This window comes from Xanthobacter sp. DMC47, from assembly GCF_056313845.1.
Map to the genome: position 1 here is coordinate 510,732 of NZ_JBQUZM010000004.1, position 55,718 is coordinate 566,449.

General features: G+C 68.6%; 52 protein-coding genes and 1 riboswitch (1 of these 53 only partly in view). Of the genes, 25 read left to right on the top strand and 27 right to left on the bottom strand.

Annotated elements, in window-relative coordinates:
* The first annotated feature begins 150 nt into the window (after positions 1–150).
* Positions 151–435 (top strand): hypothetical protein, encoded by a 285-nt coding sequence (locus ACT54R_RS14090; protein WP_476327275.1) that lies wholly within the window; start codon positions 151–153, stop codon positions 433–435.
* Positions 436–618: 183 nt separating this feature from the next.
* On the top strand, positions 619–1,347 hold the full coding sequence (locus ACT54R_RS14095) for a carbonic anhydrase (RefSeq protein WP_168456527.1): 729 nt from the start codon (positions 619–621) through the stop codon (positions 1,345–1,347).
* A 53-nt stretch (positions 1,348–1,400) separates the two neighbouring features.
* Here ACT54R_RS14095 and ACT54R_RS14100 read toward each other — a convergent pair whose 3' ends face one another.
* Positions 1,401–1,955, bottom strand: a complete 555-nt coding sequence (locus ACT54R_RS14100; protein ID WP_476327277.1) for a CreA family protein — start codon at positions 1,953–1,955, stop codon at positions 1,401–1,403.
* 216 nt (positions 1,956–2,171) lie between these two features.
* Between ACT54R_RS14100 and ACT54R_RS14105 the strand changes: the two genes are divergently transcribed.
* The gene (locus tag ACT54R_RS14105) at positions 2,172–3,260 is read left to right on the top strand and encodes a TRAP transporter substrate-binding protein DctP (protein WP_168457024.1); all 1,089 of its coding nucleotides are present in this window, start codon (positions 2,172–2,174) and stop codon (positions 3,258–3,260) included.
* 224 nt (positions 3,261–3,484) lie between these two features.
* Entirely contained in the window at positions 3,485–4,624 is a 1,140-nt protein-coding gene (locus ACT54R_RS14110; RefSeq protein WP_476327279.1) for a DUF2865 domain-containing protein, read from the top strand.
* A gap of 251 nt (positions 4,625–4,875) precedes the next feature.
* On the opposite strand, the gene serB is transcribed toward ACT54R_RS14110, so the two are convergent.
* On the bottom strand, positions 4,876–5,775 hold the full coding sequence (serB, locus tag ACT54R_RS14115) for a phosphoserine phosphatase SerB (protein WP_476327281.1): 900 nt from the start codon (positions 5,773–5,775) through the stop codon (positions 4,876–4,878).
* On the opposite strand from serB, the gene miaA reads away from it, so the two are divergent.
* Positions 5,774–6,736 carry a tRNA (adenosine(37)-N6)-dimethylallyltransferase MiaA gene (gene miaA / locus ACT54R_RS14120; protein ID WP_476327283.1) on the top strand — a complete coding sequence of 321 codons (963 nt, stop codon included), beginning with the start codon at positions 5,774–5,776 and terminating at the stop codon, positions 6,734–6,736. The two genes, serB and miaA, sit on opposite strands and share 2 nt — an antisense overlap.
* 284 nt (positions 6,737–7,020) lie before the next feature.
* Here miaA and thiC read toward each other — a convergent pair whose 3' ends face one another.
* A complete protein-coding gene (thiC, locus tag ACT54R_RS14125; protein WP_168456522.1) occupies positions 7,021–8,895 on the bottom strand; it encodes a phosphomethylpyrimidine synthase ThiC in 1,875 nt (624 codons plus the stop codon).
* A gap of 82 nt (positions 8,896–8,977) precedes the next feature.
* Positions 8,978–9,110: riboswitch (TPP riboswitch) on the bottom strand.
* A gap of 149 nt (positions 9,111–9,259) precedes the next feature.
* Between thiC and bioB the strand changes: the two genes are divergently transcribed.
* Positions 9,260–10,237 carry a biotin synthase BioB gene (bioB, locus tag ACT54R_RS14130; protein WP_476327285.1) on the top strand — a complete coding sequence of 326 codons (978 nt, stop codon included), beginning with the start codon at positions 9,260–9,262 and terminating at the stop codon, positions 10,235–10,237.
* A 167-nt stretch (positions 10,238–10,404) separates the two neighbouring features.
* Here bioB and ACT54R_RS14135 read toward each other — a convergent pair whose 3' ends face one another.
* The gene (locus ACT54R_RS14135; protein ID WP_476327287.1) at positions 10,405–10,671 is read right to left on the bottom strand and encodes a hypothetical protein; all 267 of its coding nucleotides are present in this window, start codon (positions 10,669–10,671) and stop codon (positions 10,405–10,407) included.
* 298 nt (positions 10,672–10,969) lie between these two features.
* On the opposite strand from ACT54R_RS14135, the gene ACT54R_RS14140 reads away from it, so the two are divergent.
* The 3 genes from ACT54R_RS14140 to ACT54R_RS14150 all read left to right on the top strand — a co-directional run bounded on the left by ACT54R_RS14140 (position 10,970) and on the right by ACT54R_RS14150 (position 14,189).
* Entirely contained in the window at positions 10,970–11,764 is a 795-nt protein-coding gene (locus tag ACT54R_RS14140; RefSeq protein WP_476327289.1) for a thymidylate synthase, read from the top strand.
* A 324-nt stretch (positions 11,765–12,088) separates the two neighbouring features.
* Entirely contained in the window at positions 12,089–13,195 is a 1,107-nt protein-coding gene (locus tag ACT54R_RS14145; RefSeq protein ID WP_476327291.1) for a tellurite resistance TerB family protein, read from the top strand.
* Positions 13,196–13,313: 118 nt separating this feature from the next.
* Positions 13,314–14,189: a protein-methionine-sulfoxide reductase heme-binding subunit MsrQ gene (locus ACT54R_RS14150; RefSeq protein ID WP_476327293.1), complete on the top strand. Its 876-nt coding sequence runs from the start codon at positions 13,314–13,316 to the stop codon at positions 14,187–14,189.
* 246 nt (positions 14,190–14,435) lie between these two features.
* On the opposite strand, the gene ACT54R_RS14155 is transcribed toward ACT54R_RS14150, so the two are convergent.
* The 3 genes from ACT54R_RS14155 to ACT54R_RS14165 form a co-directional block, all read right to left on the bottom strand.
* Positions 14,436–14,942, bottom strand: coding sequence for an acetone carboxylase subunit gamma (locus ACT54R_RS14155; RefSeq protein WP_476327295.1), 507 nt, complete (start codon positions 14,940–14,942; stop codon positions 14,436–14,438).
* A 167-nt stretch (positions 14,943–15,109) separates the two neighbouring features.
* Positions 15,110–17,440 (bottom strand): hydantoinase B/oxoprolinase family protein, encoded by a 2,331-nt coding sequence (locus tag ACT54R_RS14160; protein ID WP_476327297.1) that lies wholly within the window; start codon positions 17,438–17,440, stop codon positions 15,110–15,112.
* 226 nt (positions 17,441–17,666) lie between these two features.
* A complete protein-coding gene (locus ACT54R_RS14165; protein ID WP_476327299.1) occupies positions 17,667–19,820 on the bottom strand; it encodes a hydantoinase/oxoprolinase family protein in 2,154 nt (717 codons plus the stop codon).
* A gap of 427 nt (positions 19,821–20,247) precedes the next feature.
* Between ACT54R_RS14165 and ACT54R_RS14170 the strand changes: the two genes are divergently transcribed.
* Positions 20,248–22,176, top strand: a complete 1,929-nt coding sequence (locus ACT54R_RS14170; RefSeq protein ID WP_476327301.1) for a sigma-54-dependent Fis family transcriptional regulator — start codon at positions 20,248–20,250, stop codon at positions 22,174–22,176.
* Positions 22,177–22,314: 138 nt separating this feature from the next.
* On the opposite strand, the gene lhpI is transcribed toward ACT54R_RS14170, so the two are convergent.
* Positions 22,315–23,250: a bifunctional Delta(1)-pyrroline-2-carboxylate/Delta(1)-piperideine-2-carboxylate reductase gene (gene lhpI, locus ACT54R_RS14175; protein WP_476327303.1), complete on the bottom strand. Its 936-nt coding sequence runs from the start codon at positions 23,248–23,250 to the stop codon at positions 22,315–22,317.
* Between the two features lie 110 nt (positions 23,251–23,360).
* On the opposite strand from lhpI, the gene ACT54R_RS14180 reads away from it, so the two are divergent.
* The 3 genes from ACT54R_RS14180 (at position 23,361) to ligD (ending at position 27,395) form a co-directional block, all read left to right on the top strand.
* Entirely contained in the window at positions 23,361–23,645 is a 285-nt protein-coding gene (locus tag ACT54R_RS14180) for a hypothetical protein (protein WP_168456509.1), read from the top strand.
* A gap of 222 nt (positions 23,646–23,867) precedes the next feature.
* Positions 23,868–24,773, top strand: coding sequence for a non-homologous end joining protein Ku (gene ku / locus ACT54R_RS14185; protein ID WP_476327305.1), 906 nt, complete (start codon positions 23,868–23,870; stop codon positions 24,771–24,773).
* A gap of 3 nt (positions 24,774–24,776) precedes the next feature.
* Positions 24,777–27,395, top strand: coding sequence for a DNA ligase D (gene ligD, locus ACT54R_RS14190; RefSeq protein WP_476327307.1), 2,619 nt, complete (start codon positions 24,777–24,779; stop codon positions 27,393–27,395).
* A 12-nt stretch (positions 27,396–27,407) separates the two neighbouring features.
* Here ligD and ku (ACT54R_RS14195) read toward each other — a convergent pair whose 3' ends face one another.
* The 3 genes from ku (ACT54R_RS14195) to ACT54R_RS14205 are packed head-to-tail and all read right to left on the bottom strand — an operon-like array spanning position 27,408 to position 28,630.
* Positions 27,408–28,208, bottom strand: coding sequence for a non-homologous end joining protein Ku (gene ku / locus ACT54R_RS14195; RefSeq protein WP_476327309.1), 801 nt, complete (start codon positions 28,206–28,208; stop codon positions 27,408–27,410).
* 14 nt (positions 28,209–28,222) lie between these two features.
* Complete coding sequence (locus tag ACT54R_RS14200; RefSeq protein ID WP_168456505.1) at positions 28,223–28,411, bottom strand: DUF3008 family protein; 189 nt, start codon at positions 28,409–28,411, stop codon at positions 28,223–28,225.
* Between the two features lie 12 nt (positions 28,412–28,423).
* Positions 28,424–28,630: a DUF2934 domain-containing protein gene (locus ACT54R_RS14205; protein ID WP_476327311.1), complete on the bottom strand. Its 207-nt coding sequence runs from the start codon at positions 28,628–28,630 to the stop codon at positions 28,424–28,426.
* Positions 28,631–28,763: 133 nt separating this feature from the next.
* On the opposite strand from ACT54R_RS14205, the gene amaB reads away from it, so the two are divergent.
* Positions 28,764–30,296 (top strand): L-piperidine-6-carboxylate dehydrogenase, encoded by a 1,533-nt coding sequence (gene amaB, locus ACT54R_RS14210; protein ID WP_476327313.1) that lies wholly within the window; start codon positions 28,764–28,766, stop codon positions 30,294–30,296.
* A 65-nt stretch (positions 30,297–30,361) separates the two neighbouring features.
* Complete coding sequence (gene eda, locus ACT54R_RS14215) at positions 30,362–31,009, top strand: bifunctional 4-hydroxy-2-oxoglutarate aldolase/2-dehydro-3-deoxy-phosphogluconate aldolase (RefSeq protein ID WP_476327315.1); 648 nt, start codon at positions 30,362–30,364, stop codon at positions 31,007–31,009.
* An 80-nt stretch (positions 31,010–31,089) separates the two neighbouring features.
* On the opposite strand, the gene accC is transcribed toward eda, so the two are convergent.
* The 5 genes from accC to ACT54R_RS14240 all read right to left on the bottom strand — a co-directional run bounded on the left by accC (position 31,090) and on the right by ACT54R_RS14240 (position 35,916).
* The gene (accC, locus tag ACT54R_RS14220) at positions 31,090–32,448 is read right to left on the bottom strand and encodes an acetyl-CoA carboxylase biotin carboxylase subunit (protein WP_168456501.1); all 1,359 of its coding nucleotides are present in this window, start codon (positions 32,446–32,448) and stop codon (positions 31,090–31,092) included.
* 55 nt (positions 32,449–32,503) lie between these two features.
* Positions 32,504–32,983, bottom strand: coding sequence for an acetyl-CoA carboxylase biotin carboxyl carrier protein (gene accB, locus ACT54R_RS14225; protein ID WP_210254252.1), 480 nt, complete (start codon positions 32,981–32,983; stop codon positions 32,504–32,506).
* A 52-nt stretch (positions 32,984–33,035) separates the two neighbouring features.
* Positions 33,036–33,476 (bottom strand): type II 3-dehydroquinate dehydratase, encoded by a 441-nt coding sequence (gene aroQ / locus ACT54R_RS14230; RefSeq protein WP_476327318.1) that lies wholly within the window; start codon positions 33,474–33,476, stop codon positions 33,036–33,038.
* Between the two features lie 143 nt (positions 33,477–33,619).
* Positions 33,620–34,417 carry a DsbA family protein gene (locus ACT54R_RS14235; RefSeq protein ID WP_168456499.1) on the bottom strand — a complete coding sequence of 266 codons (798 nt, stop codon included), beginning with the start codon at positions 34,415–34,417 and terminating at the stop codon, positions 33,620–33,622.
* A gap of 35 nt (positions 34,418–34,452) precedes the next feature.
* A complete protein-coding gene (locus ACT54R_RS14240) occupies positions 34,453–35,916 on the bottom strand; it encodes a M48 family metalloprotease (RefSeq protein WP_476327320.1) in 1,464 nt (487 codons plus the stop codon).
* Positions 35,917–36,155: 239 nt separating this feature from the next.
* Here ACT54R_RS14240 and ACT54R_RS14245 point away from each other — a divergent pair, with 239 nt between their 5' ends.
* Together ACT54R_RS14245 and aat are read left to right on the top strand one after the other, a co-directional pair.
* A complete protein-coding gene (locus ACT54R_RS14245) occupies positions 36,156–37,325 on the top strand; it encodes an aminotransferase class I/II-fold pyridoxal phosphate-dependent enzyme (protein ID WP_168456497.1) in 1,170 nt (389 codons plus the stop codon).
* A gap of 106 nt (positions 37,326–37,431) precedes the next feature.
* Positions 37,432–38,103: a leucyl/phenylalanyl-tRNA--protein transferase gene (gene aat / locus ACT54R_RS14250; protein WP_168456496.1), complete on the top strand. Its 672-nt coding sequence runs from the start codon at positions 37,432–37,434 to the stop codon at positions 38,101–38,103.
* Here the strand turns inward: aat and ACT54R_RS14255 are convergent.
* The 4 genes from ACT54R_RS14255 to speB form a co-directional block, all read right to left on the bottom strand.
* Positions 38,040–38,717 (bottom strand): DUF2155 domain-containing protein, encoded by a 678-nt coding sequence (locus ACT54R_RS14255; protein WP_168456495.1) that lies wholly within the window; start codon positions 38,715–38,717, stop codon positions 38,040–38,042. The two genes, aat and ACT54R_RS14255, sit on opposite strands and share 64 nt — an antisense overlap.
* A gap of 163 nt (positions 38,718–38,880) precedes the next feature.
* Complete coding sequence (locus ACT54R_RS14260) at positions 38,881–39,291, bottom strand: NADH:ubiquinone oxidoreductase subunit NDUFA12 (protein ID WP_476327323.1); 411 nt, start codon at positions 39,289–39,291, stop codon at positions 38,881–38,883.
* Between the two features lie 82 nt (positions 39,292–39,373).
* Positions 39,374–40,471, bottom strand: coding sequence for a calcium:cation antiporter (locus ACT54R_RS14265; RefSeq protein WP_476327325.1), 1,098 nt, complete (start codon positions 40,469–40,471; stop codon positions 39,374–39,376).
* A gap of 95 nt (positions 40,472–40,566) precedes the next feature.
* Positions 40,567–41,547, bottom strand: coding sequence for an agmatinase (speB, locus tag ACT54R_RS14270; protein ID WP_476327327.1), 981 nt, complete (start codon positions 41,545–41,547; stop codon positions 40,567–40,569).
* 340 nt (positions 41,548–41,887) lie between these two features.
* On the opposite strand from speB, the gene ACT54R_RS14275 reads away from it, so the two are divergent.
* Complete coding sequence (locus ACT54R_RS14275) at positions 41,888–43,099, top strand: GGDEF domain-containing protein (protein ID WP_476327329.1); 1,212 nt, start codon at positions 41,888–41,890, stop codon at positions 43,097–43,099.
* Positions 43,100–43,144: 45 nt separating this feature from the next.
* Here ACT54R_RS14275 and ACT54R_RS14280 read toward each other — a convergent pair whose 3' ends face one another.
* From ACT54R_RS14280 to ACT54R_RS14290, 3 genes are all read right to left on the bottom strand, one after another.
* Entirely contained in the window at positions 43,145–44,950 is a 1,806-nt protein-coding gene (locus ACT54R_RS14280; RefSeq protein ID WP_476327331.1) for a hypothetical protein, read from the bottom strand.
* A 10-nt stretch (positions 44,951–44,960) separates the two neighbouring features.
* Complete coding sequence (locus tag ACT54R_RS14285; RefSeq protein WP_476327333.1) at positions 44,961–45,500, bottom strand: RNA polymerase sigma factor; 540 nt, start codon at positions 45,498–45,500, stop codon at positions 44,961–44,963.
* A gap of 163 nt (positions 45,501–45,663) precedes the next feature.
* A complete protein-coding gene (locus ACT54R_RS14290) occupies positions 45,664–46,059 on the bottom strand; it encodes a flagellar export protein FliJ (RefSeq protein ID WP_476327337.1) in 396 nt (131 codons plus the stop codon).
* A gap of 494 nt (positions 46,060–46,553) precedes the next feature.
* Here ACT54R_RS14290 and ctrA point away from each other — a divergent pair, with 494 nt between their 5' ends.
* Positions 46,554–47,255: a response regulator transcription factor CtrA gene (ctrA, locus tag ACT54R_RS14295; protein WP_168456487.1), complete on the top strand. Its 702-nt coding sequence runs from the start codon at positions 46,554–46,556 to the stop codon at positions 47,253–47,255.
* A 91-nt stretch (positions 47,256–47,346) separates the two neighbouring features.
* Here ctrA and copM read toward each other — a convergent pair whose 3' ends face one another.
* Positions 47,347–47,808 (bottom strand): CopM family metallochaperone, encoded by a 462-nt coding sequence (copM, locus tag ACT54R_RS14300; RefSeq protein ID WP_476327339.1) that lies wholly within the window; start codon positions 47,806–47,808, stop codon positions 47,347–47,349.
* Between the two features lie 533 nt (positions 47,809–48,341).
* A complete protein-coding gene (gene chpT / locus ACT54R_RS14305; protein WP_476327341.1) occupies positions 48,342–48,995 on the bottom strand; it encodes a histidine phosphotransferase ChpT in 654 nt (217 codons plus the stop codon).
* A gap of 195 nt (positions 48,996–49,190) precedes the next feature.
* Here chpT and cysQ point away from each other — a divergent pair, with 195 nt between their 5' ends.
* From cysQ to ACT54R_RS14325, 4 genes are all read left to right on the top strand, one after another.
* The gene (cysQ, locus tag ACT54R_RS14310; protein ID WP_476327343.1) at positions 49,191–50,033 is read left to right on the top strand and encodes a 3'(2'),5'-bisphosphate nucleotidase CysQ; all 843 of its coding nucleotides are present in this window, start codon (positions 49,191–49,193) and stop codon (positions 50,031–50,033) included.
* Positions 50,034–50,210: 177 nt separating this feature from the next.
* The gene (locus ACT54R_RS14315) at positions 50,211–50,828 is read left to right on the top strand and encodes a DUF1134 domain-containing protein (protein WP_476327345.1); all 618 of its coding nucleotides are present in this window, start codon (positions 50,211–50,213) and stop codon (positions 50,826–50,828) included.
* Between the two features lie 141 nt (positions 50,829–50,969).
* Positions 50,970–52,292, top strand: coding sequence for a hypothetical protein (locus ACT54R_RS14320; protein ID WP_476327347.1), 1,323 nt, complete (start codon positions 50,970–50,972; stop codon positions 52,290–52,292).
* 46 nt (positions 52,293–52,338) lie between these two features.
* Positions 52,339–52,749: a DUF1801 domain-containing protein gene (locus tag ACT54R_RS14325; protein ID WP_476327349.1), complete on the top strand. Its 411-nt coding sequence runs from the start codon at positions 52,339–52,341 to the stop codon at positions 52,747–52,749.
* Positions 52,750–52,753: 4 nt separating this feature from the next.
* Here the strand turns inward: ACT54R_RS14325 and ACT54R_RS14330 are convergent, their stop codons facing one another.
* Both ACT54R_RS14330 and ACT54R_RS14335 read right to left on the bottom strand, forming a co-directional pair.
* A complete protein-coding gene (locus ACT54R_RS14330; RefSeq protein ID WP_476327351.1) occupies positions 52,754–53,533 on the bottom strand; it encodes a DUF2865 domain-containing protein in 780 nt (259 codons plus the stop codon).
* A gap of 289 nt (positions 53,534–53,822) precedes the next feature.
* Complete coding sequence (locus ACT54R_RS14335) at positions 53,823–53,984, bottom strand: hypothetical protein (protein WP_168456481.1); 162 nt, start codon at positions 53,982–53,984, stop codon at positions 53,823–53,825.
* A 283-nt stretch (positions 53,985–54,267) separates the two neighbouring features.
* Here ACT54R_RS14335 and ACT54R_RS14340 point away from each other — a divergent pair, with 283 nt between their 5' ends.
* On the top strand, positions 54,268–55,197 hold the full coding sequence (locus ACT54R_RS14340; protein WP_168456480.1) for a LysR family transcriptional regulator: 930 nt from the start codon (positions 54,268–54,270) through the stop codon (positions 55,195–55,197).
* A gap of 272 nt (positions 55,198–55,469) precedes the next feature.
* Positions 55,470–55,718 carry the 5' portion of a formate dehydrogenase subunit gamma gene (locus ACT54R_RS14345; RefSeq protein WP_476327353.1) on the top strand. It continues 246 nt past the right edge of the window, so only the first 249 of its 495 coding nucleotides appear in the window; its start codon is at positions 55,470–55,472; the stop codon falls past the right edge of the window.

Genomic DNA, 55,718 nt, shown 5'->3' on the forward strand with positions numbered 1-55,718 from the left:
TATCCCCGGCTGAGTTGCGCCGGGCGGGGGTCGGGGCGCATCCGATGATCCCGCCCGTGACCCGAAAGCGCACTGCCGCGTTCGGGACGCGCCTGCCGAAGAGGTGCCGACCTGTCCATACCGCTGATCCGAACCCTCGCCGCCGTCGCCGTGGCGAGCCTGTCGCTGATGGCGCCGGCCATGGCGGAGACGCGCATCTTCCTCATCGACAATTCCGACGGCTCCAGCATCGATTCCTGCCTCGCCTCCGGCGCGCCCTGCGGGCAGAAGGTGGCGGAAGCCTGGTGCCGGTCGCGCGCCTACAGCCAGGTCATCGATTTCGGCCGGGTGGCGGCGCCTGCCTCCGCCTTCACCCCCTCGAGCGTCGCCTCCCCCGCCGTGACCTGCACCGGGCCGCTCTGCCCGGAGACGGTGGCCATCACCTGCTCGCGGTAGCGGGGACGATCGGACCGGCAGAGAAATCGCATTCTATAGTAAAGCTTTAGGTCCGCGTTTTGTGATCGCGGTATTTCAGTCTTCCGCCCCGGATCGGCTATGTTCGGCCCCGGCCTGCCCCAGCGACATGCTTCGGGCGGGTCCAAACAGGCCTCAAACACAGTGACCGGGAGAGGATCGCCCATGTGCGAGACGTGCTCATCACCATCCATCGGACGCCGACGCCTGCTTGCCGGCGGACTGGCGGGCGGACTGGCTCTTGCGGCCGCGCCGCTGTTTGCCGCCTCCGCCTTCGCCCAGTCGGGCGGCTATGGCACCGCCGCGCCGGTGAACCCCGATGAGGCCTTGAAGCGCCTCGTGGACGGCAATGCCCGCTACGTCGCCGGCACACAGCAGAATGCCGACTATTCCGCCGGCCGCCTGAAGCGCGCGACGGGACAGCAGCCGTTCGCGGCCATCGTCGCCTGCTCGGATTCGCGGGTGGTACCCGAACTGGTGTTCGACCAGGGGCCCGGCGAACTGTTCATCGTGCGGGTGGCCGGCAACTTCATCGATGAAAACGGGCTGGCGAGCCTCGAATTCGCCACCGCCGTGCTTGGCGTGAAGCTCATCCTCGTGCTCGGCCACGCCTCGTGCGGCGCGGTGCAGGCGACGATCACGTCCATCAAGGACAACACTTTGCCGCCCGGCCACCTGCCGAGCCTCGTCAACGCCATCCGCCCGGCGGTCTACGAGGCCATGCGGAGCAACCCGCCCGACCTTCTCGCCGCCGCCAGCGACATGAACGTGAAGATGAATGCCAAGCTGGCGCAGACCGCGACGCCGATCCTTTCGGAACGGGCGGCGGCCGGTCAGCTCAAGTCGGCGAGCGCCATGTACGACATCGGCACCGGCAAGGTGACGTTCCTCTGAGCCCTGCGCCGCGCGTGGGCAAGACGGCCCGGCGCGCGGCGCTTCTCTTTCCGCTACTTCAGGAAATCCGCGCACTTCGGCACGTCGGCGGTGGTGCCCCACGGCATGATCGGCACGGTGGAGGTGGAATTCTTCGGGCTGCCGTCGATCAATTTGTCCGAATAGACGAGATAGACGAGCACGTTCCTCTTGGTGTCGCAGCCGCGCACGATCTGCATCTTCTTGAAGAAGAAGGAGCGGCTCTCGCGGAACACCACGTCGCCCTGCTCGAACTTCGACTTGAAGGAGATCGGGCCCACCTGCCGGCAGGCGAGCGAGATGTCGGAGACTTCCTCGGCGAGGCCCACCATGCCCTTCACGCCGCCCTTCTCCGGGGTCGTGTAGTGGCAGGCGACGCCCTCCACCACCGGATCGTCGATGCCGTAGACGGCGAGCTTGTCGTCGGGGGTCAGGAACTTCCAGACCGTGGACTTCCTGAAGATGAGGTTGGGCTCCTGCGCCAGCGCCGGCCCGCCCGCGAGCGCCGCGACGCCGAGCGCGCACACGAGCGCGAGCCGCGACAGGCGACGGGTGAGGGTGGGACGGTCGGTCGAGACAGCGTGCGTCATGGAACTCCCCGGAAAGCTGCCGCAGGCAGGCGCCCGAACGGGCGGGCCACCGACATATGGGATGTGCCGCCCCCAGCGGAAGAGCGACGCAATATCGCTTGGCCGGCGACCGACGACATTGACGGCCGCCGCGCCGCGTGACACCCCTTTCGCCCCATCGCAGGTTTCGCCCAACCCCACAGAGCCCGATCAACGGCCGAGGAGCCATCCATGGAGATCAAGCGCCGCCACTTCATTGGCGCGTCCGCCACAGCGCTCGCCACCGGCGCGGTCGCCGCCCCCGCCCTCGCGCAGACCCAGCCCGAGGTGAAGTGGCGCCTCACCTCCTCCTTCCCGCGCTCCCTCGACACCATCTTCGGCACCGCGCAGATCTTCGCCAAGTACGTGGCCGAGGCCACCGACGGCCGCTTCCAGATCCAGACCTTCCCGGCCGGCGAGCTGGTGCCCGGCCTGCAGGCCCTCGATGCGGTCTCCACCGGCTCGGTGGAGTGCGCCCAGACCGCCACCTATTTCTACACCGGCAAGGACACCGCGCTCGCCTTCGGCACCGGCGTGCCGTTCGGCTTCAACTCGCGCCAGCAGCACTCGTGGTGGTTCTTCGGCGGGGGTGAGCAGATCATCAACGGCGTGCTCGCCAAGTACAACGTCACCTCCATGCCGCTCGGCAATTCGGGCTGCCAGATGGGCGGCTTCTTCCGCAAGGAGCTGAACGACGTCGCCGACCTCAAGGGCCTGAAGTTCCGCATCGGCGGCATCGGCGGGCAGGTGCTGGCGAAGCTCGGCGTGGTGCCGCAGCAGATCGCCCCGAGCGACGTCTATCCGGCGCTGGAGCGCGGCTCCATCGACGCGGCGGAGTTCGTCGGCCCCTATGACGACGAGAAGCTCGGCCTCGTGAAGGTGGCCAAGTATTACTATTACCCCGGCTGGTGGGAGGGCGGCGCCATGCTGCACCTCGTCATCAACAACGCCCAGTGGAACGCGCTCCCGAAGCACTACCAGGCCATCGTCCGCAACGCCGCCGAGGCGGCCAACAACTGGATGCTGGCCAAGTACGATTCGGTCAATCCCCCGGCGCTGCGCCGGCTGGTGCAGCAGGGCGTGGAGCTGAAGCCCTTCCCGGCGTCCATCATGGAGGCGGGCTACAAGGCGTCCTTCGAGCTCTACAACGAGCTGGCCGCCACCAACCCGGCGTTCAAGCAGGCGCTCGATTCCATGCTCGCCATCCGCGCCGACCAGCTGGTGTGGTGGCAGATCGCGGAATACGCCTACGACAGCTACAACATCCGCTCGCGCGGGCGGGGCTGAGCGCGGGCCGGCGCACCTGAGCCGGCTCTCCTCACCTTCCAGCGAGGGGCCACAGTTTCGTCACCATTGCCCCGCGCTGTCGGTCTATAGAGGGGCGCCGGTCCGGTGAAGGTTCGGCACGGCGCCAGTGGAGAGAAGAGCTGAGGATGGAGTCCGCGCGAGGGAACGGCGCCGGAAGTCCGGTTGCCCTGAAGGGTGCGAGCGGCACGACACGCCAGCTGGCGATGGGTTCGCTCCGTCGTATGGCGCTCGGCCTCCTGGTCGCCGTCACCACCGCGGGCACCGCTCTGGCGCAGGCCGGCAGCCCCGCCTGCCAGCAGCTCGAAGGCTCCCTGATGGCGCTCGACCGCAGCGCCGGTGGCGTCGCCAACCAGCAGGCGCAGGCCGCCAAGCTCCGCGGCGATCTCGACCGCCTCTCGGCGCAGGCGCGCGGCATGGGCTGCGACGCGCCGCGCGGCTTCCTCATCTTCCAGGGGCCGCCCCGTCCGCCCCAGTGCGACCAGATCGACGACCAGGTCTCGCGCCTCAGGTCGCAGATCGCCGGCCTCGAGCGCGGCGGCGCCGACACGGGGGGCCAGCGCCGGGCGCTCATTATCGCCCTTGCCCAGAACAATTGCGGCCCGCAATACACCGCCGCCGTGCAGGCCGCCCGCCGCGCCAGCGAGCCGGCGAAGCCGAAGAACTTCTTCGAGGCCATCTTCGGCACCCAGCAGACACAGCCCGAGGAATCCTCGCCCGACCTCGACCTGATGCCGCTGGAGACGCCCAAGAGCTATTCCTCGCGCACCGTGTGCGTCAGGACCTGCGACGGCTACTTCTTCCCCATGGCGAATTCCACCAACGCCAGCCGCTACGCGCAGGACGACCAGCTCTGCAAGCGCCTGTGCCCCGGCTCGGACGCGCAGCTCTTCACCTACAGCGGCGACATCAAGTCGGCGGTGAGCATCTCCGGCCAGTCCTACATGTCGCTGCCGAATGCGCTGCGCTACCGCAAGGAGCTGGTGCCCTCCTGCACGTGCAAGCCGGCCGGCCAGTCGTGGGCGCAGGCGCTCGCGGGGCTGGAGGATGAGACCACCCTGCGCAAGGGCGACATCCTGGTGACCGAGGAGCAGGCGCGCGAAATGTCCGCCCCGCGCCCCGCCGAGCCGACCAAGGGCGGCAAGCCGGTAGCCGGCAAGCCCCCGGCCGGCAGCACCGCCGCCGCCGAGGCGGTCGCCGGCGGTCCGGTCGCCGCCACCGTCGCCGCCCCCCTCGCGCCGGCATCGGAGCAGCCGGGCCAGCGCAAGGTGCGCGTCATCCCCCTGCCCCGCTCCCAGAACGCCTCGAGCCAGCAGGGCACCGCCGGTCAGGGCACGGCGCAGTAAGGCATTTCGCTTTCGGCGGAACCTTCGGGCGGGCGCCCCACGTGTCATCGCCCGGCTTGTCCGGAGGTCGGCTGTTGCCGACTTCCGTTGACGAGAGCGGAACCCGGCAACAGCCGGGTTCCGGGCGATCCACCCCTCCGCCTGCGCGCCGCCCGGTGACTCTGAGCCGGCCGATCCGTGGATCGCCCGGACAAGCCGGGCGATGACGGCGGGACTTTAGCTCCGCAGGTCCGAGACAACTCGCTCCGTTCTCAGGCCGTGCGGAATTCGTTGCGGCTGTAGCCCTGCATGTAGAGCAGCGCGGTGAGGTCGCCGTGGTCGATGCGGGCGTGGGCGGCCGCCGCCACCGCGGGCTTGGCATGATAGGCGACGCCGAGGCCCGCCTCGCCCAGCATGGCGAGATCGTTGGCGCCGTCGCCCACCGCCATGGTCTCGGACGGGGCGAGATGCAGCCGGTCGCGCAGCTCCACCAGCGTGGCGAGCTTCGCCTCGCGGCCGAGGATGGGCTCGGCCACCGATCCCACCAGCGTGCCCTCCTCCACCAGCAGTTCGTTCGCGCGGTGCTCGTCGAAGCCGATGCGCGCGGCGATCTCCTGCGTGAACAGGGTGAACCCGCCCGAGACGAGGGCGGCATAGGCGCCGTTGGCCTTCATGGTGCCCACCAGCTCCGGCCCGCCGGGGGTGAGCGTGATGCGCTCGCGCAGCACGTCGCCCACAACGCCCGCCGACAGGCCGCGCAGCAGCGCCACGCGTTCGCGCAGCGCCGGCTCGAAAGCGATCTCGCCGCGCATGGCCCGCTCGGTGATGGCGGAGACGTGCGCCTTCAAGCCCACGAGATCGGCCAGTTCGTCGATGCACTCCTGGCCGATCATGGTGGAATCCATATCGGCGAGGAACAGGCGCTTGCGCCGGCCGGTCTCAAGCTGCACCACCACGTCGATGGGGGCCTCCCCGAGCGCGCCGCGCACGGCGTCGGCCAGCGCGCCCGCATCGGCCGCAAGTTCGGGCGCGAAATGGATGTCCACCGCCACGCCCTCGTCCAGCACCACCGGATCCTGCGCCTCGGGCAGCACGGAAAGGGCGGCATGGATTGCCTCGTAGGTCAAAGCCGGGGCAGATGGGTTTGAAATCAGCGTCGCGACGTAGGCCATGGCAGTTTCAATGCTCGAAAGGGGAAAACCGTTGGCGGTGCTCATCGCAGGTCCGACCGCCAGCGGCAAGTCGGCGCTCGCGCTGGCCGTGGCCGAGCGGCTGGGTGGCATCGTCCTCAATGCAGATTCCATGCAGGTCTATGGCGATCTTGCCATCCTCACGGCGCGGCCGACCGTCGCGGAAATGGCCGAGGTGCCCCATGGCCTCTACGGCCATGTGGATGCGGACACGGACTATTCCGTCGGCCGCTGGCTGGAGGACGCGAAAATCGCCCTTCGCGACGCGCAGGCGGCCGGGCGCCTGCCGGTGTTCGTGGGCGGCACGGGGCTTTATTTCCGCGCACTGACGCAGGGGCTTGCCGACATTCCCGCCATTCCTGAAGCGGTGCGCGCCGAGGTGCGCGGCGCGGCCGAGGCGCTGGACAGCCCGGCCCTCCACGCCCGCCTCGCCGCGGTCGATCCTTCGAGCGCCGCGCGGCTGAAGGTGAACGACCGCCAGCGGGTGTTGCGCGCGCTGGAGGTGATCCACGCCACCGGCCGCTCGCTGACCGACTGGCAGCGGGATGCGCAGCCGCCGGTGCTAGATGCGGACAGGTGCGTGAAAATCGTGCTGGAGGTGGATCGCGATCTGCTGCGCCAGCGCATCGACGCCCGCTTCGAGGCCATGATGGCCGCTGGCGCCCTGGAGGAAGTGCGCGCCCTCGCCGCGCGCAACCTCGCCTCCGATCGCACGGTGCTGAAGGCGCACGGCGCGCCCGCCCTCACGCGCTATCTGAAAGGCGAGATGTCCCTCGCCGACGCCATCGCCGAGGGCCAAAGCGACACCCGCCGCTACGCCAAAAGGCAGGCCACCTTCTTCCGCCACCAGATGCCCGACTGGGAGCGCGCATCGCCGGAAGCGGCGCTGGGGGTGATGATGGGATGCTTGGCGGACGGGGGACCAGATAAGCCAGAGCGCTGAGCGGGGGGCGCAAGTGAGATCGGCCTCCCCGAACCTTCCCCCCTCTCCCCTCGCGGGAGAGGGGTTGGGGGTGAGGGGGCTGGTGCCGCATGTCCTGCGTCTGGCAGGGGGAGACAAAACCCCTCACCCCGAACCCCTCTCCCGCAAGGGGAGAGGGGGCTCGCTCTTTCGAGACTGACATCCTGCCGTTGCGCTCCGGCTCACCGGAGCACCCCTCCCGCCCCTTGCGCCGGCGGGAGGAAAAGGCCCTCCGGACGAGCCGGAGGGCGACGCTCAGGCGGCGCTCACTCCGCCGCGGCGGGCGGCGGGGGGGCGACTTCGGGGGCCGGGGTGTAGATCAGGCCGCCGCCGTCGCGGAACTTCTGGGCCATTTCGGCCATGCCCGCGGAGGCGAGGTTGTCGGCCTGGGCACGGGCGATGTCGCCGGCTTCCAGCTTCAGCTCCTGCGAGATCTTCATGGAGCAGAACTTCGGCCCGCACATGGAGCAGAAGTGCGCCACCTTGGCCCCCTCGGCGGGGAGCGTCTCGTCGTGGAAGCGCTCGGCCGTCTCCGGATCGAGCGAGAGCGCGAACTGGTCGCGCCAGCGGAAGGTGAAGCGGGCCCGGGAGAGCGCATCGTCGCGGATGCGCGCGGCCGGGTGGCCCTTGGCGAGGTCGGCCGCGTGGGCAGCGATCTTGTAGGAGATGACGCCGGCCTTCACGTCGTCGCGGTCGGGCAGGCCGAGATGCTCCTTCGGCGTGACGTAGCAGAGCATCGCCGTGCCGAACCAGCCGATCATCGCCGCGCCGATGGCGGAGGAGATGTGGTCGTAGCCGGGGGAGATGTCCGTCACCAGCGGGCCGAGGGTGTAGAACGGCGCCTCGTGGCAGACCTTGAGCTGCTTCTCGACATTCTCGCGGATGAGGTGGAGCGGCACGTGGCCGGGGCCCTCGATCATCACCTGGCAATCATACTTCCAGGCGATTTCGGTGAGCTGGCCCAGCGTCTCAAGCTCGGCGAACTGCGCGGCGTCGTTGGCGTCCGCGATGGAGCCGGGGCGCAGGCCGTCGCCGAGGGAGAAGGACACGTCATACTGGGCGAGGATCTCGCAGAGTTCCTCGAAGTGCTCGTAGAGGAAGCTCTCCTTGTGATGCGCGAGGCACCACTTGGCCATGATGGAGCCGCCGCGCGAGACGATGCCGGTGACGCGGTTGGCGGTGAGCGGCACGAAGGGCAGGCGCACGCCGGCGTGCACCGTCATGTAGTCCACGCCCTGCTCGCACTGCTCGATCACCGTGTCGCGGAAGACTTCCCAGGTGAGATCTTCGGCGACGCCATTCACCTTCTCCAGCGCCTGGTACAGCGGCACGGTGCCGATGGGCACCGGCGAGTTGCGCATGATCCATTCGCGGATGGTGTGGATGTTCTTGCCCGTGCTGAGGTCCATCACCGTGTCGGCGCCCCAGCGGGTGGCCCACACCAGCTTGTCCACCTCTTCCGCAACGCCCGAGGTCACGGCCGAATTGCCGATGTTGGCGTTGATCTTCACCAGGAAGTTCCGGCCGATGGCCATCGGCTCGGTTTCGGGGTGGTTGATGTTGTTGGGGATGATGGCGCGACCGCGCGCCACTTCCTGCCGCACGAACTCCGGGGTGATCTCGGCGGGGATGGCCGCGCCGAGGCCCATGGCCTGATGGTGCGGGTGGGCGCCGCCGTTCACCTTGGCGAGGTTCTCGCGGGCGGCGACATATTCCATCTCGGGCGTAATGATGCCGGCGCGGGCATAGGCCATCTGCGTCGGGCGCTTGCCCGGCTTGGCGCGGAGCGGCTTGCGGCCGGAGAGATCGAACTGCGGCAGGGTGGAGGACTGGCCGGCCTTCAGGCCGTCGTCCTCGGGCTTGAAGGCCCGTCCGTCCACCTCTTCCACGTCGCCGCGCTCGCGAATCCACTGGGCGCGCAGCTGCGGCAGGCCTTTGGTGAGATCGATGACGGCCTGCGGATCGGTATAGGGGCCGGAGGTGTCGTACACCTTCACCGGCATCTCGGACGGGTCGGTGAGGGAAATCTCACGCATGGCGACGCGCACGTCCGGCCGGGTGGCGGAGACGAACACCTTGCGCGAATGGGGCAGCGGCCCGGTGGTGACTTTCAGGGAGGACGTCGAGGCTTCGTCCAGCATTGCGGATCTCCGTTCAGCTTGCGCTTTCAACGAGAACCGGGGTGTAGAGCTAGGAGACGGGTGCGGGTCGACGCTGAGCGCCGGGGAGCACAAGTTCCGATCCCTTCGCCGGTATGACCCGGATCAGGTTCGAAGGGTCATCGCGGCGCCGCGGAAGGAATCTCCCGCGAACTTGCGATATCTCAGCCCCTTCCGGGGCCCCCCTTGGAACGATGACACTGTGATGTATACGAAAGCCCAATGTCAACGCTGCACTGCAGCGAACGCATAGGTCAAGTCACCCAATTGGGAAGATCGACGGTATTGGAACCCGCCGCCAAGCCGACTAAACCAGCCGAATAACTTTGCGAAGGAGCATGGGCGCATGGGCACGGGCTTGGCTGAGGATGGCACGATCCGCCACGACTGGACCGTTGACGAGATCGCGGCGCTCATGGACCTGCCCCTGCTGGAGTTGGTGGGCCGTGCCAATGCCGTCCACCGCGCCAACCACGACCCCAACGTGGTGCAGCGCGCGAGCCTGCTGTCCATCAAGACCGGCGGCTGCCCGGAGGATTGCGCCTATTGCTCCCAGTCCGCGCGCCATGCCGAGGTGGACCTGACGCGGGAGAAGTTCCTCGATCCCGCCTCCGTCATCGCCCTCGCCGCGCAGGCGCAGGCCAACGGCGCCGAGCGCTTCTGCATGGGCGCGGCATGGCGGCGGGTGAAGGAAGGGCGCGAGTTCGACGCCGTGCTGGACATGGTGCGCGGCGTGCGCGGCCTCGGCATGGAAGCCTGCGTCACCCTCGGCATGCTGGAGCCGCATCAGGCCCAGCGCCTCGCCGAGGCGGGGCTCACCGCCTACAATCACAATCTGGATACGGGGCCGGACTTCTACGGCGAGATCGTCACCACCCGCACCTATGCGGACCGCATCGACACGCTGACGAGCGTCCGCGCTGCGGGCATCGAACTGTGCTCCGGCGGCATCATCGGCATGGGCGAGACGATGCGTGACCGCGCCGCGATGCTGCAGGTGCTGGCGGGGTTCGATCCCCACCCCGAAAGCGTGCCGGTGAATGCGCTGGTGGCGGTGGAGGGCACGCCGCTGGCCGATCGCCCGCCGGTGGATCCGCTGGAGATCGTGCGCATGGTGGCCACCGCCCGCCTCGTCATGCCCGCCTCGCGGGTGCGGCTCTCGGCCGGGCGGGCGGCGCTGAGCCGCGAGGCGCAGATCCTGTGCTTCCTCGCGGGGGCGAATTCGGTGTTCTACGGGGATACGCTGCTCACCACCCCCAATGCCGGCCTCGGCGCGGATGCCGCGCTGTTCGAGGCCATCGGCGGCGCCTGCGAGCGCTGCTAGGGGGAGATCAGGAAGGGGCCGGCGGGTCCTTAGGATGGCGTCATCCCCCGGCTTGTCCGGGGGATCCACGGCTCAGCGAGCGGACTGCTCGCAGTACACACACCGCAGAGGCGGCTTGGTGGGTCCCCCGGACAAGCCGGGGGACGACAGGCCGATCATTACGCGAGTCACGCAGCCAGTTCGGCGTGGTGAAGGCGCACCCGTTCGTGACCGCGCGACTGGGTCCGCTCGTCCTTGCCCGAGCGCTCGTCCTTGCCCTTGATCTGGCGCAGCACCTCGTCGAGCCGGGTGAGGGCGTCGCTGGCGGCGTGCTCCTCACGGCTCGACCCGGCCTCCCAGGCGGCCTCGTTGCGGAAGTCTTCGGCCTGCGCTTCCTGCACCAGAAAGGCGCGGACTTCGAGCAGCGCCGCCCGGAGGTTGGTTTGGGAGTTCATGTGTCTTGCCCTTGATCGTCACGTGTCTCAGGTTGTGCTCTTGCTGGTCTAATACGGCCACGTCGTGGCGAAAAAGGGGGTGTCCGAGGGTCATACGCTACGGAAATCCCTCACTTTTTCGCCATCTGCCCCCGCCGCGCCACAGCTCTCCCAGCGACAGCCTCGCCTTAAGAAGCCGGCAACCGTATTCGCGCCGCGGTGTGGATGGCGGCCGGCGGGTGCTGGCCGCATCCGGGCGGGCGGGCTAAGGTCGACGGGCGGAAGCCTTGTGTTGCTTGATCTTGGCCGGACATACCTAATGGAAGCTTACCACCAGCTCCTGCGCCGCATTCTCGATGAGGGCGTGCGCAAGGACGACCGGACCGGCACCGGCACGCTCTCGGTGTTCGGGCACCAGATGCGATTCGATCTGGGTGCCGGCTTCCCGTTGGTCACCACCAAGAAGCTCCACCTGAAATCCATCATCCACGAGCTTCTGTGGTTCCTCGCCGGCGACACCAACATCCGCTACCTGAAGGAAAACGGCGTCTCCATCTGGGACGAGTGGGCGGATGCCAACGGCAATCTCGGCCCGGTCTACGGCCACCAGTGGCGTTCCTGGCCGACGCCGGAGGGCGGCGTGATCGACCAGATCGCGCAGGTGGTCTCCGATATTCGCCGGAACCCCGATTCGCGGCGCCTCATCGTGACCGCCTGGAATCCGGCGGACGTGGCGAAGATGGCGCTGCCGCCCTGCCACTGCCTGTTCCAGTTCTACGTGCTGGAGGGCAAGCTTTCCTGCCAGCTCTACCAGCGCTCGGCGGACGTGTTCCTCGGCGTGCCGTTCAACATCGCCTCCTATGCGCTGCTCACCCACATGGTGGCGCAGGTGACGGGGCTGGGCGTCGGCGATTTCGTCCATACGCTGGGCGATGCCCACCTCTATGTGAACCATCTCGATCAGGCCCGCGAGCAGCTCTCCCGTACCCCGCGCGCCTTGCCCGCCCTGCGGCTGAACCCGGCGGTGACGGACATCTTCGCCTTCCGCTACGAGGACATCGAGATCGTGAACTACGATCCCCACCCGGCCATCAAGGCCCCGGTGGCGGTGTAGGGCGCGCGCACTCCCCCCTTCCCTTCACCACTCGTCATCCCCCGCCTCGTGCGGGGGATCCACCCCGCCGCGCGTCCGGCATTGTGAAATTCGCGACCCTAGCGGCCGAAGCGTGGATCGCCCGGACGAGCCGGGCGATGACGGTGAAAAGCTGGGGCGGCGCCTTCGCATGGCGTAGAGTGCGGCCGGGCGCTGGCCCCCGGGGTTCGCATGCACGCCATTCCCTAGCGTGAGGCCGTGCCCGCGGTTGGACTCAATAAGGTGCTAGCAGCCTCGATCGCGGCCGGGCCTTGCGCCTGTGGCGGCACCAACAGGGAGGAAGCCATGGCCGGAACGGGTGATCTTCTGGGACAGCTCATCGGCGCGGCGCTCGGCTCGGGCAGCGTGCGCGGCGGCGGCGCCCCGCAGAGCGGTGGCGGGTTGCCGGGCGGGCTCGGCGACATTCTGGGACAGGTGCTCGGCGGCGGCCAGCGGGGCAGCTCGGGCGGGGCACCTTCCGGTCTGCCGGGCGGCCTCGGCGACATTCTCGGCCAGGTGCTCGGCGGCGGCGGTCCACGCGGCGGCGGCGCTTCGGGGCTGCCCGGCGGCCTCGGCGACATCCTCGGGCAGGTGCTGGGTGGCGGCCGCGCGGCGCCGCAGGGCGGCCCCTCCGGCGGCGCATCGGCCGGCCCCACGGGCGGGCTGGAGGACATTCTCGGCCAGATCCTGGGCGGCGGCGGCGCGGGCCGCCCCTCCGGCGGCTCCACCCAAGGTGGGGGCATTTCCGGCGGCGCGGGCGGCGGCCTTGGCGATATTGCCGCCGAAGCGCTCGGCCGCGGCGGCTCCAACCCGGCCGGCGGCTATCCCCAGCCGGAGCCGCAGCAGGCACCGCCCGACTATCGCCAGCCGCAGCCCTCGCCCCAGCCCGGCCACCAGCCCTCCGCCTCGGGCGGCAGCGACCTGATGCGATATGGCGGCCTCGCCATCATCGGCATGCTGGCCTGGAAGGCCTACCGCAAATGGCAGGCCGGCGCAGGTGGACGCTCGGCCTTCTCCTCCGGCGAACCGGATGCCGCCTTCTCCCCCGCCGCCGCGCCGGGCGGGCCGGAAGCCTTTTCCGGCGTTCTGCTCTCGGCCATGGCCGCCGCCGCGCAGGCGGACGGAGAGATCGACGAGGAGGAAGTCTCGCGCATCGGCGGCGGGCTGGAGCGCATGGGCTCCGCCTCTCCCCAGCGCGATGCGCTCATCGCCATCCTCACCACGCCGGTCGATCCCAACGAGGTGGTCGCCGCCGCCACGACGCCCGAGGCGGCGCTGCAGATCTACGCGGCCTCTGCCCTCGCCATCCGGCCGGACAACGACGCCGAGCACGCCTATCTGGACTGGCTTGCGGGTTCGCTCGGCATCGATCCCGGCCTGAAGGCGCAGATCGACGGCGAGCTGAACGCCTGAGAGAGTTCGCCCCATCACGCCATCGTGCAGGCCATGGCCGTAACGCCGCCGCAGGGGGCGGCGTAAGGGGAAGCGGGCGCCTGTCGGGCGCCCGCACAGCTTTGCCGGAAAGGTTCCGATGCCCCTGTTTCACGAGCGCTCCGGCCGATTCAGCCCCGAGAAGACCCTGTTCCTCGTCTCCAGCATCCTGCCGGCGGTGTGGCTCGTGGGCCTTGCCGCCAACGGCCAGCTCGGCGCGCGACCGTGGACGGAGGCGATCCATTTCACTGGCCTGTGGGCCATCCGTTTCCTCGCGGTGACGCTGGCGGTGACACCGCTGCGGCGGCTGTTCAATCTGCCGAAGCTCCATTTCGGCCGGCGCATCTTCGGCCTCGCGGCGCTCGGCTACGCGGCGCTGCACCTCACGCTCTACATCATCGACCAGGGCTTCGGCCGGGCGCTGAGCGAGATCGTGCTGCGCATCTATCTCACCATCGGCGCGGTGGCGGTGGCGCTGCTGGTCGCGCTGGGCGCCACCTCCACCGACGGCGCCATCCGCCGGCTCGGCGCGACGCGCTGGAACCGGCTGCACATGGCCGTCTACGCCATCGCGGTGCTGGGCACGGTGCATTTCTTCATGCAGTCCAAGCTCGACGTCACCGAGCCGGTGCTGATGGCCGGAATTTTCCTGCTGCTCTTCGCCTTCCGCATCGCCGGGCGCGGCGGCAAGACCGTGACGCCCCTCGCCATGGCGGGGCTCTCGGTGGCCGGGGCGGTGCTCACCGCGGGCGTGGAAATGCTCTGGTATGCGCTGGCCACGCGGGTGGACCCGTTTCTGGTGCTGGATGCCAATTTCACCCTCGACCTCGGCCCCCGTCCGGCCGTGTGGGTGCTGGTGATCGGCCTCGCGGTGGCGACGCTCGCCGCCATCAACCCGCCCGCCCCCCGCCCCTCCCGGCGCGCGGCGATGGCCGGCAAGGCGATGACCGGAAATACGGAAGGCGCAGGGGCCTGAAACGCGAAAGGAAGGGGTGCCCTGAGCCCCCTTCCTCCCGCTGACGCCGGGCGCCCGGCGAAAGCCCCCGGCGGGCCTCGTAAAAGAAGGATCCATCCGCCCCACCGCCGTCGTCCTCCGGCTTGACCGGAGGACCCAAGACGCCGTTCGCCCATCACTCGGAGGCCTGCTTGAGCCGTGGGATGGACCCTCCGGTCAAGCCGGAGGGCGACGGTCGTCAAGAACGTGGCGGACGGGCGGGCTCCCTCACGCCGCGGCGCGTTCCGGCACCGGCAGGCCGAGCCATTCGGTGTAGAAGGCGTCGATGTCCGGCTCGAAGTCGTGGATCACCGGATACCAGGGGGTCGGCGCCTCCACGTCGTGGAGCGTGCCGCACTCGGGGCAGAAATATTCCCGGATCACCTGCCACGAGGGCGTCGGGGCCATGAGGCGGGGATAGATCTCCTCCATCTTCTGCGGCGTGTCGCGGACGTGGACGCGGGCGTGCAGCTTCCAATTGTCCTTCCAGTCGCAGAAATCGTGGCCGCACTCGCAGCGCACGGTCCATTTCTTCGAGACCTTCTGCTGCACGATGAAGAGCTTCGGGCCGAGGGGCAGGATGATCTTGTCATCCCACGGCACGCGCTCCTGCAAGATCTCCACGTAGGTCACGAACCGCTCGGGGTCCTTCGGGGTGGAGAGCATCTGGTGCAGCGTATCGGGATCGATCTTGCCTTGCACGAGATCGACGATCTTGGCGCGGGTATAGGACATGGTTTCCTCCTGATTGGTTCTGGGTTTCCCCCCTCTCCCCTTGCGGGAGAGGGGTTGGGGGTGAGGGGTGCGGCTCCGGCGTGGCCGGGCGCCGGGACATGGGGCGATACCCCCTCACCCCAGCCCTCTCCCGCGAGGGGAGAGGGAGTCAGAGCGCGTAAGAACCCTCACTCCTCCACGAACTGCACGGTGGTCACGTCCGGCAATTCGGAGATGTCCATGGAGTAGCGCGAGCCGTAGGTGGGCACGCCGATATCCTCCTCGTTGAGCACCCAGCTCTCCGGCAGGTCCCAGAACGCCCGGAACTGCTGCTCGAACTTCGGGCCCAGCTTGAAGGAGGCGGCGAACATCTGTTGCACTTGCGTGCCCGCATCCTTGGCGAGGATCTTCTCGCGCTCGCCCTTCATCCACTCCCGAGTGGGGACGGACTTGGCAAGACGCGCCTTGCGGATATCCGCGCGGGCGGCCTTGGTCGCGGCCTCGTCCACCACCACGAGGCCGTCCGGCCCCTTCTTCACCACCACGCCGTAGACATCGCCGGCGAGGCGCTCCAGCACGTATCCGCCGTTGATGTCGTCGGCCACCGCCTGCGGCTCGCGGTCGAGCGGATCACCGAAGCCGGGGCCGCCGCGCATGTAGTTGAGGTAGAGGTCGTAGTCCGCGAACATCTCCTCGGTGGTGATGGCCTGCTTGTCGCGCTTGATCTGCGCCTTGGGCAGCATCGCATCCCAGGTGGGGTTCTCCGGGTCCGTGTCGCCGCCCAGCGGGATGTCGGCGCCGGAGGCGATCAGCTCCTTCAGCCCCGTCTTGTGGGCGGCGAAGCGATAGCCGGAGGCGGCGGGATAGCCGCCCATCAGGCCCCAGTCGGACGAGATATGGCCGTTGCCCATGAAGAACATGGTCCAGTCCTTGGCGTTCCAGACCATGCGCAGGCTCTCGAAGCCGCAGCCGCCGCGATACTTGCCGGAGCCGCCCGAGGACGCCTTGATCTGCCGGCCGAGATAGATCAGCGGCTCGGCCAGTTCCCAGATCTCCATGTCGCCCATGTCGCCTTCCGGGTTCCAGATGGCTGCGGCGTGGGAGAGGCCGTCCTGCACGGCCGTCGCCCCGGTGCCGTTGGCGGCGCACTCGAACGAGTTCACGGCGTGGATCTCGTCATACTGGTTGAAGCCGCCACCCTGCAGCCAGTTGGAGGTGTTGGCGTTGCCCGCATTCACCTCCTCCAGATAGCCGCGCCCGAAATAGGAGCGCGACAGGCCGCGCCAGAGGGCCGTCCAGGCCGACACCAGGAAGTGCCAGGAATAGGAGAAGGCGACGCGGCGGTCGTCGGGGTTCATCCAGGTGCCCTTGGGCAGGCGGAACTCGGTGCCGTAGGCCGCGCCGTCGTTGATCATCTCGGAGGGAATGAGCGTCTGGGTCATCATCACCCAGATGCCCGAGGTGAAGCTCACCTGATGGGCATTGTAGGTGTGCCAGCCCCAGCGGCTCGCCCCCTCGAAATCCAGCCGCCAGGTGCCGTCCTTGCGGATGGTCATCTCGCAGGGGGCGTGCATGATGGTGTCGAGCTTGGCGAAGTCGGAAGGGACGCGCACGTCCTCATGGGCGTAGGGCACGTCCACGAAGCCCACCTGCCGGTAGGTGCCGGGGATGGTCATGGCCTTGATGCGCGCCTGAAGGCCGAGGCGGCCATGCTCCACCGCCTCGTAGGCAAACTTCCAGTAGGCCTCGATGCCCTCTTCCGCGACCACCTCTTCCACCAGCTTGCGGATCATGTGACAGCCGGCGATGCGCGTGCGCTCGTCCAGCATCCAGTAGCGGGTGGTGCGCACCATGCGCTGGCTCTCGTGCAGCCAGTCGCGGAAGAGTTCATCGTTGGCGCCCACCTTGCGGCAGGTGATGGAATAGCCGTCGCCGAAGCGCTGCACCTGCCCCGTGGCCATGGAGCCCGGCCCCACCGCGCCGGTGTCGATGACGTGGGTGACGCCGCCCACCCAGCCGATCAGCTCGCCTTCCCAGAAGATGGGCACGATGGTGTGGATGTCGCAGGGGTGGACGTTACCGATGAGCGAGTCGTTGTTGCAGAAGATGTCCCGGTCGTGAACGCCCGGATTGGCTTCCCAATTGTTCTCGATCATGTATTTGATGGCCGCACCCATGGTTCCCACATGGATGATGATGCCGGTGGAGGTGAGAAGGCTGTCGCCCGCCGCGTTGTACAGGGTGAAGCACAGTTCGCCCTCCTGCTCCACGATGGGCGAGGCGGCGATCTTCTTGGCGGTCTCGCGCGCATCCACCACGCCGGCGCGTAGGCGGGAGAACAGCTTGTTGTAGAGGATGGGCTCGCTCTCGCGCAGCTCCAGTCTCTTCAGGCCGGCATAATGTCCGGTGGCCTTGGTGGCCGTCATCAGCCGGTCGCGATGCTCTTTGAGCGTCTCGCCGCCCCGGACGATGCCGCGGGTGGCGCCCTCAAGGCTGGCTTGCTTGACGTTGACGTTCATGGGTTCGTTTCCTCTTAGGATTGTTTGGGTTTGCTGCCCGCTCCCCTTGCGGGAGAGGGCTTTTCCCGTTCCTCCCCTCTCCCCTTGCGGGAGAGGGGCCGGGGGTGAGGGGGCGGATGTCGCCCGAGGCTCTGCCGCCGGTTCAGCCGGCGAGAGACCCCTCACCCCATCTCCCGCAAGGGGAGAGGGGGCCCATCGCTCTGTTTGAGACCTATGCGCCCGCCCCTCACACCTCCTTCAGGTGGAAGAGCCGGTGGCCGTCGAGCCAGGTCTCGAAGCCGTCGGGCACGACAAAGGTGGTCGCGTCGGATTCGATGATGGCAGGGCCCATGACGCGGTTGCCGGGGCGCAGGGATTCCATCTTGTAGAGCTGCGCATCCACCCACTTCTTCTTGCGATAGAACTTGCGGGTGCCGATCTTTGCTTCCTCCGGCGGGGTCTCGCCTTCTTCCGGTTCCTTGGGGATGCGGGGCTTGGGGATCGGCACCATGCCGCGCATGATGGCGCCGGTGACCGAGTATCCCAGCTCCGGCGAGCGGGCGGACGCCGCATAGACGCGGCCATAGGTGGCGTTGAAGGCGTCGGTGAGCTGGTCCCAGTCTCCGGCCGTTCCGGCGGTGGCGATGGGGCTCTCGATCTCCAGGTCGTTGAGCTGCCCGCGATACTGCATGCGGTAGCCGGGCTGGAGCGTCACCTGGTCGGCCGAATAGCCGTTCAGCTTGAACTCCTCCAGAACGTTGTGGGTCAGCTCTTCCCACGCCGCCTGGAGCGTCTGCGCGGCCTTCACCTTGTCCGCCTCCGGGGCGTCCGGCGGCATGTTGATGTCGAGGGACTTGTCGTAGCGATACTCGAAGTCCGCCGCCGCGCAGCCGAAGGCGGAGAAGCCGGCCGCCCATGCGGGCACGATCACGTCCTCGAAGCCGAGGCCTTCCGTATAGCCATAGGTGTGGACCGGGCCCGCGCCGCCATAGGAGAAGCAGACGAAGCTCTGGGGCGAGTAACCCTTGCCCGAGATCATGGAGCGCAGGTAATCCCGCAGGTCGGAGTCGAGCAGTTCGATGATGCCGGCCGCCGCATCTTCCACGGAGAGGCCGAGCTTGTCGGCGATCTGCACCTTGATGGCGTCCACCGAGCGCTGCCGGTCCAGCTTCACCGCGCCGCCGAGGAAGTTGTCGGGGTTCAGATAGCCGAGCACCATGTGGCAGTCGGAGATGGTGACGGTCTCGATGCCGCTCTCCTTCCAGCACACGCCCACCCGGTAGCCGGCGGAATCCGGGCCGAGCTTGATGGCGCGGGTGTAGGGATCGAGCCGGATGAAGGAGCCGGCGCCGGCGCCCACCGAGTCCATCGCCACCAGCGGCAGGGACAGCACGAGCCGGGCCATGTCCGGGTCGTTCTTGATGGTCATCTCCCCCTGGGTGATGAGCGCCACGTCGAACGAGGTGCCGCCGATGTCCGAGCAAGCGATGTTCTTGTAGCCCAGCACTTCGCCGAGATACTTCGCGCCGATCACGCCGCCGATGGGGCCGGAGACGATGGTGCGGGCCAGCTCCTTCGCCTTCCAGGAGATGGTGCCGCCATGGGTCGCCATCACGCGGAAGTCGAACTTGGTGCCGCGCTCCTTGAAGGCGTTGGAGATCTTGGAGAGCGTCTGGCGCGAGGGCTCGGCGGCGTAGCCTTCCAGAATGGTGGTGTTGGTGCGGTGGGTTTCCTTGCGCACCGGATAGTAATCGGCCGAGGCGAAGACCGGGATCTTCTTGCCGCTCTTCTCCACTTCCTCGGTCACGATGTCGCGCACGCGGCGCTCGTTCACCGGGTTCTTGTAGGAGTGCATCAGAGAGATGACGATGCCTTCCACGTCCGCCGCGATGAGGTCGCGGGCCGCCTCGCGGGCGCTCTCCTCGCGCAGGGGGATCACCTGCGTGCCCATCATGTCGGTCCGCTCGATGACGCCGCGGGTGAGCTGGCGGGGCACGAGCGGCGGGTCGTAGCGGTGGGTGTTGAGGTGGATGCGGTCCTCATAGGCGTAGCCGAGGTGGCTCTGCACCGCGCGGCCCATGCGGTGGAAATCCTCCATGCCGCGATTGACGATGAGGCCGCATTTCAGCCCCTTGCGCTGGACCACGCGATTGAGCATCGCGGTGCCGGAATAGACGCCGGTCTGAAGCTGGGCGAGGGCCTCATGGAGCGACATGCCCCAGTTGGCGAGCCCGTCCTCAGAGGAGGCGATGAGGCCGAGGGCCTCGTTCTGCGGCGTGGACTGGGCCTTGCCGACGACGAAGTCGCCGTCCTGGTCCACGAAGAAGGTATCCGTCATGGTGCCGCCGGCATCGATGCCGAGCACCTGGACGCTGCGCAGGTTTCCCACGGGAACGTTCACGCTGGTTTCCTCCCTGTCGTGCCGGCGTTGGATTTTTCGGTGCCGGCTCGCAGCATGAGGGGCAGGATGCGTGCCAGCCGCGCTCGACTGTACAAATGCGAGGATTCTCCTGATCTTTTTGCAATGCGTCATGTAATCTGGAAGTCTTCGACTGTCCGATTTCCGGACACTTGTTGTCCGCCGCCCGATCGTTTCAGACAACGACTGCCGTCCGCGCCCCGGCCGGACTTGCGAGCGGCATGAAAGTGCGCGTATTCTCCCGCCAAAGCCGCCGCCGCCGGCCTCGATGCCGGCGGTCAGAACGCGGCACTTCAGGGAGTGAACCCGCCTGCGGGCGCTGCGGCCATTGGCCAAGGCAGCCTGCCGGCCAATGGCTCAGGCGGCGCAAACGGGAACGCCGCGCCGCCCGGCCCGGAGGGCAGAGCTGGTGCCACATCGCGAGATTGCGCGCGCCTGGGAGGCGTTTCACCAGGACGGCGCCGCCTCCGCCGTCATCCGTCCGGCGGTGATGGCGTCCTGGCAGCGCTCCCGCCTTCATCACATCGCCGCCGACCGCCCGGCCGCTCCGCTGGTGAGCGAGGCGGAGCTGTTCCGCCGCCGCCACCAGAACAACCGCCTCGTCACCGCCGCCCGCCCGGCCATGGAGGAGGCGCGCCACCTCCTCTCCGACGCCCATTCCATGCTCATCCTCTCCGACCCGGACGGCACGATCCTGGAGGCGGAGGGCGATGCCCGCGCCCTCGACACGGGGCAGGAGGTGAAGCTCCAGCAGGGCGGCCTGTGGTGCGAGGCGGAGATCGGCACCAACGCCATCGGCACCGCGCTCGCCTGCGGGCGTCCGGTGCAGATCCACGCCGCCGAGCATTTCTGCGCCCCCGTCCAGCGCTGGACCTGCGCGGCGGCGCCCGTGCGCCACCCGCTCGACAAGGAGATCATCGGCGCGGTGGACATTTCCGGCTCCACCGACACCTTCAATCCGCAGAACCTTGCCCATGCCGTGGCCCTCGCCCACCAGATCGAGGCGGTGCTGGGACGGCGCATGGAGATGGAGCACGAGCAGGTGCTGCGCCATTTCCTCTCCAAGCGCTCGCTCTGGCTCACCGAGGAAATCCTCGCCTTCGGCCGCTCCGGCGCGCTGATCTATTCCACCGACCGCGCCCTGAAGGAGGCGGCTCGGCGCTCGGACCGCCTCATCGCCGACGGCCGCCTCGCGGCGCTCAAGGACGTGACGCCCGACGCCTGGGCGGCGCGCATCGCCCAGCTGCTGCCCGGCGCCAGTGTCGAGATCGTGCGGGAGGACGGCGAGGAGATCGGCGGCGTGGTGGTGCTCCATGCGGCGCGCCGTCCGAAACCCGCCCCGCGCGATCCGGCGCGCGAGCTGGAGCCCCTCGCCTTCGACGCCATCATCGGCGAGAGCCCGATTATGCAAGAGGTGAAGGCCAAGGCCCGCCGCATGGCGGAAAGCGGCCTGCCCATCCTGCTGGAAGGCGAGACGGGCGTGGGCAAGGAGGTCTTCGCCCGCGCCATCCATGGCGTGCGCGCGCCGGCCGGGCCGTTCGTGCCGCTCAATTGCGGCGGGCTCCCGCGCGATCTCATCGCCAGCGAATTGTTCGGCTACGAGAAGGGCGCCTTCACCGGCGCCGACGCCGCCGGCAAGCAGGGCAAGGTGGAGGCGGCGGACGGCGGCCTGCTCTGCCTCGACGAGATCGGCGAGATGCCGCTGGAGCTGCAATCCTACCTGCTGCGCGTGCTGGAGGATGGCGTGGTCTACCGCGTGGGCGGCCACACCGGACGGCGGGTGGACCTGCGCCTCGTCTCCATGACCAATCGCGACCTCTCCGGCGAGGTCGCCGCCGGGCGCTTCCGGAAAGACCTGTTTTATCGCATCGCCGCGCTGCGCCTGCGCATTCCCCCGCTGCGCGAGCGGGGAGACGACGTGCTGCTGCTGCTCGATCACATCGGCCGCAGCGCCGCCGCCCGCGCCGGCCTTCCCGCCCCGCGCTTCACACAGGCCGCCCGCGCGGCTCTTGCCGCCTATTCGTGGCCGGGCAATGTGCGCGAGTTGCGCAACGTGGTGGAAATGCTGATCGCCATGGGTAGTGCCGACGCGCCCATCGATGTCGGCGACCTGCCGCCGGAGATCGCCACCGCCGCCACCGCCGCGCCCCCCGCCACCGATCTGCGCACCGTGGAGGAAGCCGCCATCCGCGCCGCCGTGGAAGCCTGCGGCGGCAACCTCACCCGCGCCGCCCGCCGCCTCGGCATCGCCCGCTCGACGCTCTACATGCGCCTTGCCGCGCTGGAGGCGAAGCGGGAGGGAGAGGGGGCGGGCGACGCAGCCGTGGCCCGCTTATGAACCAGCCGTCATGGCCGGGCTCGTCCCGGCCATCCACGTGGAACGGCCGGGAACAGCACTCGGGTATCGCTCCCTCGACCCAGTGGATGCCCCGGACAGGCCGTGGCATGACAGTGCGCGAGGGGCGACGGACGCCCCCTACCGCCCCGCCACCATCTCCGCCGCCACCAGATCCTCGATGGCCGCGCCCACGGACTTGAACACGGTGATCGCGCCCGCGTCCGCCCGCCCCTGCTTCGTGCCGGCGCACAGCTCATAGAGATCGGCCTTCACCTGGTCCTTCGACCACACCCCCGCCGCCACCGGCAGCAAGAGGTCGCCGGCCTCGCCGAGGGCGCCGGCATAGGTGTCCACATAGACGTCGCTGGCGAGGATGAGCGCGTCGTCGCTCTCGCGCATGGTGGGGGTGAAGGCGCCCACGAGGTCCACATGGGTGCCTCCCTTCACATCCCGCCCGAGGATCAGCGGATCGTCGGAGGTGGTGGCGCTGGTGATGATATCGGCGGCGGCGACGGCCGCCGACAGGTCGCGCGCGGGCTCGGCCGGCAGGCCCAGCGCGGCAAGCCGTTCCGCCATGGCGGCGGCGCGCTCCGGCGCCCGGCCCCACACCAGCACGCGGCGGATGGGCCGCACGGCGCAATGGCCCTGCGCCAGCTGGAAGGCGAGATTGCCGGTGCCCACCACGGTCAGCGTCTCGCTGTCCATGCGCGAGAGGAAGGTGGAGGCCAGCGCCGATGTCGCCGCCGTCCGCCGGTTGGTGAGCGCATCGGCCTCGATGATGGCCGTGGGCACGCCGGTGGTGCCGTCGAACAGGGCATAGACGCCATGCACCGCGCCGAGCCCCTTGGCGCCATTGGCCGGGAAGACGTTCACCAGCTTCACGCCGAACACCGCGCCGGGCCGCCACGCTGGCATGGTAAGGAGCCGGCCGGGCGTCGCCTCATTGCCCACATGGTGGACGCCGCGCACCGGCGATTCCACCTCCGCCGCCGCGAAGGCCGCCCGCAGCGCCGGCACCAGACGCTCATAGGTGAGCGCCGCCTCGACCGCGCCCGCGTCGTAGAATGCGACCATCCCGCCTCTCCTTTCCGGAAACCTCTTCTAGACCATGGGAGGTCGTGCGCTGCAACGGCGCGGAACCAAAGGGCCGCGCGGCCACTTGGTTCTGCAAAGGAGACTTAGCCATGCACCACGATGCAGCGAGCCGCGGACCCATCCGCCATTTCCTCCACGAGGCCGGCAACTTCTTCCACGCGCCGCCGGGCTCCGAGCCCATCCTTGAATGGCGCGCGAAGGCGACGGGCAGCCAGGTTCTGGTCTGCGACGGCATGCCGGTCGCCCGCCTCGATTGCCACGACCGGCGCTGGAGCTGGCGGGTGCTCGACGATGCCTCGGCGCCGATCCGCGCCGGGTCCGAAGCCGAAGCCCGGCTGCTGGCCACCTTCTACGCGCGGCGCCTGCATGGATGAGGCTTCTCTCCCTTTGCACCGGCGTCATCCCCCGGCTCGTCCGGGGGATCCACGGAAGGGCAGGGGCAGGTCTGCGATCTTGCGCACCCTTTTCGCGGGGGAGTGGATGGCCCGGACGAGCCGGGCCATGACGGCTCCTGAAAGAACCGATTTCCCTTGCCCGCGCCGCCGCGCGGGTGTGCTCTGACAACAGGTGAGAGAAGGCCTGCAACGAGGGGCGAGATGGCGCCACGGGCGAGCTGGAAGGGATTTCTCACGGTCGGCGCGCTGAGCTGCGCCGTCGGCCTCTATGCGGCCGCCTCCACCTCCGAGCGCATCAGCCTGCATATGGTGAACCGCAAAAGCGGCCATCGCCTGCGCCGGCAATATGTGGACGAGGAAACCGGCAAGCCGGTCGAGAATGACGATCAGGTGCGGGGCTACGAGGTCTCCAAGGGCGAATACATCACCATCGAGCCGGAAGAGGCGGCGGCGGTCCTCCCTGACAACGACAAGACCATTTCCATCGACGCCTTCCTGCCATGTGACGGCATCGACACGGTGTATCTCGACCGCCCCTATTTCCTCGCCCCGGTGGATGAGGCCGCCGCCGAGGTGTTCGACCTCCTGAAGCGCGGCATGGCCGCCCAGAAGGTGGCGGCGCTGGGCGAGGCCCTGCTGTTCCGCCGCGTCCGCCGGCTTCTCATCCGCCCCACCGGCGAGGGTGGTGCGCTGCTCGCCTCCACCCTCTCCTTCGACTACGAGGTGCGCTCGGCGCAGGAGGCCTTCGCCGACGTGCCGGAGGTGAAGATCACCGGCGAAATGCGCGATCTCGCGACCCACATCATCAAGACCAAGGCCGGCAGATTCGATCCCGACGCCTATCCGGACCGCTACGAGGCTGCCCTGGCCGAGCTGGTGCGCGCCAAGATGGAGGGCAAGCCCCTGCCCAAGGCGCCGCCGCGCAAGGAAGAAAAGGTGGTGGACCTGCTGGAGGCCCTGCGCGCCAGCGCCAAGGCCTCAGGTGGCGCGAGTGGGAAGGCCGCCGGCGGAAGCGGCAAGAAGGCGCCCGCCAAAGCCAAGGCCAGCAAGACGGCCGCCGCCGAGAAACCCGCGCCCTCCCGCAAGACCACCCGCAAGGCGAGCTGAGCCATGGCCGACCTTGACCGCTACCGCGCCAAGCGCGACTTCGCCGCCACCCCCGAGCCCTCCGGCGCCGCCCGGCGCAAGGCAAAGGGCGAGGCGGCGCGGCCGGAAGGTTCGTTCGTCATCCAGAAGCATGCGGCGCGGCGCCTGCATTATGACTTCCGGCTGGAGATGGATGGCGTGCTCAAGAGCTGGGCCGTGACCCGCGGCCCCAGCCTTGTGCCCGGCGAGAAGCGCCTCGCCGTGCATGTGGAGGACCATCCCCTCGACTACGGCGGCTTCGAGGGCTCCATCCCCAAGGGCCAGTATGGCGGCGGCAACGTCATCATCTGGGACCGCGGCACCTGGACCCCCATCGGCGATCCGCACAAGGCCTATGCCAAGGGGCATATGGAATTCACCCTGGACGGCGAGAAGCTCCATGGCCGCTGGCATCTGGTGCGGATGCACCCGCGGGGCGGGGAGAAGAAGGAGAACTGGCTCCTCATCAAGGCCGAGGACGAATTCGCCCGACCCGAGGGCGCGCCGGACATCCTCGAGGAGGAGCCGCTCTCCGTCGTCTCCGGCCGGGCCGTGGACGCCCTTTCGGAGGATGATCCCCCGCCGAAGAAGCGCGCCGCCAAGGCCGGGGCGGCTACGAAGAAGGCCGCGCCCAAATCCACCGTAGCGAAGTCCTCCGTGGCGAAGTCCCCCATGGAGAACTCCCCTGCCCCACCCGCCGACGATCCTCCATCTGGTGGCGCGAGGGGGACCACCGGCGCGCCCCTCACCCGCCCGAAGGGTGCGAAAGTCGCCCCCCTCCCCGTCTTCGTGCCGCCCGCGCTGGCGACTCTCGCGACCAAGGCGCCGGCCGGCACACGATACCTCCACGAGATCAAGTTCGACGGCTACCGCATCCAGGCCCGGGTCGAAAACGACAAGGTGCGCCTCCTCACCCGCACCGGACTGGACTGGACTGACCGATTCGGCACCGGCATCCCTGCCGAACTCACCCGATTCCCCATCCGAACCGCGCTTTTCGATGGTGAAATCGTCGTGGAATCCGGCAATGGCGCCACCGATTTCTCCGCCCTTCAGGCCGATCTTTCGGAGGGGCGCAGCGACCGTTTCGTCTATTACGTCTTCGATCTTCTCCACCTCGACGGCCACGACCTGACCCCGCTCCCCCTCAAGGATCGCAAGGACTTGCTGGAAAAACTGGTGGGTGAAACCGGGGACAAGGTGCGCTACAGCGCCCATTTTGAGGACGACGGCGCCCTCGTCCTGCGCCACGCCTGCCGCCTGAGCCTCGAAGGGGTGGTCTCGAAGCTGAAAAATGCGCCGTACCACAGCGGCCGGACGCACGACTGGATCAAGTCCAAGTGCCTGGAACGACAGGAATTTGTGGTGGGCGGCTTCGTCCCGTCCACCACCTCGCGCACCGCCATCGGCTCGCTGGCGCTGGGGGTGTTCGAGACCGGCAAGCTGCGCTATGTGGGACGGGTCGGAACGGGCTTCACCCAGCGCGTCGCTGCCGACCTCTACAAGCTGTTAGCCGCTGAAAAGATTGATGTTTCTCCCTTCTCTGGCAAGCTGACCGCGGAGGAAACGCGGGGCGTCACCTTCGTTGAGCCACGCCATGTGGCGGAGGTGGAGTTCGGTGCCTGGACCGGGGACGGCCACCTGCGCCACGCCGCCTTCCGCGGTCTGCGCGAAGACAAGCCGGCGACGGAGATCGTGCGGGAAAAACCTGCCGAAACAAAGACTTCTGACCCACCCGCACCGCAGCTCCGGGTGCGCCTCACCCATCCGGACCGGGTCTACTGGCCGGATGTCGGCCTCACCAAGGAAGGGCTGGCGGACTATTACGCGCAGGTCTGGCGCACCATGGCCCCCTTTGTCACCGGCCGCCCTCTGGCGCTGGTGCGCTGCCCGGAGGGCATTGAAGGTCAACGCTTTTTCCAGAAGCACCCGTGGAAGGGGATGGACAAGAACATCCTCCAGGTGCCCGATCCCAAGGAGAAGGACGAAGCCCCCTTCGTCGCCATCCGCGACCTCGACGGCCTGACCGCCCTGGTGCAGGGCGCGGCCCTGGAAATCCATCCGTTCGGGGCGACGCTTGCGGACTGGGAGCGGCCGGACATCCTCACCATGGACCTCGATCCCGCCGACGATGTGCCGTGGCGGGACGTGATCGCTGCGGCTCAGGAAGTAAAGCAAAGGCTTGAGGGGAAAGGGCTTTCCGCCTTCCTGAAAACCTCCGGCGGCAAGGGCCTGCACGTCTGTGCGCCGCTCCGGCCCAAGGCCGACTGGACCCGCTTGAAGGCCTTCACCAAGCAGATGGCCGAGGAAATGGCGGCCGACAGCCCGGAGCATTTCGTCGCCACCATCAGCAAGGCCAAGCGCAAGGGTAGGATTCTCATAGATTATTTGCGTAACCAGCGGGGCGCGACGGCGGTGGCGCCTTATTCCACACGGGCTCGGCCGGGGGCCCCGGTGTCCATGCCGCTGGCGTGGGAGGAACTGGGCGAGGCCATCGGCCCGCAGCATTTCAATGTCGGCAACGCCATGGCGCGGCTGATGAATCTCAGCCAGGACCCGTGGGGCGATTTCCGCGCCGCCGCGGTGCCGCTGGCACCCGCGTGAAGCCACCCGGCGCTACTTCCGCTTGCCCTTCTCCGCGGAAAGGCTGCGGCGCAACGCATCCATGATGCTCACCACATTGCCCCCGGAGGGGGCCTCAGCGGTTGGCTTGGCTGCCTTCTTCGCCGGACGCTTCTTGCGCTTGGAGGCGATAAGATCCATAAGCCCGGCCTGCACGGGGTCATGCACCATCTCCGGCTCAAAGGCTTGCGTGCGCTCGGAAATCAGCGTCTTGACGAGGCCGAGCGCAGCCTTGTCCGGCGCCTCCCGCGCTTCCGGCGCGCCATCGAATTCGCGCACCTCATCCTCGTAGCGCAGGGTCCAAAGGATGAGCCCGCTGGCGCGCGGCTCCAACATCACGCCGCGCTCGCGGCGATACATGACCAGGCGCGAAAGCGCCGCCGTCTTGGTTTCCTCCATGGCGGACCGGATGACGGCAAAGGCTTCCGCCCCAACGGCGTCGTCGGGAACGAGATAGTGCGGCTTGTCCAAGTAGACCCAGCCGATGCTGTCGCGCGGGACGAAGCTCTCGATGTCGATCGTGCGGGTCGACTCGAGCGCGATGTCGTCGAGTTCTTCATCCTCGACAAGTACATAGCTGTCGTCACCCGTCTGGTAGCCGCGCGCCTCGTCGGCCTCGGCAATCGGCTTGCCGGAGCCCTCGTCCACGTAGCGGGAGACGATGCGGTTGCCCGTCTCCCGGTTCAAGGTGTGAAAACGCACCTTTTCCCGCTCGGATGTAGCCGGTGTCATGGCCACCCGGCAGGTCACGAGCGAGAGCTTCAGGTAGCCCTTCCAGAAGGCGCGCGGCGCCATGGACCGCTTACCGGTCAGTCTTTGGAAACATGGGACGGCTTGCCCTTCTGCTTGGTCGCGGCAAGGTCATGAAGCTCCTTCTCGCTCATGGAGTCCACCATCTCGCGGGAGGCCCCCTTGAGGGAGGATTTCTTGCGCTCGCCCTTCTTGACGGACAGGGCGGCGCCTGCCGCCATCTGCTGGGCCTTTGATTTTGCTGGCATTTGAAGCCTCCCTCAGTAAGAGCGCCGGCCCTTCAGGATTTCCAGTTCCGCCCGCTCCCAATATTCGCGGTCGCGGCCCTGCGGGCAGCCGTCCTCCCGCCAGAGCGCGTGGGCGCGCCACCGGATGCGGTCGCGCTCCGTATCGGAGAGGCCCTGCATGGCATTGGCGGTCTGGCCAGGCTCGGCGGTAATCGGGCTCGAGTTGTTGGCGTGGGGCATTCTCGTTCCTCCGCGCAAAAGTCGGCGCGCACGCGCGCTTCGCCCCCTCGCCCAAAACCCTGCCCCGCGCGCGATGGTTCCCGCAGCCATGCGGGACGGCTAGAACAGGCCAAATCAGAATGAGGAGACGACCATGGCGCGCTTTCCCGTCACCGGCGAAATCGAAGCGGACGCAGACGCCCTGTTGGCGCGGCTCGGCATCCCGGCCGACCGCCTCAAAGGGGCGCGCGAGGCGGTGACGCCGCTGTCCGGGGAAGTCATTGCCCGTATCACGGAGATGGACGCCCCCGCGGTTCAGGAGGCCATCGGCCGCGCCCATGCCGCCTTCCTCCAGTGGCGCCTGGTGCCGGCGCCGCGGCGCGGCGAACTCGTGCGCCTGTTCGGCGAGGAATTGCGCACCGCCAAGGCCGACCTTGCCGCGCTGGTGACGCTGGAGGCCGGCAAGATCACCTCCGAGGGCCTCGGCGAGGTGCAGGAGATGATCGACATCTGCGACTTCGCCACCGGCCTCTCCCGCCAGCTTCACGGCCTCACCATCGCCACCGAGCGGCCGGACCACCGGATGATGGAGACGTGGCACCCCATAGGGGTGGTGGGCGTCATCTCTGCCTTCAACTTTCCCGTCGCCGTGTGGGCATGGAATGCCGCGCTGGCGCTGGTTTGCGGAAATTCGGTGGTGTGGAAGCCGTCGGAAAAGACGCCGCTGACCGCTCTCGCCGTGAACGCGATCTTCGCCCGCGCCGCCGACCGCTTCGGCGGTGTGCCGGAGGGGCTCTCCACCCTGGTGCTGGGCGGCCGCGCGGCGGGCGAGGCGCTGGTGGACGATGCGCGGGTGCCGGTCGTCTCAGCCACCGGCTCCACCGCAATGGGCCGGCATGTGGGGCCGCGTGTGGCGCAGCGCTTCGGGCGGGCGATCCTCGAGCTGGGCGGCAACAATGCCGCCATCGTCTGCCCCTCCGCTGATCTCAACCTGACGCTGCGCGCCGTCGCCTTCGCCGCCATGGGCACGGCCGGCCAGCGCTGCACCACCCTGCGTCGGCTGATGGTGCATGACAGCGTCTATGACGCGCTCCTGCCCCGCCTGAAGTCCGCCTATGCCTCGGTAAGCGTGGGCGATCCCCGCGCGGAGGGGACTTTGGTGGGTCCGCTCATCGATGCCGGCGCGTTCGAGGCCATGCAGGTGGCGCTGGAGGCCGCGCGCGCAGCCGGCGGCATCGTCACGGGAGGGGAGAGGTTGGGGGCCGAGTTCGCGCTCGATGGCTATTATGTCCGGCCCGCGCTGGTGGAAATGCCGGCCCAGACGGACACGGTGGCGGCGGAGACCTTCGCGCCCATCCTCTATGTGCTGCGCTACACCGACCTTGCCGACGCCATCCGCCTCAACAACGAGGTGCCGCAAGGCCTCGCCTCGGCCATCTTCACCACGGACCTGCGCGAGGCGGAACGTTTCCTCTCGGCGGCAGGGTCGGATTGCGGTATCGCCAACGTGAACATCGGCCCGTCTGGCGCGGAAATCGGGGGCGCCTTCGGGGGCGAGAAGGAGACCGGCGGCGGACGCGAGGCGGGCTCCGACAGCTGGAAGGCCTACATGCGCCGCGCGACCAACACCATCAATTATGGCGACCGCCTGCCGCTCGCCCAGGGCGTGACCTTCGACGTGGGATGAGCGGAGCGATTGGGGCTCGACATGACGGCACGACTGCGCTTCAAACGATTTAACGGAGATACCCCATGAGCCTTCCGAGCCCCCTTTCCTTCGTCGCCAAGGCCCCGGTGGTGCCGGTGGTGGTCATCGAGCGGCTTGAGGATGCCGTGCCCCTCGCCCGCGCGCTGGTGGAGGGCGGCCTGCCGCTCATCGAGGTCACGCTGCGCACGCCCGTCGCCCTCGAAGCACTGCGCCTGATTGCGGCCGAGGTGGAAGGTGCCATCGCCGGCGCCGGCACCGTCACAACCCGCGCGCAGATCGAGGCGACCATCGGGGCGGGCGCTACCTTCCTCGTCAGCCCGGGTACGACGCCGGAGCTGGCGGCCGCCTTCACCGAGACACCGATTCCGGTGATGGCCGGCTGCGCCACGGCGTCCGAGGCCATGCGGCTGGCGGAATTGGGCTTTGAGGTGCTGAAGTTCTTCCCGGCCGAGGCCTCGGGCGGCGCGGCCTTCCTGAAGTCCATCGCCGGTCCCCTGCCCCACCTGCGCTTCTGCCCGACGGGCGGCATCGGCCCCGCGAATGCGGGCGACTATCTCGCCCTGCCCAACGTGGTGGCCGTTGGCGGCTCCTGGGTGGTGCCGACGGATGCGATCCGCGCCGGCAACTTCGCCAAGGTGCGCGAGCTTGCGGCGGCAGCGGCCCAGCTCAAGCGAGCGGCCAAATTCGGCTGAGCAGGCGCCTCTCCTGAAACAAAAAGCCCGGCGATCACGCCGGGCTTTTTCATTTTGGGAGCGGTGTCAGATAGCTTTCGTCAGCCGACGGTCTTGCCTTCGCCCTCGGCGAGGAAGTGCTCCAGCCAGTGGATGTCGTACTGCCCCTCGGCGATGGCGCGGGTGCGCACCAGGGTCCGGAACAGGGGCAGTGTCGTGTCGATGCCGTCCACCACGAACTCGTCCAGCGCCCGGCGCAGCCGGCGCAGGCACTCGTCCCGCGTCTTGCCGTGGACGATGAGCTTGCCCACGAGGCTGTCGTAGGTGGGCGGGATGACGTAGCCCTGATAGGCGTTGGAATCCACGCGGATGCCGAGGCCTCCGGGCACGTGATAGTGCGTGATCTTGCCCGGCGAAGGGCGGAAGGTGGTCGGGTGCTCGGCGTTCACGCGGCACTCGATGGCGTGGCCTTCCATCACCACGTCGCTCTGCTTCAGCGTCAGCTCCTCGCCGGCGGCGACGCGGATCTGCTCGTTGATGAGGTCGATGCCGGTGACCATCTCCGTCACCGGATGCTCCACCTGGATGCGGGTGTTCATCTCGATGAAGTAGAACTCGCCGTTCTCGTAGAGGAATTCGATCGTGCCGACGCCGAGATAGCCGAGCTTGCGCATGGCGCTGGCGCAGGTCTCGCCGATCTGAGCCCGCTGAGCCGCGGTGATGACGGGCGACGGCGCCTCTTCCCATACCTTCTGATGGCGGCGCTGGAGCGAGCAGTCGCGCTCGCCGAGATGGATGGCGTGGCCCTTCCCGTCGCCCAGCACCTGCACCTCGATGTGGCGCGGGGTGCCGAGGTATTTCTCCAGGTAGACGGCATCGTCGCCGAAGGCGGCCTTCGCCTCGGTGCGGGCGGTAGAGAGGGCCTGCGACAGGTCGTCGGCGGTCAGGGCCACCTTCATGCCGCGCCCGCCGCCGCCCGCGGCGGCCTTCACCAGCACCGGAAAGCCGATTTCGGCTGCGACGCGGTGCGCCTCCTCGTCCGAATGGATGCCGCCGTCGGAGCCGGGCACCACGGGAATGCCGAGGGCCTGCGCCGTCTTCTTGGCCTCGATCTTGTCGCCCATGATGCGGATGTGCTCCGCCTTGGGCCCAATGAAATGGATGTTGTGATCGGCCAGAATCTCGGCGAAGCGGGCGTTTTCGGCGAGGAAGCCGTAGCCCGGATGCACCGCATCCGCCCCGGTGATCTCGCAGGCGGCGAGCAGCGAGGGAATGTTGAGATAGCTCTCGCGGGCCGGCGGCGGGCCGATGCACACGCTTTCATCCGCAAGACGCACGTGCATGGCGTCGGCATCGGCGGTGGAATGCACCGCCACCGTCGCGATGCCCAGCTCCTTGCAGGCGCGCAGGATGCGCAGCGCGATCTCGCCGCGGTTGGCGATGAGGATTTTTCTGAACATCAGCGGTGCGTGCCTTGTGGGTGCCTGCGGGTGGGCCTGCCTCGTCTGGTCGCGCTCATTCGATGATGAGCAGGGGCTCGCCGTATTCCACCGGCTGCGCGTTGCCCACGAGGATGCGCGTCACGGTTCCGGAGCGCGGCGCGGGGATGGCGTTCATGGTCTTCATCGCCTCGACGATGAGCACGGTCTGCCCCTCGCGCACGCTCGCGCCCACCTCGATGAAGGGAGCGGCGCCGGGCTCGGCGGCGAGATAGGCGGTGCCCACCATGGGGGAGGCAACGACGCCGGGATGCTTGGAGAGGTCCGCCGGGGCTTCGGCCGCAACAGCCGGCGCGGCCGCTGCGACGGGGGCGGCCGCCGGATAAGGAGCGGCGTAGGGGGCTCCCTGGGCGATGGTGACCGGGGCGGGCGCGCGCACCACGCGGATGCGCAGGCCCTCGTGCTCCACCTCGATCTCGGTCAGGTCGCTGCCCGAGAGGAGATCGGCGATCTCCTTGACGATGGCGGTGTCGATGGGAGGGTTGGAGGGCTTCATGATGTTCCTGGCTCTGGCCGGCCATGGGGCCGCGCGAGGGCGTTGAGGGATCTTAAGGGGTCTGCGGCAGGCCGGCGATGGCGCGCAGGCCCAGCACATAGCTCTGGGGTCCGAAGCCGCAGATCACTCCGCGGACGACGGGCGACAGGTAGGAATGGTGGCGGAAGTCTTCCCGTGCGAACACGTTGGACAAATGCACCTCGATGGTCGCCACCCCCACCGCGGACACCGCATCGCGCAGCGCGACGGAGGTGTGGGTGTAGGCAGCGGCGTTGAGGACAATGCCCCGCGCACCGCGGGCCGCCTGGATGAAATCCACCAGCGCGCCTTCCGAATTGGTCTGGCGGAAGACGATGTCGAAGCCCAGCGCTTCGCCCTCGGCCCGGCACAGCGCCTCGACATCGGCAAGCGTCGCCGCGCCATAGATGCCGGGCTCGCGGGTACCGAGCAGGTTGAGGTTGGGCCCGTTCAGGACGTGGACGGTTTCTGTCATCCGTGCGTGATCTGCCACCGGCCTCCTGTCGGCCGGGTCGCAGCCTTATAGGGGTGCGCGCGCCCGATGGAAAGAGTGCCCGCGGAACGGGCGGCCAAGGCGGCCGCCCCCATCCGTGAGCATTCGGGCGGGTGACGCCCCTTCTACTTGCCCGTCTGCTTGCTGCGGGCGTCGGCGACGGCGGCCTTCAGCTTGTCGAAGCCGACGGCGCCGATCACCACCTGATCGCCGATCACGTAGGACGGCGTGCCGTTGAGCGAGAGCGCCTCGGCGATCTTCATGCTCTCATCAAGGGTGGCGTTCAGCTCGGGCGAGGTAGCCTGCTTCTGGATCAGCGCCGGGTCGATGCCGACCTCCTTCGCCGCCGCCAGCGCCTTGGCGCGATCGGCCTGGCCGCGACCGCCGAGCAGGGCCTGATGGAACGCCATGTACTTCTCGGGGGCCACCATGCGCACGGCGACGGCCACCTGCGCGGCCTCGACCGAGCCCTGGCCGAGCACCGGGAATTCCTTCAGCACCACGCGGAGCTTCGGATCCTGCTTGATGAGGTCCTGAAGGTCCGACAGCGCCTTTTTGCAATAGCCGCAATTGTAGTCGAAGAACTCGACCAGCGTGACGTCGCCCTGCGGATTGCCGGCGACGATGCCGCGCGGGCTCGACAACAGCAGCGGCTTCAGCTCGGCCACCGCCTTGCTGCGCTGGGTCGCGTCGGCCACCATCTGCCGGCTTTCCAGCACGGAGATGGCTTCCTGGAGCACTTCCGGGTTCTGGATCAGATACTCGCGGATGATGCCGCCGAGTTCCTTCTTCTCCTCGTCCGTGAAGGCAGCGGCCGGGCTGGCGGCAAGGAAGAGGGCCGGCAGGGCGGCCAGCGCCAGCGCGGAAAGGCGGGCGGCGAGGTGCCGAAAGCCGGTTCGGGCCAGGCCCGTGGGGGAGAACATGCGGGGCTCCTTGGGTGAAAAGCTGTCTTTGAGCATCAGCGCTGATTGGCGGCCGATGCGGGCGGTTTGAAATTCACGAGATCGTCGGCCTTGAGCCAGCCGGGCGAGCCCTGCGGAAACTTTGTCCGGGCGCGGGCCGCGAGTTCCCGGCCGAGCTTGAAGTCGCCGGACGCAAAATAGGACTGTGCGGACGCGAGGTCCGCATTGGCGGTATCGCCCGAACGGCCATAGGCCAGCGCGAGCGAGCGCCACGCGGACGGTGAATTCGGATCACGCTGGGTCGCCTGCACCAGTTCGCGGATGGCTTCCTGGGTGTAGGTCTGGTTGCCCGACTGCACGAGCGCCTGCCCCAGCATGGCGCGGATGAGCGGCGCGCCATTGGTCATCTGCACAGCCTTGCGGAGCGGTGCGACGGAATCGCTAGCGCGCCCGGCCTCAAGCAGCGCCTGCCCCTTGAGCTCGTAGAAATAGGGGTTCGACGGCTCCTTGGCGATGAGGGCGTCGATCTGGCGGATGGACGAATCCACATTGCCGAAGCGGTAGGCCGAGATGGCGCGCGCATACTGGGCCGCCATAGAGCCGTCGGAGGGCGGGTAACGGCGGGCCACCGCCTCGGGACGCTCCATGAAGCCGATGAGCTTTGCCCGCATCATGTCGTGGCGCGCCTGCAGGGCCGGGGGATCCTTGACCTCGTAATAGGGGCTGGCCTTGGCCAGCTGTTCGAGCGCGGCGATACGCTCGCGGGCCATGGGATGGCTCAGGGCGTAGGGATCGATGCGCTGGCTGATGAAAAGCTGGTCGTTCTGGAAGCGCTCGAACGTCTGCAGCATGCCCTTGGCGGACTGGCCGGTGGCATTGAGATACTTCACTGCCGAGCGGTCGGCGGCGGACTCCTCGCCGCGCTGATAGGAGAGCAGCGAGCGGCGGATCATCTCCTGCGGCGCCGACATGGCGGCAGCGCCCACGTTGCCCATGTCCCGGCCGTTCATGCCGCTCGCCGCGCCGGCCGCGACGCCACCTGCCGCCAGAAGCATGGCGACGATCGCCATGGTTTGGGCGCCGGCGATCTGCTCCCGCATCCGGGCGAGGTGGCCGCCGGCGATATGGCCGGTCTCGTGGGCGAGCACACCGATGATCTGGTTTGGCGTCACCGAATCGACGAGCGCGCCGGTGTTCACGAAGATGCGCCGGCCATCGGCCACGAAGGCGTTGAAGGCCCGGCTGGAGATGAGCACCACCTCAACGTTCTGCTGGGCCAGCCCCGCCGCCTTGAGGATGGGGCGGGTATAATCCTTGAGCAGCGCCTCGATCTCGGTGTCCTGGATGGTCTGCGGCGCCGACTGGGGGGCCTGTTCCTGCGCGCGGGCGGCGACAGTCCATGTCGCCTGAACCGGAAGGGCCGTCGCCGCAGCAAGGCACAGCAGACGTCCGGCGGTGCGAAGCCCGCCCCCGACACGCTCCGCCAATCCGATCCGCTGTTCCGCTCGGGCTCGATCCATTCCGTCAACCACCACGCAAGCCGCCATTCACGCAGGGACTAAAGCCATATCCGCCTTGGCTCGCTCCGGGGCACAGGCTACGAGACTGCCGGACACTGGCGTCGGCGAAAGCCGAGGTCAATCCGCTGGCCTTCACGTTGGGGCGAACCCGCCTCAGGGACAGGCAGAATAAGGCGGCAGCACGGCAGCGCGAGCATCGGCGCGGCCTTCACCCGCAGGAACGCAACGGAATTTCGGCAATGCGGCAGGTTCTTCCCCTCCTCTCCCGGCGCAGTGCGGTCGAGCCCTTCATCGTCATGGACGTGATGGAGCACGCCGCCCGGATCGAGGCGCAGGGCGGGCATGTGATCCATCTGGAGGTGGGCCAGCCGGCGGCCCCGGCACCGCTCGTGGCGCGGCAGGCGGCGGCCGCCGCGTTGGCGGCCGGACAGGTGGGCTATACCGCCGCCCTCGGTATCCCGGCCCTTCGGGCGCGCATCGCCCGCCATTACGAAGAGCAGCACGGCGTCTGCGTCGATCCGGAGCGGATCGTCGTAACCAATGGGTCGTCGGGTGGCTTCATCCTGGCTTTCCTGGCCCTGTTCGAGCCGGGAGATCGCGTGGCCATCGCGGCGCCGGGCTATCCGCCCTACCGCCACGTCCTGTCCGCGCTCGGCTGCGAACCGGTGCTGATCGAGACCCGGGCGGAGGACCGCCACGCTTTGACCGCCGAGCGGCTGATGGAAGCGCACCGGGCCGCGCCGCTCAAGGGCGTGCTGGTGGCGAGCCCTGCCAATCCCACCGGCACCATGATGGACCGCGCTGCCCTGACCGCGCTCCACGCCTGCGCCCGCGACCTCGGCCTCGCCTTCGTCTCGGACGAGATCTACCACGGCCTCGACTACGCCTTCCCGGCCGTGAGCGCGGTGGAGATCGGCGACGATGTGACCGTCATCAACTCCTTCTCCAAATACTTCTGCATGACTGGCTGGCGCGTCGGCTGGATGGTGGTGCCGCCGGGCGTCTCGCGCACCATGGAGCGGCTTCAGCAGAACTTCTCGATTTCGGTGCCCACCCTGTCCCAGATCGCCGCCGACGCCGCCTTCGAGGGCCGCGCCGAGATGGATCAGGTGAAGGCGACCTATGTCGAGAACCGGCGCATCCTGACCGAAGGGCTGCCTGCCGCAGGCCTCGGCCGCTTCCTGCCGGCCGACGGCGCCTTCTACCTCTATGCCGACGTCTCCGACTTCACCGACGATTCGGCCGCCTTCGCCCGCAGCCTGCTGGACGCGGCCCATGTGGCGGCGACACCGGGGGTGGATTTCGATCCCTTCCACGGCCGCCAGTTCCTGCGCTTCTCCTACGCCGGCTCCGGCCCCGACATGGCGGAAGCCGTCCGGCGCATCGGTGACTTCCTGAAGCGGGGGTGACAGGGGAACCGGCGCCCCATTCTGCGTGTCAAAGGGTCGCAGGACCCTCCGGGAACTGGGGCGGGACGCCACACGGCCGCTCCATTTGCTGGTAGGATGAACCTCCATGAGCCGGCCGAACGACCAGATCGTCGAGATCACGCCCGATGTGCTGCTGAAGGCCTATGCCTGCGGCATCTTCCCGATGGCCGAGAGCGCCGACGATCCCGGCCTCTACTGGATCGAACCCGAGCGGCGCGGCATCATCCCCCTCGATGCCTTCCACGTTTCCTCCCGCCTCGCCCGGACCGTGCGCGCGGACAAGTTCGAGGTCCGCGTGGACAGCGACTTCGAGGCGGTCATCGACGGCTGCGCCGAGCCCCAGGAAGGCCGTGACAAGACCTGGATCAACGCACCGATCCGCCGCCTCTACGGCGAACTGTTCGCCCGCGGGCGCTGCCACACGGTGGAAGCCTGGCGCGACGGGCGGCTGGTGGGCGGGCTATACGGCGTGCGGCTGGGCGGCGCCTTCTTCGGCGAGAGCATGTTCCACCGGGAGCGGGACGCCTCCAAGGTGGCGCTTGTGCATCTGGTGGGACGGCTGATCGCCGGTGGCTTCCGGCTGCTGGATACCCAGTTCGTCACCAGCCACCTCAAGACCTTCGGGGCACTGGAGGTGTCGCGCCGGCACTATCACAAGCTGCTGGAGCACGCGCTTGAGGCCGAAGGCGATTTCTACTGCTGGCCCCGCGCCGTGACCGGAGAGGGCGCCTTGCAGCCGATCAGCCACACGTCATAGATCGGGTGCTCCACCGCGTGCAGTCCCGGGCTCGCCGCGAACATCCAGCCGGTGAAGATGCGCTTGGCCTGCCCCTGCAGGGTGACCTCGTTCACTTCGGTGAAGGAGGTGGTGTTCTGCGTCTCGGTGGCGGGGCGCGTGTAGCAGACGCGCGGCGTCACCTGCAGGGCGCCGAACTGGGCCGTCTCGCCGATGGCGATATCGAACGAGGTGATGCGGCCGGTGATCTTGTCGAGGCCGGCATAGACCGCAAAGTCGTTGGCGATCTTCTGCGTCGGCGGCTGCACCACCACCACGTCGCCCTCATCCCCGGGAGGCGCCGGCTGAAAGCCCGCCTGCGGCGGCTGCTGTTGTTGCGCGGCGGCCGGCGGCGGTGGCGCGGGCGCGCGCTGGATGGCGGCCGGGGCCGCCGGACGCTGCGCGGGAGCTGCGGGCGGGGCGGAGATCACCGGAACGCTGTTCGGCACCGCGGGCAGCGGGCGCTGGTTGGGAATCGTTCCGGGCGGCGGCAGGGGCGTCTGCTCGATGGTGCCGCGGCTCTGCGCCAGCGCCTGAGGCATCGCGGCGGCAATCAGGCCGGCGGCCAGCAGCGAAACGGAGCAGAGGAAGCGCATCAGTCTGTGGACCCGTGGAATGAAGGCGGCGCGACCGGGAAGCGGTCCGGCCTCTCTCCCCTTCTGACCGCCTGAATCAGGCGGTGGCAAGGCGGCACCGAGGGAGCCGCCTCAGAAAGCAATCCGTGCCACGAGGGGCGGGATCCCAATGCGCGGGGCCGGCCTATTCGCCGGGCGTCCAGGCCTTGTAGTCGCCCGTGACGCGGGGACGCAGGCCGCCGGCCAGCACAGATCCCTTGGGGCGGTAGGCGCCGGGCGTGCCGGTCATGTTGCGGCGGTGCGGCTTCTGCCAGGAACGGGGGGTGTAGGTCTCGTCCACCGGCGGGGTATCCACGCGGTGGTGAATCCAGCCCCACCAGCCGGGCGGAATGGTCGAGGCTTCGGCATAGCCGGGATAGATGACCCAGCGGCGCTCGAAACCCAGCGTCGGGTCGACCGCGCCGCCCTTGGTGCGATAGTAGCGATTGCCGAACTCGTCCTCGCCCACAAGCTCACCGAACCGCTTCGTCCACCACATGGTGCCGACGGTCTGCTTGTTCCACCAGGTGAAGATGTAGAGCAGAAGGTTCTTCACGGCCCGCGCCTCGTTCAAGTCGCGCGGAACATGCCATCCGCTCCGCCCGATGTCCACCGCCGGGCAGGGGCCGATCCGCGCTTTAGGGGGCAAACAGCAGCATCACATAGACGCAGAACACGATCAGGTGGACCACGCCATTGAGCGCATTGGTCTTTCCCGTGCCGAAGGACAGCACCGAGAGGACGAAGGTGAGCAGCAGCATGGTCCGGTCCTCGTTGTCGAGGCCGAGCACCATGGGCCGCCCGATCATGACGCTGATGAACGCCATGGCCGGAATGGTCAGCGACACCGTGGCGAGCGCCGAGCCGAGGGCGATGTTGAGAGAATGCTGCAGATGGTTGCGGGCGGCGGCGCGCACGGCCGAAAGGCCTTCCGGGAGAAGAATGAGCGTCGCCACGAGCGCGCCGGTCACGGCATCGGGATCGCGCAGGGCGAAATGGCCGAGGAAATCCTCGAACGAAATCGCCACCCAGCCGGAGAGCGCCACCACCGCCCCGAGGCTCCCCAGCAGCATGAAGACGGCACGCAGGAAAGCCGGCAATTCCGGGGGCGCTTCCGCGTGGCCCTCCGGCTGCGCATTGAAATGCTCGCGGTGGCGGACCGTCTGCATGTAGAGAAAGGCCGCGTAGAGCGCGAGCGCGATCGCCGACATGTAGATGAGCTGGAACGGCGAGAAGATGCCGGACGCCCCTGCCCGCGTCTCGCTGGGCAGGATCAGCAGCATCACCCCGAGGGCGATCGTCGCCGAGAGATAGCCCGAGACGCCCTGCTGCTGGATGGTCTGCTCACGGTGGCGAATGCTGCCCAGCAGGAGGCACAGGCCGACGATGCCGGCATTCACGATCATCAGCACGGAGAGCACCGATTCGCGGGCGAGCGTCGGGTTGTTCTCTCCATTGAGCATCATGGAGGCCATCACCGAGACCTCGATGACGGTGACCGAGAGCGTGAGGACCAGGGTGCCCCAGGGCTGGCCGAGCCGGGCCTCCACCACATCCGCATGGCCGACGGCCGAGAAGGCCGAGCCGCACAGGAGCGCCACCGAGCCTATGGCAAGCAATCCCGGCAGGACGCCGGATGCGGCCGGCGAGAGGTCCGGCCACAAGAAGAACGTCAGCGCCAGCAGACCACCCAGGACCGGCAGGACATAGGCCGAGACAGCAGGCCCCTTCCCCATCTCTTCCCTCCCCGGCCGCGGCTGACGCTCAGTGAGGCCTTTCCTTATCCGGTTCGCACCGCAAAAGGTACTGCCATCCTGCCTGCGCCTTTCGCCTAAAGCGCCGGCGAGCGTCCCCCCTCCTTGCGTTCCGCCAGCAGGCACAGATAGAGCGAGGCGAGCGTCGCGCCGGCCAGCGCCGTGATCTCCGCATGGTCGTAGGGCGGGGACACCTCCACCACGTCGAACCCCTTGAGGTCGAGCGCACCGAGGCGCCTGAGGCAGGCGATGACCTCGCGGGTGGAGAGGCCGCCGCACACCGGCGTGCCGGTGCCGGGCGCAAAGGCGGGGTCGAGGGCGTCGATATCGAAGCTCAGATAGACCGGCGCATCCCCCACCCGCTCGCAGATGTGCCGCGCCAGCGCCGCGGGCCCCATCTCGCCCGCCACGTTGCCGTGGACGATCTCGATGCCGTAGCTGCGCGGCGCATGGGTCCGGATGCCCACCTGGATCGAACGGTCGACCCGGATGAGCCCGTCCTTCACCGCCCGGGTAATCATGGTGCCGTGGTCCACCCGGTCCCCAGCGTCGTCCCAGGTGTCCTGATGGGCGTCGAACTGCACCAGCACCACCGGCTGGCCGAGGCGCGCCGTGAGCGCCCGCAGGATGGGGTAGGTAAGGAAATGGTCGCCGCCGAGGGTCACGAGGTGGCTACCGCGGGCGTAATGGGCGGCCGCCTGCGCCGCGATGGCACCGGGGATGCCGGCCGGCAGGCCGTAGTCGAACACGCAATCCCCGCCATCGGCGACGTCCAGCTTCTCGAACGGATCGAAGCCGAACGGGTAGAAGGGATCGCCATCGAGGATGGAGGACGCGGCGCGGATCGCGCGCGGTCCGAACCGCGTGCCGGGCCGATTCGACACCGCCACATCGAGGGGTACCCCCCAGACGACCACTTCGGCTCCGCCCCCGTCGCGGGCATAGCGCCGGCGCAGGAAGGAGGCGACGCCCGAATAGTTCGGCTCGGTGGACTGGCCGTGGCGGAAAGCCGGGTCCAGAGCCCGGTCGACGGGGCGGGGAAGGGTCGGATCGGCCATTTTGTCCTCGCAGGCATTTCTCGCGCGGCAGGGAGTTCACGAGGCGGTGGGACGTCACGGGCGGCGGGTCGTCTCCCCACGAACGCATCCAGCGCCGCCGGCCCGTCCGCGCAGGCGCATCATAGCGAAGGCTGCGCCGCCCGAAAGCACCGACCAGCCCAGTTTCCGCCCCCCGCCGGGCCACCGGAGGATGGGAAAACGATGCGTACAATCGGAAACAAAATTACGCCGTACAATAGTAGGACGAACGACTTGTGCGCACGCGCACTACACGCTATTGGCGCATACAACCAGCTTCTCTCCTTTTGCGCGGACGAACGGTCCTGGAGCGGCCCGATACATGGATTTCCAGGTCCAGACTGTATTGTCGGTCTCGGCCGTTGTGGGCCTGCTTCTGGCTGCCCTGCAACTCCTGGCGGGATGGCGGTTGCGGCAGTCCTGCCTGTTGGTGTGGTCGCTCGCCAACCTGTTCCTCACCACCGGCTGCGTGTTCCTCGCCGCGCGCAGCAACATCGGTCTTCCGGTCAGCGCGCTGATCGGCAATGGCTGCATCCTCGTCGGCATGGGGCTCATCTACAGCGGCATCCGCGTCTTTGACGAACGGCCGCGGGGGCTGGCCGCCGTGGCGGCGGTCGCGCTGTTCGGCACAGGCCTCCTCGGCTTGTCGCTGTGGAGCGGAAACAACATGGCCGACCGGGTCACCATCACCTCCATTCTGGTCGGGTGCTGGAGTGCGACAGCGGGACGCGCCCTGATGCAGACGCCCGGCGGCGGACCGATCATCTCGCGTGTCGCTTCGGCCATCGTCCTGATCGCGGTGGCCGGCGGCTACACGGCCCGGGGCGTCGGCGTGCAGTTCGGGCTGCTGCCGTTGCCGGGCAATGGCGGCCCGGCGGAGGTGCTGGTGGTCATTCTCGGCCTCGGCCTCGCCATCTGCTGGACCTTCGGCAGCCTGTACATGGTGCTGGAGAAGGTCGCTTCCCGCGACGACCTTACCGGCCTGCTCAATCGCCGCGCCGCCCTGCAGCGGGGCGAGGAACTGCTGCGCATCGCCCGCGCCCGGCGCCAGCCGTTCTCGCTGCTTCTGGCAGACCTCGACCACTTCAAGTCGGTCAACGACCGCTTCGGCCACGACGTGGGCGACCTGGCGCTGCAGCGCTTCGCCGCTCTGGTGCCGCAAAGCATCCGGCCCAATGATGTCGCCGGACGCTATGGCGGAGAGGAGTTCTGCATCCTGCTGCCGGGGGCCGGCGCGGAAGGTGCGCGTGCCACCTCCGAGCGGCTGCGCTTGCTGGTGGAAGAGCAGCTTCGCGAAGTGGCCGGCTACAACATCGGTGTCACGCTCACCGTCGGAGCGGCCACCTTCGTACCGAGAAGCGGCGGGCCGGACACAATCGCCGACCTCATCGTCGCGGCCGACGGTGCGCTCTATTCCGGCAAGGCACTGGGCCGAAACCGCACGGCCATGGCCCCCCTACCGGTCGGGGGGGCACCCAGCATCCCCCAGGAGGCTCCCGGCCACGGGGCAGCGGCCGCCGATCTCTCCCGTTAGTGAAGGCTCAATGCGGCTCGCCATCGGGCGCGCGGCGCGGACGGTTCATTCCGGCACCAGCCGCCCGCGGTAGACGACGGCCGTGCCGGGCCCGGCCGAGGTGCCCGGCCGCTCCACCGGCTCGCGGGTGACAACCAGTTCGGTTCCGGCGAGGCCCTTGCGGCCGAGACGCGCGAGGTCCGGCAGACGCTCCGACAGGCCGGCTGAGAAGGCACCGATGAAGCGCGCGCCCGAGGCCGGAGAAACCAGCCACAGGCGATAGGTCTCGCCGTCCGGCGGCGCCGGGGCGAAGGACCGCAGGTGCAGGGCACCGCTGTCCGGATCGATCCGGACCGAGACGGCCGGCAGCGGCTCCGCCTGCATCACCGCGACCCAATAGCCCTCACCCGGCCAGACCCACTCGCGATAGGCCGCCACTCCGCCCAGCCCAAGGCAGAGCAGCGCGAGGAGAAGCGAAATCCCGCGCCAGGGGCCATGCCGCACGACGATGCGCGTTGGCAGGTTCGGCTCGTCAGGCAGCGCGGACACCTCACCGGAAGCGACTTCAGCCGCCCATCCGGGCAGCGGCGCCTCCTCGGCCTTCTCGCCGGCGGCAGGATCGGCGGACGGGGGTTCGCTTGCCGGCGCTTCCTGAGGCACAGCTTCAGGCGAGGACGCCTCGGCGGCATCTGCGGGCACGCCAGCCGGAGCGACCGCCTCTGCCCCCTCTTCCGGCTTCTGCTCCGGGGCCTCGATCACATCCGGCACGCTGGGCGCTGGGGCTGGTTCAGGCACAGCTTCGGCCACGGGCGACGGAGCAGACTCCAGCGCGGCCTGCTCCGTTTCAACCGGCGGCGGCGGGGAAACGGGAGCGACCGGCGCTGCCTCAGCCGTATCCGGCACATCACCCGACACCACCAGGGCCGTCGGCTCTGGCACCAAAGGCGGCTCCGGAACGGTTGCGGCCGGTCCCTCCGGCGCCGCGGCTTCAGACGGCTCAGCCGCTGGTGTGGGCGGCGGAAGGCTCTCCGCGACCGACGCCGTTGCGACAGGCGCGCCATCCCCGGCCGGGGCAGGCGCCTCGGCGACGGGCTCCGGCTCCGGCGGTGGATCGGGCTCCAGGAACATGAAGGCCGGTGGAGGCGTGAGCGGCTCGGGCGCCGGACGGGAGCGTGGCGGAGGCGGCACCAGTTGCAGCGGCGCTGCCTGTTCCGGCAACCGTGAAGCAATGGGCGTGCTCTCCGGCCGAGGCAAGGCCGGATGCGCCACCTCGGACGGCACCGGCGACAGCGGTCCCATCAACAGCGCGTCCCGGATCGTCCCGACCGGCGCGCGGCCCGGGTCCATCGATTGGGACGTGCCCATCGGGCCGGCCTCGAGCGGCGGGAAGGACCGGCGGCGGGAGGGCCGTTCCGCGCCGCGCGCAGGCTCGGAGCGACCCGGCTCGGCGTTGCGGCCGAGGCCGAACAGCCGCCGTACCCGAGAAACGGCGCCCGCTCCCTCTCCTGACCCCGACCGCAGCGGCCGGCCTTCCGGCAGAGCCGGACGGCGCGGCGGATCGGGCGATGGCGACATGCCGCGCGGCAGGGAGGCCCCGCGGAGAGCGGGCGGGGCGCTCCTCAGATCCGAGGCGATGGCCCGCCAGATGTCCGGCGAGGGGATCACCGGCACCGCCAGCTCATGCAGCGGAGCAAGCCGACGCTCCCACAGGCGGACGAGGGCGGCGAACTGCGGCTCGGCGGCACACCGGGCGCGCACGCGGCGGCGGTCGTCATTGTCGAGGGTGCCGAGCACGTATTCTGCGGCGAGGATGCGGTCCGCATCCGGTGGGGCCACGCGCTCGGGCAGGCGATCAGGCGAGGCGGGGCTCATGGGATGCCCCTCATGACCGCCGCCCCAGGAACTCGCCCAACTGGTGGATGCTGCGGGCCATCCAGGCGCGGATGGCAGGCGCGGGCGCGTCGAAATAGACCGACAACGCCTCGTAGCTCCAGCCGTCATAGAAAGCGAGCAGCAGCATCCGCCGCCGCTCTTCCGGCAGCCGGCCGAGGCAGGTGAGGAGGCGCGTCAAGGCCGGGCTGCGGTGGGGCGAGGCGATGGGATCGTTGCCGCGCTGGGCGGCGTCGAACGGCTCGAAGGCGTCGCCCACCGGCCGCTGCCAGGCCATGTCCAGGGCGCAGCCCCGGGCGATGGAGACCATCCAGCACACGGGGTCCTCGTTCTGCCGAAGGGTATGCGCCTCGGAACGCACGCGGCGGTAGGCCTGCCGCACGGCTTCCGCGGCAAGCTCCGGCCGGCGCAGCAGGCGCAGCACTATGCCGTAGAGCTTCGGGCTGGTCAGCCGATAAAGCTCCTCAAATGCGCGCAGATCGCCGGCGGCAACCGCGTCGACGAGGGCATGGACCTTGCGGTGGGGAGTCACGGAACACTCGTGCTCGGGGTTTGGCCGAGCAGAAGCTACCGGAGCGGCAGACCCGAATGGAAGCCTCAAGGTTGCAGGAACCGGCCGCGGATGGGAGAAATCGTGTTCTGCACCGCAGCAACGGCTACCTGCGTACCCCTTTGAAACTTAAGCTATACCGCGCTCAGAAGCGCACCGGCGCGTTAGGCCTGAGTGGCGGGCGGCGGGTCGCGTTGTCCACACGCGCGGAACGGTCCATCTCTCCGGCCGCCTCCACCAGCGCGAGGTCGGCCTCGGCCTCTGTCAGCGTGGCCTTGGCCTCGTCCTGCTGCACCTTGAGGTCATCCGCCGAGCGGCGCAGGTTGTCGCGGCGGGTGCGGGCGGCGAGCGCGAGCGGGGGATAGGCGAAGTGCCGCGGATCGGTGATGCCGGAGCGCGCCTCCTCGGCGGCGATGTCGCGGTCCAGATCCTGGGCCATGCGCTCGAACTCGGCGATCATCGTATCGATCTGCACGAGGCGCCGGCGCGCATCGTCGATCTGGAACCGCTTGGCACGGATCAGGGGGTCACGCGACTTCATCGGCGTCTACTCCGGTACTTATGACGCAGCCCCTCGGTGCCTGCCCATGTTTGTCCGCCATAGTCGGCTGGCCATGTGCGCCGGGGCTTCCGGGCGATGAGAATGTCCTGTGCTGGTTGCCCTTTCCTTACCTCCGGCGTCGCCGTAGCGGGAAAATCGTGCGAACCGCCCCGTCGGCAACCAATCGTTTACCGCCTTCGTTAATGATGACGCTACGGTTCGGGTGATGCGCCGCCGCGCGCTCAGCCGGACGCCGGATCAAGGGGCTCGGGCGAGGGGTGGTCGGGCGGTTTGCGTGGGGCTGTGGAAAAACCTTAAGTGCCTGAAATGGAGTCAGTCTTGACTCCCATGCACAAAGATTTTTCCGCAGACTCTTGTGGGCAGGAATCGAGTTCTGTTAACGATTCTACACACGTAACGCGAATCACCCCGATGGCCGAGCAACGAAAGTCGGCGCCGCCGCCTTTCGGCTAGTTGCGAGGAAAGGGATAGCCATGCGCGTCTTGCTCATCGAGGACGACAGTGCTACGGCCCGAGGCATCGAATTGATGCTGAAGACCGAGAGCTTCAACGTCTATACGACCAACCTCGGTGAGGAAGGCGTGGACCTCGGCAAGGTCTACGAATACGATATCATCCTTCTCGACCTGAATTTGCCCGACATGTCCGGCTTTGAGGTCTTGCGCTCCCTTCGTGTGGCGAAGGTGAAGACGCCCATCCTCATCCTGTCGGGCCTCGCCAATACCGAAGACAAGGTAAAGGGCTTCGGCTTCGGCGCCGACGACTACCTGACCAAGCCCTTCCACAAGGACGAAATGGTGGCGCGCATCCACGCCATCGTGCGGCGCTCCAAGGGCCATGCCCAGTCGGTGATCCAGACGGGCGACCTCATCGTCAACCTGGACACCAAGACCGTCGAGGTGGAGGGCAACCGCGTCCACCTCACCGGCAAGGAATATCAGATGCTGGAGCTGCTCTCGCTCCGGAAGGGCACCACCCTCACCAAGGAGATGTTCCTGAACCATCTCTACGGCGGCATGGACGAGCCCGAGCTGAAGATCATCGACGTGTTCATCTGCAAGCTGCGCAAGAAGCTGGCGAACGCGTCCGCCGGCAAGAACTACATCGAGACGGTCTGGGGCCGCGGCTATGTGCTGCGCGAGCCCATGCCCGGTGCCGAGCGCATCGCCGTCTGACCTGACTGCCCTTTCCCTTTCTATGCGTCATGAGGCCCCGCTCCGGCGGGGCCTCTTGCGTTTGCGGGTCACTTCTATTTCGGGGCTTCGGCTACTTCTTCGCCGGCGCGCGGGCCTCGGCGCGGGCGAGCCAGGCCTTCATGAAGGCGATCTCCTCCTCCTGCGCCTTGATGATCCCCTCCGCGAGCTTGCGGATTTCGGGGTCCTTGCCGAAAGCGAGTTCCACCTTGGCCATGGCGACAGCCCCCTCGTGGTGGGGGATCATGCCGCGCACGAAGTCCACGTCGGCATCGCCGGAATAGGCGATGTCCATGTCCTTGTGCATCTGCGCCCCGGCGGCCTTGAACGCGGCCGTGGAGGGGGCGTCGGCCGCCGTCGGGGCCGGACCGCCCATGGCTTGGGGCATGGTCTGCACGCCGTGCATCATCGCTCCGCCGGGCATGGCCGACTGGGCCGCCGCCGGGCTGATGGACAGAAAGCCGGCGACAACGACGGCAGCGAAGGTGAAGGGCAAGGCCGCGCGAAGGCGCGCCGCGAAAATGCGGGACCGCATGGGGTCTCTCCTGTTCGATGGATTGTCCGTTCCGGCGCCTTCGGCCGGCGCCGTGGCCGTCAGGCGCGGTGTCGGGGCGGCGGGAGCTGGACTTCCGGCCCCAGGGCGGGCCGCTCGGGCGAGGGCGCGGGGCCGAGACGCTGGCCGGCTCCGTCCGGCCGCGGGGCGAGGTCAAGCGCTGGCGCGACCCAGTGGCAGGACATCAGGCAGCCGTTGCCGATGCAACAGGACGCGCCCGAGGGCACCGAGGCGCCGCCCGCATGGGAAAGGCGCGGCGTCACGACAGGCCGCGCTATTCGATGCAATGAGCCGGACGGTTCGGGCAGAAAGGAAGCCGCCAGGGGCGCCGCCACGGGGGCGATAGCCTCACGAGAACTCGACGCTGGCGCGTCCTGCGCTGCTTCGTGATGACAGCCGAGGCGGGCGTAGGCGGCGCCGCTCGTCGCAGCCGCCAGACCCAGCGCGCTGCAGAGCAGCGCGACAAAAAGGAGAAGCCGGGCGGCAAGGCTCATGGAGCCATATCCTCGGTCCGATCAGGCCGCGGTCAGGGTAACCGTATCTCCGTCCTGGGTGAAGGCGACGGAAAGGCCGCAGTCTTTGGCCAGGAGGCCGGCATAGAAGGGCTGCACCGAATGGGCGTCCAGCCCGCCCTCGGGAAGGGTGCCCTTGGCCAGCGCCTCGATGCCCTGCGGGATGCGGGCGCTCTGGCCGGTGGAGACGAGGGCAAACGTCACGTCGTCCCCCTCGCCAGCCCCGGTGACGCGAATGACGCCGCCGCGGGGCACGGTGGTGCCGGCCAGCAGCACGAGGTTGAGCAGCAGCTTCACCCGGTTCTTGGGCAGCAGCACGCGCGGCAGCGTCCATTCCAGCGCCGTGCGCTGGTCCTCGATGACACCGCGCACCACTTGCTCGGCATCGCCCGTGTCGAGCCGCGCCCCGGCCGAGCCCGCCGCGCCGAACGCGAGCCGGGTGAACTGGAGCCGGGCCGAGGCCTGCCGGGCGCTCTTGGCGATGAGGTCGAGGGCCACGTCGCGCATGTCGGCGGCGTTCTCGTCTTCAAGAACCTCGAGGCCGTTGACGATGGCGCCCACCGGGCTGATGACGTCGTGGCAGACCCGCGAGCACAGGAGCGCGCCGAGATCGAGCGCGGAAACGGCGAGCGGAATGCGGGGGGCGTCGGCGGACATGACGTTTCCCGGGGCGGCGACGGAAACGGCGCCGGGCACCGCATGCGTCTCGAACAGCGAATCCGTCTTGAGGGACGGACGGCCCTGATACACCGCCGCCGGGAAGGGCCACAAGCCGCGCGACCCTACCGCCGCATCGACACATGGTCCGCACCCGTCTAGAGACGACCGAAATCCGCCCATCGAGACCCGACCATGACCCTGCGCCCTCCCCGCTCCCCCGCGCCCACCGATGCCGCAATCCTCGCGGGGCTGGCCGAGGCGGCGCTCGCGGCGGGCGTCGCGATCCGGCGCATCGAGGCGGAGGGCATCGATCCCAGTCACAAGGCCGACCTCAGCCCGGTGACGGCGGCCGACCATGCGGCGGAAGAGATCATCTGCGCCGCGCTGGCCCACCTGCTCCCCGGCGTGCCGGTGGTGGCGGAAGAGGCCATGGCGCTGGGGGCGCAGGTCAATTGCGGCAACCGTTTCGTGCTGGTCGATCCCTTGGACGGCACCAAGGAGTTCATCTCGGGCAACGGCGAATACACGGTGAACATCGCATTGGTGGAGGACGGCACGCCGGTGCTCGGCGTCGTCTATGCGCCGGCGCGGGCGTTGCTGTTCGCCGGCCGGCCCGGCGCCGCCTTCCGCGCCATCCGCGCGCCGGGCGCGGCGGTGGATGCGCAGGACTGGACGCCCATCGCCTGCCGAAAGGTGCCCGATGGCCCCATTGTCGTGGCGGCCAGCCGCTCCCACGGCGATCCCGCGACGGACGCGCTGATCGGTCGCTACGAGGTGGCCGAGCGCATTCCCGCCGGCTCGGCGCTCAAGTTCGGCCTGCTCGCCGAGGGGAAGGTGGACCTTTATCCCCGCCTCGGGACCGTGATGGAGTGGGACAGCGCGGCCGGCCATGCCCTCGTCGCCGCCGCTGGCGGCAGTGTGACCCGGCCGGACGGCAGCCCGCTGACCTATGGTCATGCGGACGCCAGCTACAAGGTGCACGGGTTTATCGCCTGGGGGGCAGGCGGCCCGGCCCGCGTGCGCACCGCCGATTAACGCGGCGATAACACGCGATCATCATGGTGATTGCGATGCAACGGCTCGGGACAAGCGACGACACGCCTTTGCGCGGTCACACTGGTCGCCATAATTGGCTCGATTCGTCCCGCTGTTTGCGAATTTCAACGCCCGCCCGCTGAAGCCCTCCGGCCGACGCCCACCGCGAGAGACCCCATGCGCTTTGCTTCCGTGCGCTTCTCTTCAAGCCTCCTGAAGACCGCCCGCGCGCTCGCGCTCGCCGTGGGCCTCGTCTCTGGCCTGCCGCTCGCCGCGGGGCTCGCGCCGGCCGCGGCACAGGGCCAGACGCCGCAGAACTATTCAACCAACGAACTGGTGAGCAAAGGCCACTCCTTCTTCGGCAGCGTCTCCCGCGGGCTGGCGCTGTCCATCGAGAAGGCGGTGAGCCAGTGGGGACAGCCCAACGGCTACATCCTGGGCCAGGAAGGCGCCGGCGCCTTCATCGGCGGCCTGCGCTATGGCGAGGGCGTGCTCTATACCCGCAACGCCGGCGACCTGAAGGTCTACTGGCAGGGCCCGTCGGTGGGCTGGGACTTCGGCGGCGACGGCGCGCGCACCATGATCCTCGTCTACAATCTCAAGAGCGTGGACGACATCTTCCGCCGCTTCGGCGGCATCTCCGGCTCGGCCTATCTGGTGGCGGGATTCGGCATGACCGCGCTCGGCGCCGACGGGATCGTGGTCGTTCCGATCCGCTCGGGCGTGGGCGTGCGCCTCGGTGCCAACCTCGGCTACCTCAAGTTCACGCCCAATCCCACCTGGAACCCCTTCTGACGGCATTGGGGCCTGACGGCGCTGGCACGCGCGCGCGGGCCATGGCATGAATGAAACGGGCGCCCGCCGCGAAGCGGGCGCTGGCTCAGGTGACGGCGGTGGTCTTGCCGGCGTGCCTCCAGGCGAAGGGCGAGTGCGCGCGTGATCGAGCAGATCATGTATTTCATGCTGGGCGTGCTGATCGCGACGCTCGTGGCTCTGCTCGTGCTGCCCGCTGTCTGGCACCGGGCTGTCCGGCTCACCACCAAGCGGGTGGAAGCGGCGGTTCCCATCTCCATCTTCGAGGTGCAGGCCGACAAGGACCAGCAGCGCGCCTTCTTCGCCCTCAACCAGCGGCGGCTGGAGCTGCAGTCGGACGCCATGCGCGACACGATTGTCGCCAACGCCGCCACCATCGAGACCCAGCGCCAGCACGCGTTCAATCTGGAAGGGGAGTTGAAGACCCTCCAGGCCCAGCACGCCTTGCTTCAGGCCACCAGCGCCGAGCGCGATGTGCTGATGGGCGAAACCCAGGATCAGCTTGCGGACCGGACTGCCGCCGTCGCCCGCCTTGAAGAGGCGCTGGCCGATCGCACCGCCGCCCTTGCCGCGCTGGAAGCCGCGCACGGCACCCTCACCGGCGATGCCCGCGCCCAGGCCGAGGCGCTGATGGCGCGCGAAGAGGCGCTTTCCGCCGCCCGCACCCGCATCACCGCGCTGGAAGAGGACGTAGCCGGCCTGAGCGCGCACCTATCCGACACCACCCGCCGGCTCGAAGAGACCGCTGCGACCCTGGACGCCGAGCGCGCGGCCACCCTCGAGGCCCGCGCCATCGCCGCGCAGGCCGCCACAGAGCTTTCGACCGATCTCACCGAGACCCAGGAGGCCCTTGCGCTGAAGGTGGCGGAGAGCGAGGCGCGGGGGCAGACCATCGCCGCGCTCGAGTCCGAGCGCGACCGGCTGGCCCAGGCCCTCGCCATTGCCGAGGGCGACCTCGACGCCAACCGCGCCGTCGTCCACGCCTTCGAGCAACGCCGCGCCAGCGAATTCGTCGCGGCCGAAGCCGAGAACCGCCGGCTGGAGGATGCCCTGCGCATGCTCAAGGCCGACCATTCCCTGATGGAAGAGGCGGTGCAGCGCCGTCGCGACGACAACAGCGCACCGGTTCCGCCAGCCGTGGCGGCTGTGTCCCCCCCGGCGGACGATGCCATCCTGCGCGAGAGCATGACCGACCTCGCCGCGCGCCTTGCGGTCCTCACCGCCCGGCTGGAAGGCGATGGCTCGCCCATCCGTCAGGCCGTGGCCGACGGTGCCGGTGGCGACCTTGCCGCCCGCATCCGCGCCCTGCTGGAGCAGGCCGACGCCAGCGCCGGCGACGGAGCGCCGTTAGCCGGTGACAGCGCCGCGACCGAGGCCGAAGTTCAGCCCGCCGGAGAGACTGTCCGCCGCAGCCGCAAGGCGTCACGCAGCCGGGCCGCGGTTTGAGCCGTCCGCTTTCGCGCGCCGACGTGCGAAAATCCGGAGAGGACGCATGAGCCATCCAGATTCACCCGCGGCCCGCATCGACGCGAAGATTGCGGGGCTGACGGACTGGCGCGGCGCCGTGCTGGCCCGCGTGCGCGCCCTGATCCATGAGGCCGATCCCCAGGTGACCGAGGCGGTGAAATGGGTGAAGCCCACCAACCCCTGCGGCGTGCCCACATGGGAACACGCCGGCATCCTCTGCACGGGCGAAATCTACAAGAGCTATGTGAAACTCACGTTCGCCCAGGGGGCGGCGCTCGATGACCCGAGCGGGCTCTTCAATGCCGGCCTGGGCGGCGGCACCCGCCGGGCCATCGATATTCACCAGGGCGAAGAGGTGGATGCCGACGCGTTCAAGGCGCTCGTGCAGGCGGCCGTGGCCCTCAACCTCGCCCGGCAGGCCTCGAAACGGAGGTAGCGTCTTATCGCGACGCCAGCGTCAGCTCGTCGAGGCGCGCCCGCATGGAGCGCGGCAGTTCGGGGAAGCGAGAGGGCTCGACGAAATCCGCCGTACGGTAGGGCGGCCCCTTGGTCTTCCCGGTGAAGACGCGGGTGCCCTCAGGGGTCATCACCACATCGCCACGCCTGAGGGTGGGGTCCTCCATCACGTCCACATGGGTCAGGCCACCCACCTTGCCGTTGCAGGTGCAGCCTTCCACCAGGCGCTGGCGGTAGACGTAGGCATTGGGCAATTCCGAATACGGCTTGCCCTCGCGCGTGACGGCGCCATCGATGCCGCGGGCGGGGTCAGAGGTGCTGACGACCGTCATCTTCGCCGCCGGGCAGAAGGCTGCGCATTGGGCGAGATCGCTCTTCTCCGCCCCCGCGCGGCCGGGAAGGGGAAAATAGCGCCCGTCGCAGGTGCGCACACAGAAGCCGTGGCCGCCACCGCTGTAGCTGGGGGCACCGTCCAGCCCGCGCGGCGTGACGAGAATGCGCGGCTGCTCGCTGGCTCGGTAAGACGGACGCCCGCCGAACAAGGCCGAGAAAAAGTCCGTGAGGGGCGATCCGCCGTGCGAGGGAAACAACCCGCGCGACTGCGCTTTGGCTTCGCCGCCCAGGGGCGCGAGCGAAAGGGCGAGGCCCAGCGCGAAAGCTGCAATCAGAGCCAGGAGCCCCTCGCCGATGCCGCGTCCCGACGGCGGCTCTCCCCCGCCGGCTTTCTCGGCCTGCCGCGCACCCTGCCCCGATCGTTGTGCCATCTTCCACCCCGTTCCAAGCATCTCGGCGCGTGGTTGCGGCCACACGCCGTCGCTAGGCTGCCGCAGGTCAAGGATCTGCTCCGGCCGACGACGCCTGCGGCGACCCAATCGTTCCACCGGACGAGCAACGCCAATCAGGACAGGAGACGTGCGGGCCGAAGGCGGTCGCAGCGAGTTCGGCGCCGGTTCGCAGCGCCTGACGAAGCCCCGGGGCATGGGGCTCAGGACGAGCGTTATCGTTACGAAGCCGGCAGCGCAAGCCACAGCCAAGCTTGAGGTCGATAATATCTCAGGCGAAGGCGGATACGCCGTGAACAGGCGGCCGCGGCGTTTCGGCCGGGCGCTCGTGCGGCTGCGTGAGGACCGCGAGGGTGGGCGTCGCAACCAGCAGGGTAGCGAACAGCATCACGACCACGGAAATCAGAACGGACCCATTGGCTACGCGGGGCATCGCGGGACTCCCTCTCCCCGATTCCGGCTGATGGTCCGCCGCACCATCGCCATCCCTAATATAACCTTAATTCGTGGTGGACAGTTCCTGTGCTCAAGGTCACGTTCGCGAGAGTGGGGTTGCGCGACTCAGCAAATGCACCTTCCGCCTACCGCCGCGGCCGGCAGTTCTTCTTCCCTATCTCTCATCATTGCTGCGATGGCGGTGGATGACCCTCGCCGGCGCTGCGGTGCGGCAACGAAGCCGCCTTGCGCGTCACCGCCCGCCGCACTGATATGGCGGCATGATAGACAAGCTCGAATATCTGATCGCACTTGCGCGTGAACGCCACTTCGGCCGGGCGGCCGAGGCCTGCGGCGTCACCCAGCCCACCCTCTCCGCCGGGATCAAGCAGCTGGAGGACACGCTGGGGGTGCTGCTGGTGCAGCGCGGCTCCCGCTTCATGGGCTTCACCCCCGAGGGCGAGCGCACGCTGGAATGGGCGCGGCGCATCGTGGCCGACAGCCGCGCCATGCGCCAGGACATCGACGCTCTGAAGCGCGGCCTCGCCGGCCCGCTCCGCATCGCCGCCATTCCCACGGCCCTGCCCATGGTGGCGGCGCTGACGACCCCGTTCCGCGCCCGTCACCCCGACGTGCGCTTCACGGTGATCTCGCGCACCTCCATCGAGATCCTGAACCACCTGGAAAATCTGGAGATCGACGCCGGCCTCACCTATCTCGACAACGAGCCCCTCGGCCGGGTGAACACCGTGCCGCTCTATCGCGAGCGCTACCGCCTCGTCACCGCCGCCGACGCCAAGTATGGCGACCGGGAGAGCGTGACCTGGGCGGAAGTGGCCGAGCTGCAGCTCGCCCTCCTCACCCCCGACATGCAGAACCGGCGTATCGTGGACAATCTCCTCGCCGCCGCCGGCGCCAGCCACAAGCCGACGCTCGAATCCAATTCCATGATCGTGCTGTTCACCCATGTGCGCACCGGGCTTTGGTCGAGCGTCATGCCGGCCATGCTGGCGGATTCGCTGGGGCTGACCTCCACCGTGCGCTCCATACCGATCCTGGAGCCCGACATCTCCCACTCCATCGGCCTCGTGGTGCCCCATCGCGAGCCGACGACGCCCATCACGGCGGCTCTCGTAGCGGAAGCACGGCGCATCGCGCCGAAGCTGGAGCAGGCGACTCTGACCGACCCGGCAATTGCTGCAATGCAATAATTCAGGGCGGCCAGCGCCGCTCCCAAAACCGTGCCCGCATAGAAAAACACGATCAATATACCAAGAACCATCCCAGACTGACCGGAATGACGCAGGCCAGCACCTTGATTTCCGGTCTACGTCCCTCTCAACCCGGCCCGGCTTGATAGAGATGTTCTATTGCAACATCCTACAGCTGCCTTGATTGAAGGGCCACGTGTGACACACTTTCCCCCAAGCAACACGAAGCGGCGGCAACGCGGCCTCGGGCAGTTGGGGAAAGCGAGACGTCCATGGCGGTCTATGAGGATTGGAGCACCGAGCGCGCAGCGCAGGTGATCGCGGAGCACAAGCATCTCGACGGGGCGACCATGCCGATCCTGCACGCCATGCAGGAGACGTTCGGTTTCGTGCCGGACCCCGTGGTTCCGATGATCGCGGAGACGCTCAACCTCTCCCGCGCCGAGGTCTATGGCGTCCTCACCTTCTATCATGACTTCCGCCGCGAGCCGCCGGGCCGCACGGTGGTGAAGCTGTGCGCC

Bases quoted from the DNA above. Each gene is read 5' to 3' on its own strand.
- ACT54R_RS14095 (WP_168456527.1), top strand. From the start codon at position 619: ATGTGCGAGACGTGCTCATCACCATCCATCGGACGCCGACGCCTGCTT.
- ACT54R_RS14100 (WP_476327277.1), bottom strand. From the start codon at position 1,955: ATGACGCACGCTGTCTCGACCGACCGTCCCACCCTCACCCGTCGCCTG.
- ACT54R_RS14110 (WP_476327279.1), top strand. From the start codon at position 3,485: ATGGGTTCGCTCCGTCGTATGGCGCTCGGCCTCCTGGTCGCCGTCACC.
- miaA (WP_476327283.1), top strand. From the start codon at position 5,774: ATGGCAGTTTCAATGCTCGAAAGGGGAAAACCGTTGGCGGTGCTCATC.
- serB (WP_476327281.1), bottom strand. From the start codon at position 5,775: ATGGCCTACGTCGCGACGCTGATTTCAAACCCATCTGCCCCGGCTTTG.
- thiC (WP_168456522.1), bottom strand. From the start codon at position 8,895: ATGCTGGACGAAGCCTCGACGTCCTCCCTGAAAGTCACCACCGGGCCG.
- bioB (WP_476327285.1), top strand. From the start codon at position 9,260: ATGGGCACGGGCTTGGCTGAGGATGGCACGATCCGCCACGACTGGACC.
- ACT54R_RS14135 (WP_476327287.1), bottom strand. From the start codon at position 10,671: ATGAACTCCCAAACCAACCTCCGGGCGGCGCTGCTCGAAGTCCGCGCC.
- ACT54R_RS14140 (WP_476327289.1), top strand. From the start codon at position 10,970: ATGGAAGCTTACCACCAGCTCCTGCGCCGCATTCTCGATGAGGGCGTG.
- ACT54R_RS14145 (WP_476327291.1), top strand. From the start codon at position 12,089: ATGGCCGGAACGGGTGATCTTCTGGGACAGCTCATCGGCGCGGCGCTC.
- ACT54R_RS14150 (WP_476327293.1), top strand. From the start codon at position 13,314: ATGCCCCTGTTTCACGAGCGCTCCGGCCGATTCAGCCCCGAGAAGACC.
- ACT54R_RS14155 (WP_476327295.1), bottom strand. From the start codon at position 14,942: ATGTCCTATACCCGCGCCAAGATCGTCGATCTCGTGCAAGGCAAGATC.
- ACT54R_RS14160 (WP_476327297.1), bottom strand. From the start codon at position 17,440: ATGAACGTCAACGTCAAGCAAGCCAGCCTTGAGGGCGCCACCCGCGGC.
- lhpI (WP_476327303.1), bottom strand. From the start codon at position 23,250: ATGGTCGCATTCTACGACGCGGGCGCGGTCGAGGCGGCGCTCACCTAT.
- ACT54R_RS14180 (WP_168456509.1), top strand. From the start codon at position 23,361: ATGCACCACGATGCAGCGAGCCGCGGACCCATCCGCCATTTCCTCCAC.
- ku (WP_476327305.1), top strand. From the start codon at position 23,868: ATGGCGCCACGGGCGAGCTGGAAGGGATTTCTCACGGTCGGCGCGCTG.
- ligD (WP_476327307.1), top strand. From the start codon at position 24,777: ATGGCCGACCTTGACCGCTACCGCGCCAAGCGCGACTTCGCCGCCACC.
- ku (WP_476327309.1), bottom strand. From the start codon at position 28,208: ATGGCGCCGCGCGCCTTCTGGAAGGGCTACCTGAAGCTCTCGCTCGTG.
- ACT54R_RS14200 (WP_168456505.1), bottom strand. From the start codon at position 28,411: ATGCCAGCAAAATCAAAGGCCCAGCAGATGGCGGCAGGCGCCGCCCTG.
- ACT54R_RS14205 (WP_476327311.1), bottom strand. From the start codon at position 28,630: ATGCCCCACGCCAACAACTCGAGCCCGATTACCGCCGAGCCTGGCCAG.
- amaB (WP_476327313.1), top strand. From the start codon at position 28,764: ATGGCGCGCTTTCCCGTCACCGGCGAAATCGAAGCGGACGCAGACGCC.
- eda (WP_476327315.1), top strand. From the start codon at position 30,362: ATGAGCCTTCCGAGCCCCCTTTCCTTCGTCGCCAAGGCCCCGGTGGTG.
- accC (WP_168456501.1), bottom strand. From the start codon at position 32,448: ATGTTCAGAAAAATCCTCATCGCCAACCGCGGCGAGATCGCGCTGCGC.
- accB (WP_210254252.1), bottom strand. From the start codon at position 32,983: ATGAAGCCCTCCAACCCTCCCATCGACACCGCCATCGTCAAGGAGATC.
- aroQ (WP_476327318.1), bottom strand. From the start codon at position 33,476: ATGACAGAAACCGTCCACGTCCTGAACGGGCCCAACCTCAACCTGCTC.
- ACT54R_RS14235 (WP_168456499.1), bottom strand. From the start codon at position 34,417: ATGTTCTCCCCCACGGGCCTGGCCCGAACCGGCTTTCGGCACCTCGCC.
- ACT54R_RS14240 (WP_476327320.1), bottom strand. From the start codon at position 35,916: ATGGATCGAGCCCGAGCGGAACAGCGGATCGGATTGGCGGAGCGTGTC.
- ACT54R_RS14245 (WP_168456497.1), top strand. From the start codon at position 36,156: ATGCGGCAGGTTCTTCCCCTCCTCTCCCGGCGCAGTGCGGTCGAGCCC.
- aat (WP_168456496.1), top strand. From the start codon at position 37,432: ATGAGCCGGCCGAACGACCAGATCGTCGAGATCACGCCCGATGTGCTG.
- ACT54R_RS14255 (WP_168456495.1), bottom strand. From the start codon at position 38,717: ATGCGCTTCCTCTGCTCCGTTTCGCTGCTGGCCGCCGGCCTGATTGCC.
- ACT54R_RS14265 (WP_476327325.1), bottom strand. From the start codon at position 40,471: ATGGGGAAGGGGCCTGCTGTCTCGGCCTATGTCCTGCCGGTCCTGGGT.
- speB (WP_476327327.1), bottom strand. From the start codon at position 41,547: ATGGCCGATCCGACCCTTCCCCGCCCCGTCGACCGGGCTCTGGACCCG.
- ACT54R_RS14275 (WP_476327329.1), top strand. From the start codon at position 41,888: ATGGATTTCCAGGTCCAGACTGTATTGTCGGTCTCGGCCGTTGTGGGC.
- ACT54R_RS14280 (WP_476327331.1), bottom strand. From the start codon at position 44,950: ATGAGCCCCGCCTCGCCTGATCGCCTGCCCGAGCGCGTGGCCCCACCG.
- ACT54R_RS14290 (WP_476327337.1), bottom strand. From the start codon at position 46,059: ATGAAGTCGCGTGACCCCCTGATCCGTGCCAAGCGGTTCCAGATCGAC.
- ctrA (WP_168456487.1), top strand. From the start codon at position 46,554: ATGCGCGTCTTGCTCATCGAGGACGACAGTGCTACGGCCCGAGGCATC.
- copM (WP_476327339.1), bottom strand. From the start codon at position 47,808: ATGCGGTCCCGCATTTTCGCGGCGCGCCTTCGCGCGGCCTTGCCCTTC.
- chpT (WP_476327341.1), bottom strand. From the start codon at position 48,995: ATGTCCGCCGACGCCCCCCGCATTCCGCTCGCCGTTTCCGCGCTCGAT.
- cysQ (WP_476327343.1), top strand. From the start codon at position 49,191: ATGACCCTGCGCCCTCCCCGCTCCCCCGCGCCCACCGATGCCGCAATC.
- ACT54R_RS14315 (WP_476327345.1), top strand. From the start codon at position 50,211: ATGCGCTTTGCTTCCGTGCGCTTCTCTTCAAGCCTCCTGAAGACCGCC.
- ACT54R_RS14325 (WP_476327349.1), top strand. From the start codon at position 52,339: ATGAGCCATCCAGATTCACCCGCGGCCCGCATCGACGCGAAGATTGCG.
- ACT54R_RS14330 (WP_476327351.1), bottom strand. From the start codon at position 53,533: ATGGCACAACGATCGGGGCAGGGTGCGCGGCAGGCCGAGAAAGCCGGC.
- ACT54R_RS14335 (WP_168456481.1), bottom strand. From the start codon at position 53,984: ATGCCCCGCGTAGCCAATGGGTCCGTTCTGATTTCCGTGGTCGTGATG.
- ACT54R_RS14340 (WP_168456480.1), top strand. From the start codon at position 54,268: ATGATAGACAAGCTCGAATATCTGATCGCACTTGCGCGTGAACGCCAC.